54 protein-coding genes and 1 riboswitch (1 of these 55 only partly in view) are annotated in these 57671 nt (G+C 41.5%); of the genes, 17 read left to right on the forward strand and 37 right to left on the reverse strand.

Going from position 1 to position 57671, the window contains the following annotated elements; translation table 11 throughout:
• Both HLH18_RS01425 and HLH18_RS01430 read left to right on the forward strand, forming a co-directional pair.
• Window positions 1–547, forward strand: partial view of a putative porin gene (locus HLH18_RS01425; protein WP_171545523.1) — the 3' portion only. It extends 233 nt beyond the left edge of the window; the window shows 547 of its 780 coding nt (coding positions 234–780); the start codon falls outside the window, past its left edge; it ends in the stop codon at window positions 545–547.
• Between the two features lie 171 nt (window positions 548–718).
• Window positions 719–1477 (forward strand): putative porin, encoded by a 759-nt coding sequence (locus HLH18_RS01430; RefSeq protein ID WP_171545524.1) that lies wholly within the window; start codon window positions 719–721, stop codon window positions 1475–1477.
• Window positions 1478–1522: 45 nt separating this feature from the next.
• Here the strand turns inward: HLH18_RS01430 and recJ are convergent, their stop codons facing one another.
• From recJ to HLH18_RS01480, 10 genes are all read right to left on the reverse strand, one after another.
• Entirely contained in the window at window positions 1523–3226 is a 1704-nt protein-coding gene (gene recJ, locus HLH18_RS01435; RefSeq protein WP_171545525.1) for a single-stranded-DNA-specific exonuclease RecJ, read from the reverse strand.
• Entirely contained in the window at window positions 3227–3883 is a 657-nt protein-coding gene (gene pdxH / locus HLH18_RS01440) for a pyridoxamine 5'-phosphate oxidase (protein WP_171545526.1), read from the reverse strand.
• 9 nt (window positions 3884–3892) lie between these two features.
• Window positions 3893–5224: a phosphoglucosamine mutase gene (gene glmM / locus HLH18_RS01445; RefSeq protein ID WP_171545527.1), complete on the reverse strand. Its 1332-nt coding sequence runs from the start codon at window positions 5222–5224 to the stop codon at window positions 3893–3895.
• Between the two features lie 127 nt (window positions 5225–5351).
• The gene (guaB, locus tag HLH18_RS01450; RefSeq protein WP_131288303.1) at window positions 5352–6818 is read right to left on the reverse strand and encodes an IMP dehydrogenase; all 1467 of its coding nucleotides are present in this window, start codon (window positions 6816–6818) and stop codon (window positions 5352–5354) included.
• Between the two features lie 177 nt (window positions 6819–6995).
• The gene (locus tag HLH18_RS01455) at window positions 6996–7361 is read right to left on the reverse strand and encodes a YkgJ family cysteine cluster protein (protein WP_171542328.1); all 366 of its coding nucleotides are present in this window, start codon (window positions 7359–7361) and stop codon (window positions 6996–6998) included.
• 96 nt (window positions 7362–7457) lie between these two features.
• On the reverse strand, window positions 7458–8255 hold the full coding sequence (locus tag HLH18_RS01460) for an oxygen-binding di-iron domain-containing protein (protein ID WP_171529093.1): 798 nt from the start codon (window positions 8253–8255) through the stop codon (window positions 7458–7460).
• A gap of 182 nt (window positions 8256–8437) precedes the next feature.
• Window positions 8438–9013 carry a TMEM165/GDT1 family protein gene (locus HLH18_RS01465; RefSeq protein WP_171529092.1) on the reverse strand — a complete coding sequence of 192 codons (576 nt, stop codon included), beginning with the start codon at window positions 9011–9013 and terminating at the stop codon, window positions 8438–8440.
• Window positions 9014–9085: 72 nt separating this feature from the next.
• A riboswitch (yybP-ykoY riboswitch) is annotated at window positions 9086–9226 on the reverse strand.
• Window positions 9227–9416: 190 nt separating this feature from the next.
• Window positions 9417–11417, reverse strand: coding sequence for a 2-oxo acid dehydrogenase subunit E2 (locus HLH18_RS01470; RefSeq protein WP_171545528.1), 2001 nt, complete (start codon window positions 11415–11417; stop codon window positions 9417–9419).
• Between the two features lie 2 nt (window positions 11418–11419).
• Complete coding sequence (aceE, locus tag HLH18_RS01475; RefSeq protein ID WP_171529090.1) at window positions 11420–14134, reverse strand: pyruvate dehydrogenase (acetyl-transferring), homodimeric type; 2715 nt, start codon at window positions 14132–14134, stop codon at window positions 11420–11422.
• 349 nt (window positions 14135–14483) lie between these two features.
• Window positions 14484–15167: a M23 family metallopeptidase gene (locus HLH18_RS01480; RefSeq protein ID WP_171545529.1), complete on the reverse strand. Its 684-nt coding sequence runs from the start codon at window positions 15165–15167 to the stop codon at window positions 14484–14486.
• A gap of 107 nt (window positions 15168–15274) precedes the next feature.
• On the opposite strand from HLH18_RS01480, the gene HLH18_RS01485 reads away from it, so the two are divergent.
• Window positions 15275–15715, forward strand: a complete 441-nt coding sequence (locus tag HLH18_RS01485) for a DUF721 domain-containing protein (RefSeq protein ID WP_131271370.1) — start codon at window positions 15275–15277, stop codon at window positions 15713–15715.
• A gap of 97 nt (window positions 15716–15812) precedes the next feature.
• Here HLH18_RS01485 and lpxC read toward each other — a convergent pair whose 3' ends face one another.
• The 9 genes from lpxC to gshB form a co-directional block, all read right to left on the reverse strand.
• The gene (gene lpxC / locus HLH18_RS01490; RefSeq protein ID WP_131288327.1) at window positions 15813–16715 is read right to left on the reverse strand and encodes a UDP-3-O-acyl-N-acetylglucosamine deacetylase; all 903 of its coding nucleotides are present in this window, start codon (window positions 16713–16715) and stop codon (window positions 15813–15815) included.
• A 122-nt stretch (window positions 16716–16837) separates the two neighbouring features.
• The gene (gene ftsZ / locus HLH18_RS01495; protein WP_131288330.1) at window positions 16838–18031 is read right to left on the reverse strand and encodes a cell division protein FtsZ; all 1194 of its coding nucleotides are present in this window, start codon (window positions 18029–18031) and stop codon (window positions 16838–16840) included.
• Between the two features lie 161 nt (window positions 18032–18192).
• Complete coding sequence (gene ftsA / locus HLH18_RS01500) at window positions 18193–19455, reverse strand: cell division protein FtsA (protein WP_131288333.1); 1263 nt, start codon at window positions 19453–19455, stop codon at window positions 18193–18195.
• Between the two features lie 71 nt (window positions 19456–19526).
• Window positions 19527–20381 (reverse strand): cell division protein FtsQ/DivIB, encoded by an 855-nt coding sequence (locus HLH18_RS01505; RefSeq protein WP_171545530.1) that lies wholly within the window; start codon window positions 20379–20381, stop codon window positions 19527–19529.
• Window positions 20382–20384: 3 nt separating this feature from the next.
• On the reverse strand, window positions 20385–21314 hold the full coding sequence (locus tag HLH18_RS01510) for a D-alanine--D-alanine ligase (protein WP_171545531.1): 930 nt from the start codon (window positions 21312–21314) through the stop codon (window positions 20385–20387).
• A 56-nt stretch (window positions 21315–21370) separates the two neighbouring features.
• Entirely contained in the window at window positions 21371–22819 is a 1449-nt protein-coding gene (gene murC, locus HLH18_RS01515; RefSeq protein WP_171545532.1) for a UDP-N-acetylmuramate--L-alanine ligase, read from the reverse strand.
• A gap of 13 nt (window positions 22820–22832) precedes the next feature.
• Window positions 22833–23930, reverse strand: a complete 1098-nt coding sequence (gene murG, locus HLH18_RS01520; protein WP_171545533.1) for an undecaprenyldiphospho-muramoylpentapeptide beta-N-acetylglucosaminyltransferase — start codon at window positions 23928–23930, stop codon at window positions 22833–22835.
• 350 nt (window positions 23931–24280) lie between these two features.
• Window positions 24281–25402, reverse strand: a complete 1122-nt coding sequence (locus tag HLH18_RS01525) for a phytanoyl-CoA dioxygenase family protein (protein ID WP_171545534.1) — start codon at window positions 25400–25402, stop codon at window positions 24281–24283.
• A 14-nt stretch (window positions 25403–25416) separates the two neighbouring features.
• The gene (gene gshB, locus HLH18_RS01530) at window positions 25417–26358 is read right to left on the reverse strand and encodes a glutathione synthase (RefSeq protein ID WP_171545535.1); all 942 of its coding nucleotides are present in this window, start codon (window positions 26356–26358) and stop codon (window positions 25417–25419) included.
• 117 nt (window positions 26359–26475) lie between these two features.
• Between gshB and HLH18_RS01535 the strand changes: the two genes are divergently transcribed.
• Window positions 26476–26670: a DUF3565 domain-containing protein gene (locus tag HLH18_RS01535; protein ID WP_131288351.1), complete on the forward strand. Its 195-nt coding sequence runs from the start codon at window positions 26476–26478 to the stop codon at window positions 26668–26670.
• Window positions 26671–27289: 619 nt separating this feature from the next.
• Here the strand turns inward: HLH18_RS01535 and HLH18_RS01540 are convergent.
• Both HLH18_RS01540 and pyrE read right to left on the reverse strand, forming a co-directional pair.
• Complete coding sequence (locus tag HLH18_RS01540; RefSeq protein WP_171545536.1) at window positions 27290–27754, reverse strand: MarR family winged helix-turn-helix transcriptional regulator; 465 nt, start codon at window positions 27752–27754, stop codon at window positions 27290–27292.
• A gap of 921 nt (window positions 27755–28675) precedes the next feature.
• Window positions 28676–29326 carry an orotate phosphoribosyltransferase gene (gene pyrE, locus HLH18_RS01545; RefSeq protein ID WP_171545537.1) on the reverse strand — a complete coding sequence of 217 codons (651 nt, stop codon included), beginning with the start codon at window positions 29324–29326 and terminating at the stop codon, window positions 28676–28678.
• 40 nt (window positions 29327–29366) lie between these two features.
• Between pyrE and HLH18_RS01550 the strand changes: the two genes are divergently transcribed.
• Together HLH18_RS01550 and HLH18_RS01555 are read left to right on the forward strand one after the other, a co-directional pair.
• Window positions 29367–30185, forward strand: a complete 819-nt coding sequence (locus HLH18_RS01550) for an exodeoxyribonuclease III (protein ID WP_171545538.1) — start codon at window positions 29367–29369, stop codon at window positions 30183–30185.
• 457 nt (window positions 30186–30642) lie between these two features.
• Complete coding sequence (locus HLH18_RS01555; protein WP_131288361.1) at window positions 30643–30990, forward strand: Spx/MgsR family RNA polymerase-binding regulatory protein; 348 nt, start codon at window positions 30643–30645, stop codon at window positions 30988–30990.
• 84 nt (window positions 30991–31074) lie between these two features.
• On the opposite strand, the gene HLH18_RS01560 is transcribed toward HLH18_RS01555, so the two are convergent.
• Entirely contained in the window at window positions 31075–31512 is a 438-nt protein-coding gene (locus HLH18_RS01560; RefSeq protein WP_131288364.1) for a DUF2147 domain-containing protein, read from the reverse strand.
• A gap of 154 nt (window positions 31513–31666) precedes the next feature.
• On the opposite strand from HLH18_RS01560, the gene HLH18_RS01565 reads away from it, so the two are divergent.
• Window positions 31667–32578, forward strand: a complete 912-nt coding sequence (locus tag HLH18_RS01565) for an alpha/beta hydrolase (protein ID WP_171545539.1) — start codon at window positions 31667–31669, stop codon at window positions 32576–32578.
• An 85-nt stretch (window positions 32579–32663) separates the two neighbouring features.
• Here HLH18_RS01565 and HLH18_RS01570 read toward each other — a convergent pair whose 3' ends face one another.
• Complete coding sequence (locus HLH18_RS01570; RefSeq protein ID WP_171545540.1) at window positions 32664–33230, reverse strand: FMN-dependent NADH-azoreductase; 567 nt, start codon at window positions 33228–33230, stop codon at window positions 32664–32666.
• 260 nt (window positions 33231–33490) lie between these two features.
• Here HLH18_RS01570 and HLH18_RS01575 point away from each other — a divergent pair, with 260 nt between their 5' ends.
• On the forward strand, window positions 33491–34690 hold the full coding sequence (locus tag HLH18_RS01575) for a GGDEF domain-containing protein (protein WP_171545541.1): 1200 nt from the start codon (window positions 33491–33493) through the stop codon (window positions 34688–34690).
• Here the strand turns inward: HLH18_RS01575 and HLH18_RS01580 are convergent.
• From HLH18_RS01580 to HLH18_RS01600, 5 genes are all read right to left on the reverse strand, one after another.
• Complete coding sequence (locus HLH18_RS01580; RefSeq protein ID WP_171545542.1) at window positions 34687–35367, reverse strand: glutathione S-transferase family protein; 681 nt, start codon at window positions 35365–35367, stop codon at window positions 34687–34689. The two genes, HLH18_RS01575 and HLH18_RS01580, sit on opposite strands and share 4 nt — an antisense overlap.
• A 4-nt stretch (window positions 35368–35371) precedes the next feature.
• Window positions 35372–37213: a protein-disulfide reductase DsbD gene (gene dsbD / locus HLH18_RS01585; RefSeq protein WP_171545543.1), complete on the reverse strand. Its 1842-nt coding sequence runs from the start codon at window positions 37211–37213 to the stop codon at window positions 35372–35374.
• 17 nt (window positions 37214–37230) lie between these two features.
• Entirely contained in the window at window positions 37231–38001 is a 771-nt protein-coding gene (locus tag HLH18_RS01590) for a transporter (protein WP_171545544.1), read from the reverse strand.
• 14 nt (window positions 38002–38015) lie between these two features.
• Window positions 38016–38558 carry an ankyrin repeat domain-containing protein gene (locus HLH18_RS01595; RefSeq protein WP_171545545.1) on the reverse strand — a complete coding sequence of 181 codons (543 nt, stop codon included), beginning with the start codon at window positions 38556–38558 and terminating at the stop codon, window positions 38016–38018.
• 169 nt (window positions 38559–38727) lie between these two features.
• Window positions 38728–39105: an HPF/RaiA family ribosome-associated protein gene (locus tag HLH18_RS01600; protein ID WP_131288389.1), complete on the reverse strand. Its 378-nt coding sequence runs from the start codon at window positions 39103–39105 to the stop codon at window positions 38728–38730.
• Window positions 39106–39598: 493 nt separating this feature from the next.
• On the opposite strand from HLH18_RS01600, the gene HLH18_RS01605 reads away from it, so the two are divergent.
• Both HLH18_RS01605 and HLH18_RS01610 read left to right on the forward strand, forming a co-directional pair.
• Window positions 39599–40330, forward strand: coding sequence for an outer membrane protein OmpK (locus HLH18_RS01605; RefSeq protein ID WP_171545546.1), 732 nt, complete (start codon window positions 39599–39601; stop codon window positions 40328–40330).
• Window positions 40331–40438: 108 nt separating this feature from the next.
• Window positions 40439–40942 carry a GNAT family N-acetyltransferase gene (locus HLH18_RS01610; RefSeq protein WP_171545547.1) on the forward strand — a complete coding sequence of 168 codons (504 nt, stop codon included), beginning with the start codon at window positions 40439–40441 and terminating at the stop codon, window positions 40940–40942.
• A 137-nt stretch (window positions 40943–41079) separates the two neighbouring features.
• On the opposite strand, the gene parE is transcribed toward HLH18_RS01610, so the two are convergent.
• Both parE and HLH18_RS01620 read right to left on the reverse strand, forming a co-directional pair.
• Window positions 41080–42960: a DNA topoisomerase IV subunit B gene (gene parE, locus HLH18_RS01615; protein WP_171545548.1), complete on the reverse strand. Its 1881-nt coding sequence runs from the start codon at window positions 42958–42960 to the stop codon at window positions 41080–41082.
• Window positions 42961–42974: 14 nt separating this feature from the next.
• Entirely contained in the window at window positions 42975–43556 is a 582-nt protein-coding gene (locus tag HLH18_RS01620; RefSeq protein WP_171545549.1) for a YqiA/YcfP family alpha/beta fold hydrolase, read from the reverse strand.
• Between the two features lie 253 nt (window positions 43557–43809).
• Between HLH18_RS01620 and HLH18_RS01625 the strand changes: the two genes are divergently transcribed.
• Window positions 43810–45141: a PGAP1-like alpha/beta domain-containing protein gene (locus HLH18_RS01625; RefSeq protein ID WP_171545550.1), complete on the forward strand. Its 1332-nt coding sequence runs from the start codon at window positions 43810–43812 to the stop codon at window positions 45139–45141.
• A gap of 48 nt (window positions 45142–45189) precedes the next feature.
• Here HLH18_RS01625 and HLH18_RS01630 read toward each other — a convergent pair whose 3' ends face one another.
• Window positions 45190–45714, reverse strand: a complete 525-nt coding sequence (locus HLH18_RS01630; RefSeq protein ID WP_171545551.1) for a disulfide bond formation protein B — start codon at window positions 45712–45714, stop codon at window positions 45190–45192.
• A gap of 17 nt (window positions 45715–45731) precedes the next feature.
• A complete protein-coding gene (gshA, locus tag HLH18_RS01635) occupies window positions 45732–47309 on the reverse strand; it encodes a glutamate--cysteine ligase (protein WP_171545552.1) in 1578 nt (525 codons plus the stop codon).
• 212 nt (window positions 47310–47521) lie between these two features.
• Between gshA and HLH18_RS01640 the strand changes: the two genes are divergently transcribed.
• The 3 genes from HLH18_RS01640 to HLH18_RS01650 are packed head-to-tail and all read left to right on the forward strand — an operon-like array spanning window position 47522 to window position 50005.
• Window positions 47522–48061, forward strand: coding sequence for a DUF924 family protein (locus HLH18_RS01640; RefSeq protein ID WP_171545553.1), 540 nt, complete (start codon window positions 47522–47524; stop codon window positions 48059–48061).
• A gap of 51 nt (window positions 48062–48112) precedes the next feature.
• A complete protein-coding gene (locus tag HLH18_RS01645) occupies window positions 48113–48667 on the forward strand; it encodes a CC0125/CC1285 family lipoprotein (RefSeq protein WP_171545554.1) in 555 nt (184 codons plus the stop codon).
• A gap of 30 nt (window positions 48668–48697) precedes the next feature.
• Window positions 48698–50005 (forward strand): DUF445 domain-containing protein, encoded by a 1308-nt coding sequence (locus HLH18_RS01650; RefSeq protein WP_171545555.1) that lies wholly within the window; start codon window positions 48698–48700, stop codon window positions 50003–50005.
• A 151-nt stretch (window positions 50006–50156) separates the two neighbouring features.
• On the opposite strand, the gene HLH18_RS01655 is transcribed toward HLH18_RS01650, so the two are convergent.
• Window positions 50157–50441 (reverse strand): DUF2798 domain-containing protein, encoded by a 285-nt coding sequence (locus HLH18_RS01655; RefSeq protein WP_171545607.1) that lies wholly within the window; start codon window positions 50439–50441, stop codon window positions 50157–50159.
• Between the two features lie 197 nt (window positions 50442–50638).
• On the opposite strand from HLH18_RS01655, the gene argS reads away from it, so the two are divergent.
• Window positions 50639–52429: an arginine--tRNA ligase gene (gene argS / locus HLH18_RS01660; RefSeq protein WP_131288422.1), complete on the forward strand. Its 1791-nt coding sequence runs from the start codon at window positions 50639–50641 to the stop codon at window positions 52427–52429.
• A 21-nt stretch (window positions 52430–52450) separates the two neighbouring features.
• Complete coding sequence (locus HLH18_RS01665; RefSeq protein WP_171545556.1) at window positions 52451–53062, forward strand: SPOR domain-containing protein; 612 nt, start codon at window positions 52451–52453, stop codon at window positions 53060–53062.
• Window positions 53063–53214: 152 nt separating this feature from the next.
• Here the strand turns inward: HLH18_RS01665 and asd are convergent, their stop codons facing one another.
• From asd to pncB, 3 genes are all read right to left on the reverse strand, one after another.
• Window positions 53215–54066, reverse strand: coding sequence for an archaetidylserine decarboxylase (asd, locus tag HLH18_RS01670; protein WP_171545557.1), 852 nt, complete (start codon window positions 54064–54066; stop codon window positions 53215–53217).
• On the reverse strand, window positions 54063–54911 hold the full coding sequence (locus tag HLH18_RS01675) for a sulfurtransferase (protein WP_171545558.1): 849 nt from the start codon (window positions 54909–54911) through the stop codon (window positions 54063–54065). Before HLH18_RS01675 ends, asd begins: the two co-directional genes overlap by 4 nt.
• Window positions 54912–55025: 114 nt before the next feature.
• Entirely contained in the window at window positions 55026–56231 is a 1206-nt protein-coding gene (pncB, locus tag HLH18_RS01680; protein WP_171545559.1) for a nicotinate phosphoribosyltransferase, read from the reverse strand.
• A gap of 344 nt (window positions 56232–56575) precedes the next feature.
• Between pncB and dtd the strand changes: the two genes are divergently transcribed.
• Window positions 56576–57016, forward strand: coding sequence for a D-aminoacyl-tRNA deacylase (gene dtd / locus HLH18_RS01685; RefSeq protein ID WP_171545560.1), 441 nt, complete (start codon window positions 56576–56578; stop codon window positions 57014–57016).
• A gap of 72 nt (window positions 57017–57088) precedes the next feature.
• Here the strand turns inward: dtd and HLH18_RS01690 are convergent, their stop codons facing one another.
• Entirely contained in the window at window positions 57089–57568 is a 480-nt protein-coding gene (locus tag HLH18_RS01690) for an SCP2 sterol-binding domain-containing protein (protein ID WP_131288435.1), read from the reverse strand.
• Window positions 57569–57671 lie beyond the last annotated feature (103 nt).

The following is a 57671-nucleotide window of genomic DNA, read 5'->3' on the forward strand; positions in this document are numbered from 1 at the left end:
ACAATATCAATATGATGAAGTCGGTGATACTGAAGCACATACTTATGGTGTAGGTGCAGAATACTTTGTACCTAATTCAGATTTTTACTTAAGTGGTAACGTGAATGGTCATGATCTTAAAGATAACGATGATCTAGACAATGATTTAACCACTTATGCTGCAGAAGTGGGTTATTTACCCGCACCTGGCCTGTTAATCGCCGCTGGTGTAAAAGGTTGGGATAATGACGTTGATGACGGCGTAGATCCAACATTACGTGCTAAATATGTCACCACACTCAGCAACGGTAAAGACATTAACTTGGAAGCCGGTGCCGCTTTTGGTGATCTAGATGAATATAATCTGGCAGCAGATTACTTTATTGATAAAACCATGAGCGTAGGAGTCGATTATCAAAGTAATGATATTTGGGATCAAAATGAATTCGGCGTGAATGCACGTAAATTCTTCACCCCTCAAGTCAGCCTTGAAGGCCGTGTAGGTTTTGGTGAATACGGTAATAACGACTACAACAAATTTGGTGTAGCTGCAAAATACCGCTTCTAATCTCAACTCAAAATTAGTCAGTTATAAAAAACCCATCTTCGGATGGGTTTTTTGCACTTCTAATAGGCATTTAGACAGTTTTTATACATTGACTAGGCGATTAATAACGGTACAATCTGTTACAACTGTTCATGAAACAGTCATATTTTTATAATAAAGAGAGAAATCTAAATGCTTAAAAAACTTGCTCTTGCTACAGCGCTTTTGGCTGGTCTAGGAACTGCACACGCTTATCAAGCTGAAGTTGGGGGTACAATTGCGGTTATAGATCCAGATAATGGAGATACTTCTACTGGTTTTGCAATTGATGGCTCTTATTACTTTAATCCGGTTCAGGTTAAAAACTCGCCTCTTAATGAAGCTGCATTTTTAAACCGTGCGAGCAATATTAATGCAGAAGTTTCTTATATCGACTACGATTTGTTTGATGTCACCACATTTAATGTAGGTATTGAATATTTCGTTCCAAATTCTGATTTCTACGTAAGTGGCTCAGTTGGACAGTCGACTACTGATACGCCAATTGGTGATTTTGACACAACTCGCTATACAGCAGAATTAGGTTATCTTCCAATTTCTGGTTTATTAATTGCAGCTGGTATTGCTGGCTTTGACAATGATGCAACTGATGATGTCGACCCAACTTTACGTGCAAAATATGTCACTCAAGTTGGTGCTTATGACATGAACTTTGAAGGTGGTGCTACTTTCGGTGACGATAATTTATATAATTTAGGTACAGATCTTTATCTAGATAAAACATTAAGTGTCGGCCTTGGCTTCAGTGGCAGTGATGCTGACGGCGTTGATGATGATGTATTCACAATTAATGCCAAGAAATTCTTTACTCAGCAAGTCAGCTTAGAAGGTTTTATTGATTTTGCTGATGAAGAAAATATCTTCGGCGTACGTGGTGCATATCGCTTCTAATCTCTCCGATTAAAAGCCAAAAAAACCGCTCAAATGAGCGGTTTTTTATTGTTCTAAATGCATGACACGCATTTGTAAACTGACGTTGCCATTAAATTCATTTTTATCGAGTTCATAGACCAGTCGTACACTGTCTTGCATGGCATCAAATTCGAATTTTTCACTGGCATTAAAGGCAATCGCTTCCACAATTTGACCATTTTCCAAAGCCAAACGCAATTTTAAATGGGTTTCTTTTAACCAGCGATAATCTAAGACTTTGAATACACCTTCAAAAATCGGCGATGGAAATTTTTGTCCCCACGGCGTTAGATTTTGCAGCAAATCAACGGTGTCAATTTGAAAAGTTGCTGTCGGCAATTCACCATCGGTCCATAAGGTGGCATGAAATAGCGACTCATCCATCTTTGAGATTAGCTGCTCAAAGGCCTGTTTGAATTCTTCAAAATTCTGTTTCTGAATCGTTAACCCTGCTGCTGCGGCATGACCACCAAAGTGGCTGACCAAATGCGGATGTTGTTCCGCAATCAGTTCAATCGCATCTCGAATATGCACGCCCTCTATTGAACGTGCAGAACCTTTGATATGAATGCCGTCATCATCAGCCGCAAAAACGATGCTCGGACGATGAAACTGTTCTTTCAGACGACCCGCAACAATACCGATTACGCCCTGATGCCAATGCTGTTCAAATAAAATTAAAGCTGCAGGTAAATCTGCCTGATCCAATTGCAAGGTCGCTAATTCAGATAAAGCCTCTTGCTTCATCTGCGCTTCAACTTGGCGACGTTCAACATTGAGCTGATTCAACTGCTGTGCCAATGGATAGGCAGTTTGCATATCGGTCGCCATGAGACATTCAATACCAATGTCCATGGTTTCCATACGCCCTGCCGCATTAATTCGTGGACCAAGTACAAAACCTAAATCCTGGGCTTTGAGTTGAGACGGTTCTCGTCCTGCAATATCAAGTAAGGCACTAATCCCGGAACGACATTGATTTTGCTGAATCCGTTTAACCCCGGCATCCACCAAGATCCGGTTGTTATAATCCAGACTTGCGACATCGGCATACGTCCCGAGCGCCACCAGGTCTAAATACTGTGCCACCTTGGAAGTCGATTTTCCTAATTTACTTCGGTGACTCGACAGGTTGGCAAGCAAGTAAAATGCAACGCCCACCCCCGCCAAGGCCTTACTTGGAAAGTCGCAGCCCAATTGATTTGGATTGACAACAGCTTCCGCTTTAGGCGTTTCTTTGGTGGTGAGGTGGTGATCGGTAATAATCACCTGCATGCCATGCGCTTGGGCTTGTTCAACCCCTGCATGACTGGAAATACCGTTATCGACCGTAATCAGCAGATCCGGCTGATACTTGGTAAAAGCCAGGTCGGCAATTTTAGGGGTTAAACCATAGCCATATTTAAAACGATCAGGCACCAGATATTCAACATTGGCACCCATGTCTCGTAAAGCTAGAACCATCAATGCGGTGCTGGTTGCACCATCGGCATCATAATCACCGATAATGACTATTTTCTTATTTTTATCAATGGCTTGATCCATAATTTGAATGGCTTGCTCTAAACCTTTCATATTGGGAGCGAGTAAATGTTTCAGTTTAAGTTCGAGTTCTTGTTCGGATTGCACACCACGGCGCGCTAAAATTTGCGCAATAAACGGTGACACGCCCTGAATATTTTCAGGGCGTGTAATAAAAGGTCGTTGCTGAATCAGTGTTTTTGGCATTTAAGGCATGAGCCGTTGTAATTTCCATGTACCATCGATTCTTTCATAACTTAAGCGGTCATGTAAACGGTTTGGACGACCTTGCCAAAATTCATAATAGTCCGGTACCAAACGGTAGCCCCCCCAGAATTCGGGTTTAGCCAATTCTGTTTTGTCGCTTACCCGATCTTGCAAGGTTTGGAAACGCGTTTGCAATTCTTCACGACTGGCAATGACACCACTCTGTGGCGTACTGATATGCGCTGCAATTTGGCTATCACGTGGACGTTTATGATAATAGTCAGTCGACTCTGCTAAAGAGATCTTTTCAACTTTACCACTGACGCGAATTTGACGTTCCAGTTCAGGCCAATAAAACAGTAATTCCGCATACGGATTCGCAATTAAATCCAAGCCTTTTTGACTGTCATAATTAGTATAAAAGTCATAACCCGCTTCAGTTGCACCACGCAATAATACGGTACGTACATGAGGACGACCTTGCGCACTTGCCGTTGCCAGAGACATGGCATAAGGTTCATGCAATTGAGCTTCTAAAGATGCGTTAAACCACGTTAGGAACTGCATATGTGGATTTTCATCCACATGAGCTTCGTGTAATTCACCTTTCTGGTAACTTAAGCGAAGTTCGCTCAAATCTTTAATCACATCATTCATATTGTTACCTTAAATTGCATTGGAACGTACAGTGTTTGCAAGATGATTGGCTAAATCGGTCACTTCCTGAAGATCATCACCTTCCACCATCACACGAATGACCGGTTCAGTTCCTGATTTACGAATCAGTAAACGACCCCGACCTTTGAGTTGTTGTTCAGCTTTTTCAAATTCAGTCACCAGTGCAGGTACAGCATAGGGATCAAACATTGCATCTAAACGCACATTCACCAGTACATTGGGCAATAAATGGAAATCTGCAACCAATTCATGGAGGGCTTTTTTCTGTTCAACCATGACAGTCAACACTTGCAAGGCTGCAATAATCGCATCGCCTGTCGTGCTCTTGTCTAGGGTCAGAATATGCCCTGAGGGTTCACCGCCAATCACCCAGCCATTTTCATCCAATGCTTGCAATACATAACGGTCACCTACACTGGCACGTACAAATGGAACTTGCGCTTTTTCTAAAGCCAATTCAAGCGCCATATTGCTCATTACGGTTCCGACAATCCCTGCAGGTTTATGGTTCGCTTGTGTCGCTAGAATATACAGGATATGGTCGCCGGTGACCTGTTCGCCGTGCTTGTCCACCAAAATCACCCGGTCTGCATCACCATCAAAGGCAATACCTAAATCTGCCTGATGTTCAACTACTGCCTTTTGCAGGTTTTCCGGATGGGTTGAACCACAATTTTCATTGATGTTTAAACCATTCGGTTCATTGTGAAGCGCAACAACAGTTGCACCCAATTCCTTAAATACCGAAGGACCCACGTTATAAGCTGCACCATTGGCACAGTCCACCACAATCTTTAAATTACTTAAGTCAAAATGGTAAGGGAATGTTGATTTACAAAACTCAATATAACGACCGTTGGCATCTTTGACACGCACGCTTTTACCCAGGTTTGCGGTATCTTCAATTTTCAATTCTTTTTCAAGTTCTTGATTAATTGCGTCTTGAATTTCATCTGGAAGTTTCTTACCTTCACTTGAGAAGAACTTAATCCCGTTATCAAAATAAGGGTTATGCGAAGCTGAAATGACAATGCCTAAACTGGCATGCATTGCACGAGTTAAATGTGCAATAGCAGGGGTTGGTAATGGACCCAATAAATGAACATAAACACCGGCAGCATTTAAACCGGCTTGTAGAGCGGATTCTAAAATATAGCCAGATAAACGGGTATCTTTACCCATAACAACGATGGGTTTTTTCTTATTGCTCATTTGTTTTAAAACTTTACCTGCTGCAAAGCCTAGCTTAAGTGCAAATTCAGGTGTAATTGGAAGCTCCCCAAACTTTCCACGAATACCATCTGTTCCGAAATAACTCATTTTTTACTCACTTTTTATACATTTATGGGGGACATTGAGCATCCCATTTTGCTGTAAATACTTTACACCAAAATCAAAAAGGCCGTCATATAAATGACGGCCTTTTCATGGCTTGGATTACTAAAAATCAACCAACACGGTAGTTTGGCGCTTCTTTAGTAATAGTCACATCATGCACATGTGATTCAGACATACCGGCTGAAGTGATTTTTACGAACTTCGCATTTTGACGAAGATCTTCAATCACTGCAGAACCCGTGTAGCCCATAGATGAACGTAAACCGCCCATCATTTGGTGCACGATATTGCCCATAGGACCTTTGTAAGGTACGCGACCTTCAATGCCTTCTGGTACTAATTTTTCAGCACCCGCTTTAGAGTCCTGGAAATAACGGTCTGCAGAACCTGTCGCACCCGCCATTGCACCCAATGAACCCATACCGCGGTATGCTTTGTAGTAACGACCCTGGAAGAATTCAACTTCACCAGGTGCTTCTTCAGTACCTGCAAGCAGTGAACCAACCATGATCGTGCTCGCACCTGCACCAATGGCTTTTGCCATATCGCCAGAGAAGCGAATACCACCGTCAGCAATCAAAGGAATCTGTTCTTTCAATGCATTGGCAACGCTGTCAATGGCAGAGATTTGCGGCATACCAATACCCGCGACAATACGCGTAGTACAGATTGAACCAGGACCAATACCAACTTTAACCGCATCCGCACCTGCATCAAGTAAAGCCAATGCAGCATCACCCGTTGCGATATTACCGCCAATCACTTGAACTTGCGGATAGTTGGCTTTAACCCAACGAACACGTTCAATTACACCTGCAGAGTGACCGTGTGCAGTATCCACCACAATCGCATCCACACCTGCTTCAACCAATGCTTCAACACGTGCAGGAGTTTCTATACCTGTACCCACTGCCGCACCAACACGTAAACGACCAAGGTCATCTTTACAGCTATTTGGATAAAGCTCTGCTTTACGGAAATCAGTGACCGTAATTAAGCCTTTTAATTCGTTGTTATCACCAACAACCAATACTTTTTCAATACGGTTTTTTTGTAATAAGGCTTGGATATTTTCTTTAGATTCGTTTTCACGAACAGTCACCAAGCGGTCTTGACCAGTCATGATGTTGCTAACTGGCTGCTCTAAATTGGTTACGAAACGCGTATCACGACCCGTCACGATCCCGACAACTTTGCCATCTTTAACAACAGGTACACCGCTGATATTGTTGGCTTGAGTAATCGCAATCAATTCACGAACCGTTGTTTCTGGAGTCACAGTGATAGGATCTTTCACCATCCCTGCTTCGAATTTTTTCACACGACGTACTTCAGCTGCTTGAGCAGAAATATCCATGTTTTTATGCAGGATGCCGATACCACCGTTTTGCGCCATCGCAATTGCCATACGTGATTCTGTCACAGTATCCATTGCGGCTGAAACAAGGGGAATATTCAAATTAATGCCACGAGTAAGGCGTGTCTTTAAGGAGACATCTTTTGGGAGAACAGTTGAGTAGGCAGGGAGTAATAAGACATCATCGAAGGTTAGCGCTTCTTGAACGATGGTCAACATAACAGTCTCACTGGTAATTTCCGTGCGCCATTATAAACAAAAAAAACAGTTTTATTCATGTTAATTTCAAACAGCAATGCAAAATAAATTTGCATTGCTGAAGATTTGCGATGTTTTTTTGTTCAAAAACAGTAGCTTTGATACATTATGATGTTTAAGGTTTAATTTTATCTACTATTAAACGACCTGATCAAAATCATCATCATTGATCGGTTCTGCTGTTTCGATGGGTATAAATGGAATCATATTGTAAGCACGGCGAGCTTTATTACATTGCTCATCGGCGATTTGCACTTCTTTGCAACTAGAACTGCGCACTGTATAAATTGCACAACTGACCTGTTCACCAATTTTCCCCTCGAGCGCTACACAATAAGGCTGTGCCTGATTGGTGCCTTGCATACATGAATATACCGCAGTGAGCGGTTCAGTATACTGCTCGGGCATGGGAATGCCTTCCGCCCAATAGAATGAAACCCGGAAATGAGCACAACATGCTCCACAACTCAAACACGCATCCTGCGTAGCGACTTGAGACAACATTTCTTAAATTCTCGTCATCAAAGGTTTAATTTTTAGCGAGAAATTTTAAAAAATGTTGCTTTTATACGCAAGAAAAATCAGTGAACAGCAGAGATATTATTCTGGACAGGTAAATACCGTTTCATCCATCAAGTCTGTACCACACTGTAAAGTTTCAATCCAATCCAGGAACTGGTTAATCTGCTCTTTACCCATGAATGGCGTACCGTGCTGTGGCACGATCATTTCAATATCCATAGTACGAACCATATTCACCCAAAGACGAATCACTTTATTTGAACACATATAGCGTTGATGAAAGCTTTTCATCTTGGGAATATGCGCTGCAAAATTTTCCAATGGCTTAGAAGCATCATCAACCATCGATGCGCCCATATCACCTGAAAATAAAATTTTTGCAATCGGATCATAAAACTGGAAGTTGCCAACAGAATGCAGGAAATGAGCAGGAACAACAATAATACGTGATTCGCCCAAAGGAATGACTCCACCGTGGTCTGGCAACTCAATCAAGCGTTCCAACCATCCACCTTTCATTCGATCACTCATAAATGCCGAGTTCAAATGCGGTAAGAAACGTGCCCAGAGTTTAGACGCGACCACTTTGGCTTCGGTATACACCAACCAGCGCGGCATTGAGGTAATAATATCGGGGTCTTGATGAGAAGCCATCACATAATCAAGATTGGTCAGGCGGGTATATTTATTCAGTTCCATGGTCAGTGGGACATAGGTTAAATCACCGCCTGGATCCAGCACTGCGGCACGTTCATTATCTAAAATCAGAAATTGGTTGGCTTGTACCCCTTCACCTTTGACCAGACTGGTAAAACTAATACATTTATGTGTGCCATTATCAAATAACACTTGTGATGTAGTGCGATCAAATGCCATAACCCATTCCCCAAAATATCGTTGTAAAAGTGCATTTTTATGCCATACAACATATAGGGAATCATGGCGGTTTACAACAAACATACATTGAAATATTGTCAGATTTATCAGTAAATTGTGATACGTTTTGCAATAAAAAATCCCGACTAAAATGCCAGGATTTTTTTCACTACGATTCAACTTTAGAAGAAATAATGTTGCACCAAGGTGGCAACACCAATAATCAAGAAAATGCTCGCACCAATCTTATGAATCAGTGGAATTGGCAATTTATCAGCCAGCTTATTTCCGACAAAGACTGCCGGTGCATTGGCAATCATCATCCCAATTGTCGTTCCTAGCATCACCCAGAATACACTGTCAAAACGCGCAGCCAGAGCAACGGTTGCCACCTGGGTCTTGTCGCCTATTTCAGCCAGGAAGAACAGCACAAAGGTTGCACCAAACACGCCATATTTTTGCCATTTATTAATATTGTCGGTTTCATCTTCAAGTTCGTCTGGAACCAGCATCCAGAGTGCCATAGCAATAAAGCCAACCGATACAATCCATAGCAATACATCAGGGTTAAGGACGGTGGTAATCCACTGACCAAGCACAGCCGATATACCATGGTTCAACAAGGTCGCCAGTAAAATGGCAAGTAGAATAGGAACAGGTTTTCGAAAACGGGCAGCCAGTAACAAGGCTAATAACTGAGTCTTGTCACCCATTTCAGCGAGGGCAACAATAGCGGTAGAGATAAGCAGTTCATGCATGTGATCTTTCTCTGGCTAGCAAAATTTGCCTATGACTTATCGCTCCTGCTAGCCAAAATCTGCGGAGTGATAAATCAAAGGTCTTGCCAACAAAAGAAGCTTAAAAAAGCTGATTTGGTTCTTTGCTATGATGACCATGTTCTGTTGAACAATTATGTTGACCATCACCTTTTTACATTGCGTAAAAAGCGGCTACTCCCCAATGAAGTGGGGTAATTTTAATCGCAAAGCAATTTTTTATCAAATCAATTTACTGCCTGGCTTTTAGGATCTAGATTAAAAATAAAAAAAATTAAACGATGAGGATTAGATGAGCCATATGTTCCCGACATCTTCATTATCCGTGACCATAAAAAAACCCTGCCGAAGCAGAGTTTATATCAATTCGAAATTGATGACCCGATTAGAGCAACAAAGTACGAATATCAGCTAAAAGTTTGGTCAATTTATGGGTGAAACGGGCAGCATCAGCACCATTAATCACACGATGGTCATAAGACAATGACAATGGCAACATCAGACGCGGATCAAAACCTTCACCATTCCATACCGGTTGCATGGTTGCAGGTGAAATACCCAAAATCGCCACTTGAGGCCAGTTTACCAATGGGGTAAATGCGGTACCGCCAATTGAACCCAAGCTGGTAATGGTAAAGTTCGCACCCTGTAAATCTTTCGGTGATAATTTTTTCTCACGCGCTTTTTTACTTAACTCACCCAATTCAATCGCAATTTGCTTGATTGATTTTTGGTCTGGGTTACGCAATACAGGTACAGTCAAACCATCCGGCGTTGCCACTGCAATCCCCATATGGATTTCATTGCGCAGCAATACTGATTTCTGATCATCAGCCAAATGACCTGCAAAATAAGGTTCTTCTTTTAAAAGATGCGCCAAGGCTTTGGCAATGAAAGCCAAAATGGTCAGGCTAATGCCCTCTTTCTTAAAGTTGCCTTTCAACTCGCCACGCCAAGCTTCAAGCTCGGTAATATCGGCTGCATCAAACTGCGTGACTTGAGGAATGAAGTTATTCAATGACAATTGCGGAACAGAAACCTGTTGCAAACGTGTCATGGCTTTTTCTTCAGTACCGCCAAAAGCACTAAAATCAGGAAGTTTTGGCAAGCCAGAAACTTGTGCTACAGCCTGTGCAACAGGCGCTGCTTGAGGTGTTGTTAAACGTGTTTTCACATAAGCAAACACATCTTCTTTCATCAAGCGATCATGCGCACCAGACGCTTTCACTTGTGACAACACCACACCCAATTCACGTGCCAGTTTACGTACCGCAGGACCGGCGTAGACTTTGGCATTTGCCGCACTTTGCTCTTTGGTCAGCTTATCAGAACCTGATGCAATGACTGGAGCTTGTGCTTCCACTGGCGCTGATTTAGCAGGGGCAGCTTCCGGTTTAGCTTCTGCTTTTGCAGCAGGTGCAGATGCGGCTTGAGCGGCAGCCTTGACTTGGCCTTCAATGGTTACCAAAGCCACGCCTTGGCTGACGCTTTGGCCCAATTCAACGTGGATGGCTTTAATCACACCGGCCGTTGAACTTGGCACTTCCACAGTGGCTTTATCAGATTCAACCACAATAATGCTTTGATCTGCTTCAACCGTGTCACCGACTTTCACTAAAATTTCAGCAACGGTAGCTTTGTCCACACCCAGATCAGGCACGGTAATTTCAATTGCACCGCTTTGAGCCGGAACAGTTTCTGCCATAGGTTCAGATTTCGCTACGGCAGCTTGTACAGTTTCTGCTTTTGGAGCTTCAACAGCAGTTTTTGCTTGAGTCGCAGCAGCAACTTTCACTTTAATCAGTACCACACCTTCTTTTACGGTGTCGCCTTCATGAACTTCAATGCTTTCCACGATACCTGAAACTGAACTTGGTACTTCAACCGTGGCTTTGTCTGATTCAACCACGACAATGCTTTGATCAACGTCCAGAACATCGCCTACTTGTACCAAAATTTCGCCTACCAGCGCTTTTTCAACGCCAATGTCAGGGACTTGTACTTCAACAATGCTGCTCGATGTAGATGCCTGGGAAGCGCTCGGCTGATGCGATGCCAATTCCTGCATAATTTCTTGATCAGGCAGTGAAGTCGGAGTATTTTCCGAGGTCTTTTGTGAAGCATCCGCCTGTTGAATTTCAGTTGCTGCATTGGATGCATCTTCTGATTCAAGCTCGATTAAGGCTACACCTTCAGTGACCTCATCGCCCTGATTAACCAGAATGCTTTTCACCACACCTGCCGAAGTGCTAGGCACTTCAACAGAGGCTTTGTCCGATTCCAGCAAGACCAAACTATCATCAACAGCAACGGTATCGCCCACTTTGACTAAAATTTCTGCAACGGTGGCTTTATCTACCCCAATATCAGGTGTTTTGATTTGCATGCTTAGTTCTCCTCACCTGATTGTTCTTTGTAGTCTGCAACTGCCTGAACTTCAGGATGTGCTTGAGGGGCCCAAGCGACAGGACGATCAGTATCTAGCTCAAAGCTTGAAATCGCATCTTTGACTAAACGTGCATCAACTTCGCCTTCATCGGCTAATTTTTTCAATGTCGCAACCACAATGTGCGCGGCATCCACACCGAAGTAACTACGCAAATTGCCACGGGTATCTGAACGGCCGTAACCATCGGTACCCAAAGCTACAAATGGACGGTTGTCTGGAAGATAGGCACGAATCTGTTCGCTGTATGCACGCATATGATCGGTTGCAGAAACCACGATACCGTCAGTTTCACGCAATTGTTGTGACACCCAAGATTCTTTGGTGTCTTCTGCAAGTGGATGCAGGCGGTTGTATTCTTCACATGCCATACCATCACGTGCCAACTCGTTAAAGCTGGTCACACTCCACACGTTCGAGTGAATCTGGTATTCATCACGCAAGATTTTCGCCGCTTTAATCACTTCACGAAGAATCACACCTGAACCCATCAGCTGGACAGTGGCTTTGTCATCTTGCTCAAGCAGATACATACCACGCTTGATGCCTTCTTCCACGCCTTGCGGCATTTCAGGATGCTCATAATTTTCGTTCATGACGGTCAGGTAATAGAAGACGCGTTCCTGATTGACATACATGCGTTGTAAGCCATCGTGTACGATGACCGCAAGTTCATAACCGAAACATGGATCATAAGACACACAGTTCGGAATGGTGTTGGCCAGAATGTGCGAATGACCATCCTGATGCTGCAAACCTTCACCGTTCAATGTAGTACGACCCGCGGTTGCACCCAGCAAGAAACCTTGTGCCTGCGCATCACCGGCTGCCCATGCGATGTCACCAATACGCTGAAAACCGAACATCGAGTAGTACATGTACATTGGAATCATTGGCAGGTTATTGGTTGAATAACTGGTGCCTAACGCCGCCCATGCACTCATCGCACCGGCTTCGTTAATCCCTTCTTGCAACATGTGACCATCTTTGGCTTCACGATAGTTCATCAGCTGTTCCTGATCTTCAGGCGTGTATTTCTGACCATGTGCGGCATAAATACCCAACTGACGGAACATACCTTCTAAACCAAAGGTACGTGCTTCATCCGGTACAATCGGAACAACGCGGTCTTTAATTGCTTTTTCTTTCAGTAGTGCTGAAATTAAGCGAACCATGACCATCGTGGTTGATTGCTGTTTGCCATTTGAACCTTTGAGTACAGCATCAAACACTGAAAGTTCTGGAATTGCCAAAACTTCACTGTCTTTACGACGTGCAGGCAGATAACCACCCAATGCTTCGCGACGCGCCTTCATGTATTTAATTTCAGGCGAGTTTTCACTTGGACGATAGAATGGCACTTCTTCAAGCTGCTCATCGGTAAATGGCAAGTTGAAACGGTTACGTACATACTTGAGTGATTCAAGCTGCATTTTCTTGATTTGGTGGGTTTTATTGACCGCTTCAATTTCTTCAGACAAACCATAACCTTTTACAGTCTTGGCTAAGATGACTGTGGGTTGACCTGTCGATTTCATCGCTTCAGCATACGCAGCATAGACTTTGTATGGATCGTGACCACCGCGGTTTAGATTATCAATATCTTCATCGCTTAAGTTTTTCACCAGCTCTTCAGCTTCCGGATATTTGCCAAAGAAGTGAGCACGAGTATATGCACCACCTTTCACCTGATAACGCTGATAATCACCATCGACCGCTTCTTCCATCACGGCTTTTAATGCGCCTGATTCATCTTTGGCAAGTAATGGATCCCAATGACGACCCCACACGACTTTAATTACGCGCCAGCCGGCACCACGGAATAAAGATTCAAGTTCCTGAATAATTTTACCGTTACCACGTACCGGACCATCAAGACGTTGTAAGTTACAGTTCACAACCCATACCAGGTTATCCAGCTTTTCACGACCAGCAAGTGAAATCGCACCTGTACTTTCGGGCTCATCCATCTCACCATCACCGAGATAAGCCCAGACTTTACGGTCTTCTTCTTTAATCAGGCTGCGGTTCATCAGGTATTTTTGAATATGCGCCTGATAGATCGACATGATTGGACCTAGACCCATGGATACGGTCGGGAACTGCCAATAGTCCGGCATCAAGTACGGATGCGGGTAACTTGGCAAACCATTGCCACCCACTTCACGGCGGAAATTATTCAGTTGATCTTCAGTCAAACGACCTTCAAGGAATGAACGTGCATAAATACCAGGGGCACAATGTCCTTGGTAATAAATCATGTCGCCACCAAAGTGGTCGCTATTGGCACGGAAGAAGTGATTAAAACCGACATCATACAAGGTTGCAGACGATGCAAAACTTGCCAAGTGACCACCCAGATCATCACCGGTTTTATTGGCACGTAACACCATCGCCAAAGCATTCCAGCGAATCAATGCACGGATACGGCGTTCCATGTCTTGGTCACCCGGCATTGCCGGAGTTTCTTCAACCGAAATGGTATTGAGATAAGGAGTATTTAGACGCTGAATGGGAACATGAGTAGCAATTGCGCGTTGATAGAGTTTTTCTAATAAAAATGCCGCTCGCTCCGTTCCCATGTGTTGTAAAACCGAGTCAAAAGCATCTTGCCATTCTTGGGTTTCTTGCGCGTCAGTATCACCATAAAACGCCATATTCCACCTATTCCTTGAGCCTATTTATATTCTCTATATGTACCATACTTTAGAAGGCTTCAGTTATTGCTACAGCTGAATACGGAATAGCACTATTATTTAGATAATAAATACCTATTGACCATTCTTTACGCAATAAAACAAAAAACCGCCAATAAAGGCGGTTTTTTATACAACAAGTATTCTGTACAGTGATAATATAAGACTTAAAAGCTATAGTGGCTTTTTACTCTACTCTTTAAATGAATTACCACACTCTTTAACGATCGTTACAACTCTTTAAACGATCGTTACAACTCTTTAAATTAAAACCGACAGAATGGGTTTTAAAAATTTGTCATACTCAATCTTATGGCAACATCGCTAAATATGCTGAAGGGTTTTTACGCTCACCGTCTTTGACTACTTCATAATGTAAATGCGGACCGGTACAACGACCAGTACAGCCTACATTGGCAATATGCTCACCGGCTTGCACCCGATCACCGACACGCGCAATCAGACGGGAAGCATGTGCATAGCGAGTCAGGTAGCCATTGCCGTGGTTAATTTCCACATATTGACCATAACCAGTGCCCCAACCAGATTTGGTCACTACACCGGGGCCAGTTGCATAAATAGCAGTACCACTCGGTGCAGACATATCTAAACCTGAATGGTTTTCCGCACGTCCACCCATGGTACGACCACCATAAGATGAGCTAACGCGTTTCATGTCAGGAAGAGGATGAGCTACCAACCAAGAGTAAGCATTGTTAGAATAGCTTTTAGAGGTGCTCGAACCGTATTTTTTGGCGAGCGATTCATTGTTCAATTCAACAGTTTTTTCACGTAATTTAACGCTCATTTTGGTTTCAGCAGGAAGATCAATATCATTTGATTCTGCATAAGACCCTTGAGCCAAAGTACGAGTCAATTGTTCAATACGATCTGTTGATACGTCGTTAGAATTTAGTTCTACTAAATCAGCAAAAGCTACAGATGCAGCAGATGCAGCCAATGAAAACGCTAATAAAATACGTCGCGTATGCATAAAAAACCTCTTTTAACTGTTCTTAGTCAATGTCCTTGCGTGATCTCTTCCTTGATATCTACTGAAAGGAGCGCATAAGATAAGACATAAATATGAAGGAACAATGTATGTCTGAACCGGTAAAGCTCTTTCAACAAACAAGAAAACACTTAAAAACAGGAAACTTTACGTTTCTCTCTACACAAGTTGCTGCATGGCAGAAACTTACAAAACTTATTCAACCGCTATTGCCCCAACCAGAGCAATGGCAAGTTGTATGTTATGAAAATGGCATTTTGACAATTACCGGTGCAAATCAAGCTATGATTAGTCAACTGGCATATCTTCAAAAGCAATATATAGCCCAATTATTACAATTGTCTGAATTTAAAGATTTGCATAAACTGCAAGTTCGTTTAAGAATTCAAACCCAAACACCCCTCAAGCCTGAATCTCTGACCAGATCCCTTAGTCCAGATACCCAAGATTTAATTCGTGGTGCTGCTGACTTTGTGAGCGACCCTAAGCTTAGCCAAGCAATGCTACGTTTGGCAAGCAATAAAAAGTAACCAACACTTTGATGTCTTTGAAATCAGTCAAAAATTCTGTGAACTGTTTAACAAACACATTTGTTATACTATAACACTCGCATTAAAAGACAATGACTTATGTCACGCTTACATAAGAAATTGGACATTGCGTTTCGTCATCAAATGTTACAATTTCGTAATTGGTTGGATCGCTTTTAACATTGCGTAATAATTGATTATTTAAAGCATGCCCCGATTTATAGCCATCAAACTTTGCAATAATTTGATGCCCCAGTAAATATAAATCACCTACCGCGTCTAAAATTTTGTGGCGTACAAACTCATCCGAGAAACGAAGTCCTTCCTCATTCACCACGCCTGTTTCATCTACTCCAATCGCATTTTCCAAGCTTGCACCTAACGCTAGATTATTGGCTTTCAGATAGTCTAAATCTTTCATAAAACCAAAAGTTCGCGCTCCACTGACTTCATAAACAAACGTTTCAGTTGAAAAGTCGATGGTTGCAGACTGGTATTCTTTTTTAAATGCAGGGTGATCAAAATCAATGGTAAAGTTAAGTTGAAAGCCTTCGTGCGGACGGAACACAGCACGTTTATCATCAATCAAAGCTTCAACCGGTTTTAAAATTTTTATAAATTTTTTCGGCGCATTTTGTTCAGCCAACCCCCCTTGCATTAGCAAGTAAATAAATGGGCCGGCACTACCATCCATAATCGGTACTTCTGAAGCAGAAACTTCGATAATCAGGTTATCAATACCTAACCCTGCAATCGCACTCATGACATGTTCAATGGTACCGACTTTGGCATTTTCCTGAACCAAGTTCGAGCACATAAATGCTTCTTGAATCAGCATGGCATTGGCTTGAATATCCACGGGTGGATCTAAATCGATACGTCGAAATACAATTCCCCCATCCACATGGTGTGGCACAAAGTTAATCAAGACTTTTTGCCCACTATGAAGACCGATACCGCTCGCTTTCACGACACGCTTTAGGGTTCGTTGTTTCAACATTTCTCTATCATCTGCTCATAAAACCGCTATACGTTAGCATATTTAGCCATTGTTAAAAAACAAAAAGGTAGTATTGCTACTACCTTTTGTAAACACACCAACTAAAACTTTAAAAATAAAGTTTATTTACGTTGCTGATTTTTCAAGTAATCTTGAATGCTCATTGGTGATGGACGTGCTGTACCCACTGCTGGAGCAGCAGTTGTACCGGCTTCATTTTGTTGACGTTGAATTGCTGGAACATCGTCATCTTCAACCACAGCATGCGCAACATGATTATTTGCAGGACGAGTTGCAGACTGTGCAGATGGACGTTTCACCGTATCAGCAGAATCTGCTGAATTACGGGTTAAACCTGTTGCAATCACGGTTACACTCAGTTCATCGCGTGCATCTGGATCAAATACAGTTCCGTAGAATACTTGACCTTCATCCAAATCAACAATTTGATTGACGACATCGGTAATTTCTTCAATCTCACCAAAAGTCACATCATCACCACCGGTCACGTTAATCAAAATACCTTTGGCATTCATGATAGTTACGTTATCCAGCAATGGACTACGAATCGCTTGTTCAGCAGCTTGACGTGCACGTGTTTCACCACGACCTGAACCCACACCCATCATGGCATAACCACGAGTACTCATGGCAGTTTTCAAATCGGCGAAGTCAAGGTTGATGTGACCTGGGCGAACCACAAGATCAAAGATACTACGTACTGCATTAAGCAATACATCGTCTGCTTTTTTGTACGCGTCTTTCATTGAAATATCGCGGAATACTTTAAGCAAACGCTGGTTAGGAATAATGATTAAAGAATCCACATGTGCTTCTAAAGCCTCAATGCCTTTTTCAGCTGATTGTTGGCGACGTTTTCCTTCAAAGTTGAAAGGCGTAGTCACCACACCGACTGTCAAAATTCCCATTTCTTTAGCAATTTCAGCAACAACTGGTGCAGCACCGGTACCTGTACCACCACCCATACCCGCAGTCACAAACACCATGTCTGTACCTTCAAGGTGTTGGCGAATGATTTCACGGCTTTCTTCAGCAGCAGTTTGACCCACTTGAGGATTTGCCCCTGCACCCAAACCACGCGTGCTTTGCTCGCCTAACTGGATTTTGAATTGGGCATTCATACGGTCTAAAGCTTGCTTGTCCGTATTGGCACAAACAAATTTTACACCCTGAATGTCTGACTCAAGCATATGTTGTACAGCATTACCACCAGCACCACCTACACCAAACACAGTGAAACGGGCTTGACCGTTGCTATCGTTTTGATCATCTTCTAAAAATTCAAATGAGGCCATGACCTTTGGATTTCCTAATTCGTAATTGGCAGTCACTTAAGCCCGTATACTGCCTTGATCTTAATAAAAAATTATGTTTTAGGATGCTGCCCAACTACACGCTTGTCAAGTCCAAGCCGTTAGACGTACAACTTCCTAACAATATTCCCAATAAATTCAACTTAAAATATCGATTTTAACTGATTATTTAATGCCGACCATGCTCGACCTACTCGCTTAAAAACAGACAATTTTTCAGGATCCGTAGATTCTACAATAGTATCTTGCGTGTCACTTTGACTAAACATCAATAATCCTGCTGCTGTTGCATATTGCGAACGACGCAAAGCCGCCTGATTTTGCTCTTCAGCATATACCTGTACCGGTGGATTTCCCAAATGTGCTGAAACCCCTAACATCTGACGTGCCAGATTCACCATTCCTTCGATTTGGCTTGCATCACCTGTTAGTACCACACCATGATATAAACCATGAATTGCACCGTTGCGTTGTAACTCTTGATGAACTTGAGTCAAAATTTCTTCATAACGCGCAATAATAATTTCTGCCAATTCAATGCGACTGATGGTTTGCGGACCATCAATGCCCTGGAATTGAATCATATGATCGGGTTTCACAACTTTCAGGTCAACACAACCATACAATAACTTAATTCGTTCCGCTTCTTCCGTCGTGGTTTGCAAGACTGCTGCAATATCACGGGTAACATGCTCACCACCACGTTGCAAAGTATGCGTCAATGCCAGGCGACCATCTAGATAGACCGCGATATTGGTCGTACCCGCACCAATATCCACCAAGCATGCACCATACTCTTTTTCATCTTTGAGCAGACTTGCTTCAGCAGTTGCCAAACAAGATACCACCATTTTCTCGACACCAATATTGGCACCTTTTAGCGCACGATCCAGATTCTGCATGGTACTGATCGGTAGCATCATCAACTGATAATGCCCGATCATACTATGTGCAGACATGCGAATCGGATTTTGTACCCATTCTGCCGAATCATCCAATTCAAAGCCTAAAGGCACTGCACTCACCAAATAATGGTCAGAGGTCAAATGACTGGCTTTAGCCAACTCTAAGGCACGTACAACTTCACTTGTTGTAATTGTATGGTCGCTATTTTCAATGGGTGTGCGACCTGATGCATAAAAGCTTTTTAATTCTGCACTTGGAATGGAAATCCAAGCGGAATGCACCCGGCATTCAGCCATATCTTCTGCTTCTTGTACGGCATTTTTGATTGCAGTAATGACTTTATCGAGACTTACAATTTTCCCTTTATTCATGCCTCGGTTACGAGCTGTTGCCATCCCAATCACTTGGATATTGTCTGGCGCATGTACCTTACCAATCAAAACTGAAACTTTGTGTGTCCCAATGTCAATCGCAACAACCGAGGGAACAGCTTCATTCATTATCTACTACTACCATTACGTGTTTGGTTGATTTATGGCCATAAGCCTCTATTTTATATAAAGCCGCTCAATTATGGCTTTACCTTTCTTGCATCTGCAATGCTTGTGTCATCAATCGTTACAACAAAATGACCATTTACAATGTTAGGTGGTGCTGAATTCTTCCATTGTATCGCCAATCCATTTCGATAACGTAAGTCAATTGACGAAATTTTAGACCAAACTGGTTTTAAATCACTTTGTGCCAGACGACTCAAGCGTTGAAGTTTACTCATGGTCTGATCTTGGTCCACAATAATACGTAAACCCGAATCAAACTGCATAAACCAGGTCATACGTTCTGTTAAATATAATTCTTTTAAACGAACATTGACCGGCAGGAATAACTGATTAATTTCATTGTAGCGACGCATCATCATTTTGGACTGAGAAGCCGGACCATGCAGCAATGGTAATTTTTGATTATTTTGCGGAATCACTTCTGCAAAAATATCGCCACTATCACTCAACAGTCGTCCAGTTCCCCAACGCGCAATGGCATGACGCGGCATCACCCGTACCCGAATTAAATTGGGCCATGCACGTGAGACCACCACGCGATCGACCCAAGACAACTCTAGCGCCTGATCTCGAATTTGTTCTAAATCAGAGGTAAAATAATTCGCTGTTACCGCTGGCGTAACATGCTTCATGACCTGACTATTTTCTGCGTCTGAACGTGTACCCACAACATTGAGTTCCGCGACATGCGCATCGGTCATGACTGTATATAAACCATAGACCCCTACAGCCAATACCATGAGTGCAACCAGCAATAATAACCAGCCACCGGCATTCGCAAGCTTTTCCTTACGCGTTGGTGGCTTGTCATGTATTGATGTGATTGCTGCTCGTTTACGGCGCATTGAAGCAGGAAGTTGAGCCATAGTTTAGTGAGCCACACCGTTCAATGTTTGTTCCAGAATGGCAACGCAAAGCTCATCAAAGCTATACCCTACTGCTTTCGCAGCTTTAGGTACTAATGAATGACTGGTCATACCTGGAACAGTGTTCACTTCTAACAACCAGAAGTTGCCGTGTTCATCCTGCATCGCATCAATACGCCCCCAACCGCTTGCACCAACGGCTTGGAAAGCACGTAAAGATAAGGCTTGCAAACGTTTTTCATCATCTTCTGATAGACCGCAAGGAATGCCGTACTGCACATCGTTACGATTGTATTTGGCTTCATAATCGTAGAAAGCCACATCTTTTGGTGGCTCTAGACGAATTACAGGAAGCGCCTGACCATTCAGAATTACAATCGTGAACTCACGGCCGCTAATCCATTTTTCAGCCATCACCACTGCATCATGTTCAGTGGCTTTTTCAATCGCTAGCGCAAAGTCTTCAATACGTTCAACTTTGCTCATACCGATACTTGAGCCTTCATGTACCGGTTTGATAATGAACGGCAAGCCGATACTGTCTACAACAGCATTTAAATCAGAATCTTTGGTCACAATACGGTAAGGTGCAGTGGGCAGTTCTGAACCTTGCCAGACCTGCTTGGTTTTGACTTTATCCATACCAATGGCCGAGCCTTGTACACCGGTACCGGTATATGGAAGATTCAACCATTCCAATGCACCTTGAATTTGACCATCTTCTCCGCCACGACCGTGTAAAACAATAAATGCACGATCATAGTCTACCAGTTCAGTCACGCTACGTTCTTGCGGGTCAAAAGCTTCTGCATTTACACCCGAGCGTACCAATGCTTCAAGTACAGCTTTACCACTATCTAGAGAAACCTCGCGCTCAGCCGATTTACCACCAAGCAACACGGCAACTTTGCCGAATTCTGAAGCATTTGCCACGTTTATATCCTTAAACTTTATAACTGAACAATCAAATTCAAAATCACACAAAGTGATTATTTTAAATACAATTTATTTTGTGCAAGCTCAATCGAGATAGCCCCCACATTACCTGCGCCTTGCGTTAATAACAAGTCATTCGCTTGTAACACTTTTTGCACCGCATTTTGTAAATTGCCTTCCACAGGATCAACCAAAATTGGCTCAACATCGCCACGTAAACGAATGCTACGCGCCAAGCTGCGGCTGTCCGCGCCGACAATCGGTTTTTCACCGGCAGGATACACTTCCAGCAATAACAATTGATCGACTTGTGACAATACATCGACGAAGTCATCGAAGCAGTCACGGGTACGCGTGAAGCGGTGTGGCTGGAACATCATCACCAAGCGACGATCAGGATGGCTTTGACGCGCAGCTTTAATCGTTGCTTCCACTTCTTTAGGATGGTGACCATAGTCATCGACCAGTTTTACATTACCACCATCAAGTTCAAATTCACCTTGTACCTGGAAGCGGCGACCTACCCCACTAAAACCTTCCAATGCACGGCAAATTGCGCCATCAGAAACACCTTCATCGGTTGCAATCACAATCGCTGCCAAGGCATTGAGTACATTGTGCAGACCCGGCTGGTTTACAGTGACACGAAGTGGTTCACGATTTTTTCGCAGCACGGTAAAGTGAGTGCGCATACCGTCTTGATCAACATCGACCGCGCGGATGTCATTATCTTCATTAAAACCATAGGTTAAAAGTGGACGGCCAATACGCGGCATGATTTCACGGACATTGGCATCATCGCCACAAACTACAGCCAAACCATAGAATGGAAGTTTTTGTAAGAATTGTACGAAGGTATCTTTAAGAACATCGAAACTACCGCCATAAGTGTCCATATGATCGGCATCGATATTAGTCACAACTGCCGCCATCGGATGCAAATGCAAGAAGGTCGCATCAGATTCATCCGCTTCAGCCACGATATAACGGCTCGCACCGAGTGCAGCATTCACACCGGTACGATTCAGCAAACCACCGATCACATAGGTCGGATCCATGTTTTCTTCCGCCAACATACACGTGATCAAACTTGTGGTGGTGGTCTTGCCATGGGTTCCTGCTACTGCGATACCGTGACGGTAACGCATCAACTCACCCAACATTTCAGCACGACGAACTACCGGAATACGGGTTTCAATCGCAGCCTTGATTTCCGGGTTTTCTGGATCAATTGCTGTCGATACGACCAGTACATTGGCATCTTTAATATTTTCAGCCGTATGACCGATATAAACTTTGATACCGTTTTCTTCAAGTTGCGCAGTCGTTTTAGACGCTTTGATGTCAGAACCAGAAACTTTATAGCCTTGGTTTTTGAGCACTTCCGCGATGCCACACATACCAGCACCACCAATCCCTACAAAATGAATGTGTTTGATACGGCGCATTTCAGGCACTTTAATTAATTTTTTCGCTTGCTCAGCAGGAGTAGATGGAGACATATATAACTCTAATTTACAATTCTTGAATTAAACGAACCACATGCTGGGTTGCATCAGGTTGTGCTTTTTGACGTGCTTTGACTGCCATTTCTGACAGCAATTGGCGATTCATCAGTGGTGTTAGCAATTCTTTTAAGTTTTCTGGTGTCATGCTGGCTTGCGGACAAATTTTCGCAGCATTAATACCCGCAAGGAATTTGGCATTTGCGGTTTGATGGTCATCCACGGCACTTGGCAGTGGAACAAAAACCGCAGCTACACCCGCAGTTGCAATTTCAGTGACGGTTAATGCGCCCGCGCGGCAAATAATTAAATCAGCATCTGAATAAGCTTTCGCCATATCTTCAATAAACGGCTGAACTTCAACCTGCAAGGTTGCAGGTGCATCACTATAACGTGCTTGCGTTGCATCCTGATGGTTTTGACCACACTGATGGAATACCTGCATCGGCACATTAAGTTGTTTCAATGCTTCCGGCACACGTTCATTCAATGCTTGTGCACCTAATGAGCCACCGACAATTAAAATCTGTAAAGGCTTGGCCGCTTTTTCACGTTCCTGATAACGCCAAGACGGATTTAAAATTTCTGTAATTTCTTTGCGCACAGGATTGCCTGTGGTCACAATTTTTGCACTTTCGGCGAAAGTATCCGGAAAAGCCTGACACACCGTTTTAGCAATACGGGATAATTGGGTATTGGTAAAGCCTGCAATCGCATTTTGCTCATGGATAATGACCGGAATACCTAACGCACGTGCAGCTAAACCACCCGGACCTGCAACATAACCCCCAAAACCTGCAACAGCATCAATCTTGAGCTGCTTCATATAGCGCATAGCACTTAATGTTGCTTTTAAAATTTTTAAAGGTGCCAATAATTTACGCACAACACCGTTGCCACGTACACCTTGAATATCAATTTGATAAATTGGAATATTGTGATTTTTTAACAGACGATTTTCCATGCCTGCTGGCGTTGCAAGCCAAGACACCTGTACTCCTTGTTGCTGTAATTCTTTAGCAACAGCGAGTGCTGGAAAAACATGCCCGCCAGTACCTGCGGCCATCATCATGACATGTTTGGGCTTTGTTTGCGTTGCTTCAGTCACAGTCTAATTCTTCAATTCTAAAATATGGATAACGAAATTCGATTTTAAGTGATCAATTGTAATCACAAACGCATAACCGTGAAAGGTTATTTACTTTTTTTCAACAGGCGCTTCATTGTTTTTTTCTACGGATTTAAAAGTTTAAACTAGTTTTATTATTAATCGACGAAAAATATACAATTTTATGCATTTTTTATCCAATTTTGTGATCTTATTTTTGATTAGCTAATCAAATTTAATACGCTCCCGCCCTAGAAGCTTCGCTAAAAAAAAGAGTCCCCAATTAGACTCTTTTTTATTTCGTAATGATTCCATTAAATAAACGCAAAAGCATCTTGTAACTTTTACCGTTATTTGGTTTGTACTACCGCAGGCTCCGTCGCATATCGTTTACCCACTTTTTTCCATGGATTATTACGCTGATATTTTTCCTCTAAAAAATCCAGGCCTTTCCAATACAAGGGGACAAGCCTTTTATTCAGTAAAGGTAAAGACAAGGGATTCAAACCCACCCACGGCAAAAAAGGATTTCGGCGCGCATATGCCCACAACTCAATACGCTTCGATTCATGCACTGATTTACCACGTGCATGAAACCCATAGGTATCTGCCACAACCAAGGTGTTTGCCTTAACTGCAAATGCTTTGGGCTGAGCATATCCCATAGATAATAGTTCTTCAGCTTTCACCCGGAAAGAACCACGCCGTGTCATAGCATCGGTCTTTTCAGTGATGGACAACGCTTTTTCATGCTCCCAATTCAATCGTTGTTCTGTAATCTGATGTGAACCGGGGACATAGACAAAAGGCCCCTCATCTTCAGCAACATCCGTTAAAAACAGCCAGGCTTTTACACTGGGATGAAAAGTATCACTATGTAAATTAGTTTGTGGATCGGGACGAGCTTTACGTACATGCGATAAAATCACTTGCACGTAATACATGGGCTGAACCTTAGAACTTCCCACATAATTAATGAGACTTTTCCACTGATGACTGTGTAGCAATGTTTTTGTTGCTGGAAGTTGATTCAGCACTTGATGATCTAGAGACATTCGACGTGTCACGGTATCACCTTGCAAAGTTTCCCGTGTTTCGAATTTCGTCTCTAATAATTCCTGCTTTAACTGATTAAATTCAGCATCTGACAGAAAATTTTCTTTTAAGATAAAGCCATTCTGCTGGAATTGTTCAACATCTTCTAAAGCAATAAATTTGGCAAGATATTGCCTACGCTTTTGTGCGAATTGAGCTGCTTTTTGCACCCGAAATCGATGTAATCCCAACTGATTAAATACAGGATTTCCAATAATTGAGTGGGATTCAAAAGATTTCGCTTCCCCAAAAAGTGTAAAAGCATCCACCATCAACTTATTTGGTTTTTCTCTGACTAAGGTTTTAATTTCATTGAGCGCAACTTGCGTGCGCTCATCTTGAAAAAAACTTTTGATCTTGTTTAGAGTTATTTTCATTGATCAAACCCGACCTATTTTTGACCTGCTTCTAAAACATCAAATAAATCATCCGCAATAGATGTCCCAAATTGATCATCAATTTCACGAATACAGGTTGGGCTAGTGACGTTGATTTCTGTCACGTAATTGCCAATCACATCCAGACCGACAAAAACCAGACCTTTTTCACGTAAGAAAGGTCCAACTTTTGAAGCAATGGCTTTATCATTTTCACTTAATGGACGTGCTTGACCTAAACCACCTGCTGCCAAGTTGCCACGCACTTCGCCATTTTGAGGAATACGCGCCAAACAGTAAGGTACAGGTTCGCCATTAATCATTAAAATGCGTTTATCACCCTCAACAATTTCCGGGATATAACGCTGTGCCATAATTGGTTGGGTACCATTATGGGTCAGCATTTCAATGGTAGATCCAATATTTATGCCATCTTGATATAAACGGAAAATGCCTGTACCACCCATACCATCAAGTGGTTTTACAATCACATCCACATGTTCTTTCAGAAACTCGCGAATCAAACTTTCTTGTGAAGTGACTAAAGTCGGAACCTGAAGTTCAGGAAGCTGGGTAGCAAAGAGTTTTTCATTACAGTCACGCAGGCTTTGCGGTTTGTTGATGATCCACGCACCTTCACGCTCTGCCTGTTCCAGAATATAAGTGGTATAGACAAAGTTCATATCGAATGGCGGGTCTTTACGCATCAGCACCACATCATAATCTGCAATCGATTCTTTTTTCTTCTCACCCAATTCATAGTAATGGTTGTAATCTTCAAACACTTGCAATGGTGAAATCAAACCGAAGGCTTTACCTTGTTCGATATATAAATCTTGCTGTAATGCATAACCCAACTCATGTCCACGACGGCTGGCTGCCCAAAGCATCGCCATAGAGGAATCTTTTTTCAGATTTACATTTTCGATGGGATCCATCACAACAAGTACGCGCATATCAATCTGCTCATGTATTTTTAAATTGGGAAAAGTATAACGGAGTTTAATCTTTCTTTTTTCTCAATTTTGGTAAAGCTTTTATATGATTGTATAAAGCGGTTTCAGGAGCAGTTGATGCAACAAGCAATTATTGGTTTTCATTTGGATGAGGAAGGTCATTGGGTCGCAGACCTAGCATGTGGTCATGCGCAGCATGTCCGGCATAATCCACCTTGGCAAAACCGCCCTTGGGTGATCACGGAGCAAGGACGGAAAGAGAAGTTTGGCGTGATGTTGGAATGTAAGAAGTGTGATGAACAAATTGAGTAGGATTTGTATAAGCAATCAGGGTTCAGTGGGTTATTTATGACTCATTTGTACTGTAAGTTTATTCGGCAATGCCTGAAAATGATCGATCCAGATGAATTATTTATACAGAAGTATAGTAACCTTTTAAATAAAAAGCGTATTTTCAAATCTTATCGGCAGGATTTCTAAAGAGTTTGAAAGATAAATGCTTTGAAAACCCAAAAAATATTAAAAATTTATGATAAAATATTCTAAATTAAGCTTTTGAATAAGTTAATATTTTAGACTCTGCATTTAACACATTTCATATAAAAAATAACTACCATAGCAATGGAATTTTTTATCGATTGTTTATATAGCTTAGCTAAGCTCTAATTAGTGTTCCATAAATTTGATTAGGGCATACACATAAAGGATCAGCATTTTTATTTTTATAGGGCTGATCTTTTTATATTCTTTCCTGAGTATTTTTTAAATCTTAGTAAGAAAAAATTCTCATGCCAAATCTACCCAATAACGACCAAGATGAGTTATATCAAATATATCCTATTTTCCTGACGTCAAATTGGATTATACCTATTCCTCTAAAATAAAAATAAATCAGCAAACAATTCTAAATTTCTTTTTGATTCAATTTAGTTTAATGGGCTAGGTTTTTGAAAATATGCTTAAGATTTTCTAACATTTTTTCAATTTGTAAGGGTGTTAAACCATCAAAAGATTTTTCCAGAACGATATGACTCAGGTCATTAATCTTTTGGATCATTTGCTGTCCTTTATCGGTTAATAAAACTCGGGTAATTCGACCATCATCTTCACAAGAAAAGGTATCCACCAAGCCTTCATCTTTTAAACGGTAAACGATTTTGGTGGTCGTCGACATTTTAGAAATCACCATTTCTGATAGATCAGATACGCTCGCTTTATTTTTAGATTTTAAAGCCAGTAAAATACGACGACGAGAATTATCTAAACCATATTTTTTTAATGCATGATCAACATTTTGTATATATTGAGCATGCACTTGAGTGATCCAGTAATATGGAGAATTTTCTAAATTAAAATCTGCGGCAGCAGATAAAAATTTGTTGTACTTTTTTGTCATGACTCAGCCCCTTTAATCTATTGGTGTCATTAAAATTATTTTCAATAAATAAATTTTATTTAGTAACAGCTATATCTATTGCATAACTTATATTGCTTATTTTGAGATTAAATCTCTTTTAAAGTTAACTTCCTTTCTCTTCACTCACTTCTCCGAGTATGTTTTGCAAAAAGAATGAGAGCATCAACGTCTAGATAAAGTCCTCTTTTTTGTGTTTACCGTTGGTTTGTAAACAAATTAAATCACTTTAATGGTTAAATGATCTATCACAAAAAATACCAATTTATTAGCTAGAATAAACAAATATATGACACAATTAACATTAATTTTTTATAAAAATCATTTATCTATATCCATTTTGACTTATCCGGATAAGTTTGAATGGTTTTTTTGAGGCTTTAAATTTAAAATAAGATATTGTTTAATATAGTTTTTTTATTTATAAAAATTTCATACTCTTAATGCATAAAATTATATCCATTAAAAAATAGATGAAAAGTCACCTATTTTTATCTGGTAACAAAATGCATTTTGTATAATTAATTTTAACAGTCAGCAATTTTTAGCTGTTTTTTATTCAAAAAATCTAAAATAGAAATTAATTTATTCTGAAGAAGGTTGACCTTTTTATTGGAGTTTAAAACACTGCTTCGCATACAGGCTAGAATTAACTACATCATTCCAAGTTTTATTTCAGTTTTTTTAGTTTACTAAATTTTTATTTAAATTTTGTGAATTGTAAGGTCGCTAAAGAAACTGAATTTGGATATCCTCAAACAATAGTGCTAATAATGTCATGAATATTTCCCAATATTGAACCAAATCTAACCCACTTTTTTATTTGAGTTTTTTAATAATTGATCACTTTCTTAAAATCATAAAAAAGGAAGCATTTAGCTTCCCTTCTTAATCATCTAACCATCAGATGCCGTATTTGATACGGTAAGCTTCCATTTTCGCTAAAGCGTCTTTGTCACCTTTAGCATCCAAGAAGTCCATCAAATCTTTCATGGTAATGAGTGCATGAACTGGAATTTCAAGTTCTTTTTGCACTTCTTGAATTGCAGACAAGTTACCTTGACCTTTTTCTTGACGGTCTAAAGCAACCAACACACCTGCAATTTGCGCACCGGCATTTTTAAGAACAGTGACCACTTCACGAATCGCAGTACCCGCTGTGATTACATCATCAATGATCCAGACTTTTTTACCTTCAACAGAAGCCCCAACAAGTACGCCACCTTCACCATGGTCTTTGGCTTCTTTACGGTTAAAGCCCCAAGGTACGCTCACGCCATGATTTTGTGACAATGCCACAGCAGTCGCAGCAACAAATGGAATACCTTTATACGCAGGTCCAAAAATCACTTCAACATTATCGCAAGTTGTTAATTTATCCGCATAGCCTGAAGCCAATAACGTTAAAGCTTCACCATCATTGAGCAAACCCGCATTAAAAAAATAAGGACTCACACGACCCGATTTTAAAGTAAACTCACCAAATTTAAGCACACCACGTGATAATGCTAGTTCGATAAAAGCTTGAGGGTTAAATTGAGCTGGCGAGGTCATGAGGTGCTCCAAAATTCATAAATAGAGGTAAGACTTGCGCATGATACCAAAGAGTAGCTATCCAAGTGATCAAAAAATTCTAAGAGTCGTTTCAATTAACGTAAATGGCTTACGTTCATCAGTGACCAAGGGCTTACTTGAATGGATGGAACAGTCAGATGCCGATGTCATCTGCATGCAAGAAAGCCGGATCACGCATGTGCAGTGGACTGAAAAATTTAGACCTGAAGGTTGGTACACCCACCTGTTCCCTGCTGAACGCGCGGGTTATGCCGGTACTGCCATTTATAGCCGCTTGCCTTTTGTGTCAGTGACTGACGGTTTGGGTTTTGAATTAGCCGATTCTCAAGGGCGCTTTATTTCTGCTGAATTTGACTTGGGTTTGGAAAAACCTGTCCATATCTGTTCCCTTTATTTACCTTCAGGTTCATCCGGTGATGAAGCCCAAGCCCGTAAAGACCACTTTTTAGATCAGTATCAAGACATTTTAAAACAATGGCGTGATGAAGATAAATCGGTCATCGTCTGCGGTGATTACAACATTGTGCATAAACGCATTGATATTAAAAACTGGTCGGGAAATCAAAAATCTTCCGGCTGTTTACCGCATGAACGTGCTTGGCTCGATCATATTTATGATGATCTGGGTTATGTCGATACTTTCCGTGAAGTGCGTAAGGAAGCGGAACTTTATTCTTGGTGGTCAAACCGCGGACAAGCCCGTGCCAAAAATGTCGGTTGGCGAATTGATTACCAAGCCTGTTCTCCAGACTGGAAAGACCGTACCATCAATGCCTGGGTCTATAAAGAAACCTGGTTCAGCGACCATGCCCCAGTGGTTATTGATTATAAAATCTAATCAATAGGACTTATTTGAGTGAACGATTGTTCACTCAACACCATCCAAAAACCTACAGCACTTGACGCGTTTGTGTATTTTTATAGACGCGTTTTAAGTGCATTATAGCTTCACGGCAAAGGGATGAGTCAGGATGACACGAAAGGACAGGACGCCGTAGGATGAAACAAAATAAACGACTTCAGTCGCTTATTTTGCAAGGATGTGACAATGGACGTTGAAATGAGACCCGCATGATCAGGATGATTAAATGCGGGTTTTCTCTTTTTCTAGATCTATTCAACCCATATTTTTAATCATAAAGTTATTCTAATCTATAGCACCATATTGGCAAATCTAAATGTCAATTTCATGACATCTCATTGGTTTTTTAGTTTTAATACTTTTCATTCCCCTCTAGAGCTTCTAGATAATTTTCGCTAGGCTATCCAGCAATCAAAAATGGAATGGTCATCTTATGCTTAAAATTTATGGCATCAAAAATTGTAGTTCAATGAAGAAAGCATTCGACCTGCTCAATGAACTGGGTCTGGCGTATGAATTTCATGATTACAAGAAACAAGGCATTGATGCTGAAACAGTAAAGAAATGGCTAGATGAAGTCGGACAAGATCTCATCTTGAATAAAAAAGGCACCACTTGGCGCAAACTGAGCGCAGAAGAACAACAAACGGCGCTTGAAAATGAAACAAATTTAATCACTGCCTTAACAACGCATAGCAGCTTGATTAAACGTCCGGTACTCGCAACTGAGCAAGGTTATGTCGTGGGTTATGATGAAGCTGCTTACCGAGCTTTAAAGTAAAACTGAAACATTCAAGCACCCATATGAAAAAAGCCTAGCTGAATATCAACTAGGCTTTTTCTTAGTTTTTATTTTGGCTTGAAATTAGTTTGCACGAATCCAAGTTTGGTTACGACCTAAAACCGCTACACCAATAAAACCACGTAACTCTAATTTTTTACCACCTTCAACCACTTGACCTTTTAATCTGTAGGTTTTACCTGAAGAAGGATCTAAAATTGTTCCCTCTTCATAACTTGTACCACCCACATTTTTAAGACCATGAACAATTTTTAGACCTTTTAAAGATTTATTATTATATGGGCCTTCACATTTTGTACATGCGTTTTCTTCACCTGGCGTTAAAACCTTTTGAATACTCGCAGATAATGTGCCATTTTTTTGCTCAGTAAATTTTACGATTGCTTTCGGTTGTTTTGTTTTGTCATCAATCGTTTTCCAAACAGAACCATTTAGTGGATCAGCAGCATTAGCCAAAGCTGTTAATCCGAGCAATCCTAATGCAAGTGCAATTTTTTTCATTTTTTTTCGTTTCCCTAGTCTGGTATAGACGGCTTAGTATTAAAAAGTCACAACATTTTTGCAATTTTTCAGTGTGACCATTTAGTGTAATCTTGTAACTTGAATTGGTAAATATCCAGTCATCCCCTAAAAGATATAACAAGATGGAAAAAGCATGAAGATAAGTCCGTTATGGAAACAATTAATTACAGAAAGCATCTTAAAAACCACCATCCGTAAACCCAGCCAATTTAACTTGCCTCCCAACTCGATACGCTTTGCATTGGAGCAAATGTGTCGTGCCTTTCCAAGCAGCAAAGAAGTTCAAATCAGGCCGCTACGCTTGGCAGGTTTACGCGCTGAAGAAATCAAACCTCAAAGTGAATCATCGCAACTCATTTTGCACATTCATGGCGGTGCATTCTTTTTAGGTTCACTCAAAACCCATCGTGCCTTTTTAACCCATGTCGCTGCACGTACACAAATGCAGGTGCTTCATGTCGACTATCCCTTAGCTCCCGAATCTGTTTATCCTGAAGCCAGCGATGCAATTTTTGATATCTATACCACTCTGTTAGGTCAAGGTATTCAAGCCAAAGATATTATTTTATCGGGCGACTCTTGTGGTGCCAATTTGGCATTGGCATTGGCACTTAAAATCCGTGATGAAGGCCTTCCGCAAGTCAGTGGTCTGATACTGTTATCACCCTTTCTAGATTTGACCCTGACCAGTGAATCTCTGCGCTATAACTGTAAACACGATGCCTTACTCTCCATTGAAACTTTAGAAGCAGGCATTGACTATTACGTACCCAAATTTATGGATACCGCAGACCCTGCCATTTCACCGTTATTTGCAGACTTAAGCGGATTACCCCCAATCTTAGTTCAAGTCGGCTCTAAAGAAATTTTATTGGATGATGCGCAGCGCTTTAAAGAAAAAGCGGAACAAGCAGGTGTAGATCTGACCTATAAACTTTATACTGGTATGTGGCATAACTTTCAGATGTTTCATTCTTGGTTTGATGAAGGGAAACAGGCCTTGGCCGATCTGGCCGAATTTGCACATCAACTCGATCGGGATTAAATCTTGGTGTTAGAAAGTGATGGGCATAAAAAAGGTCAGCCGAAGCTGACCCAAAAGCAAAAGGAATGCTTTATATTTTCAAAAATTACAGCGCTTGTACCTGAGTCAAAGCGCTAGAAATTGCTTTGTCTTTCAACTCTGGTCCCATATTCACGCCTTCCGCACGAATAATTTCGACATCATTCACACCAGTGAAGTTAAATACAGTTTTCAAAAATCCTTCCTGGAAATCGACTGGGCTATTTTCACCATAAACCCCACCACGGCTACTTGCGATATAAACTTTTTTATCACCCGCCAGACCGACAGGACCGTTTTCAGTATATTTAAATGTTTTACCGGCTACGCTAATACGGTCAATCCACGCTTTCAAAGTTGAAGTCAAACCGAAGTTGTACATCGCAGCACCAACCACCACGATATCCGCATCAAGATATTGCTGAATAACTTTTTCACCTAACGCAGTTTGTTCAGCATCTTGCCCCATTAAAATGGCACCTGTTAAATGAGGAATAGGCTGTGCAGCTAAATCTAGATAATCCACGGCTAAATCTGCATGTTTAGTCTGTAATTGATCAACAATTGCTTTGCTTAATTGGCGTGAAACTGAAGCATCACCTAAAATACTTGAATCGATATGTAAAACTTTCATGCTCAAAACCTTAATGTTTATTTATTCAATGAACGCAGTTTAATCGATCAACAAAAATAGAATAATATCCTTATGCACAACACACTGTTTTATATTTAGAACAATAAACATTCGGATAAAATGCATTTTTATACCTAAAAGTACAAAATATAGGCATTACTATTCACAAAAAAACGTGCTATGTTGTGAATTATTAAAAATAAATCAGATCAACTCATCATTAATACATAATTTGAAGATCTAAAGGTCATATCTATCGAATGAAGCCAACCTTTTCACCCAATCTCACCTCCTCCTTCAAAGAAAAAATTGCGAAATATCTGATAGAAGATGAAGTCGTAATGAACTGGAGTGTCTTGAATAAATGCATCCTGATGCTTATTTTAGGAAGTTTGGTGCATGTGATCTGGATTGTCTGGAAAGTTTTTGTCCTTCTTTCACCCGAGGTATGGCCCTGGGTAAATTTACCTTTGCTCAAGCTTCAACTTGGATTCAACATCCTCTCTCTAACGGTCTTTATTGGGCTGATTTACCCGTGTTCCGTCTGGCGAAAAAAACCTGCGGTACAGCAGTGGTTGCCTTATTTATGTGTGGCCATTTTTGTTATTTCATTATGTCGGGATGGCTATATCGTCGGGGTTCTCAGTCCCGCCACCATGATCTCTTACATCAGTTTGGTGACTGTAGGCCTGGTGCTGTTTAACCGTAAAATTGTTTATTATGCGTTGATTCCGGCCACACTATATTTGATCTTATGTGGCTATTTAAGCTTGCAAGGTCACATTCCCTACGCACCGATCTTTTACTTAAACAGCCTGCCCTACCAAAATATGTTTTGGGTTCTCACGATGATATATTTCATTGCACCCATTTTGATTACCTGCCTCATTTTATTTGAAATTTTACTCAGCCAATGGCGGCATAGAGAAAAATTAATCCAACATTTAAGTCAGATTGACCCACTGACCAATGCGCTTAACCGTCGTAGTATTAGCTATTGTCTGGAAAAGTTAGAGCGTAAACCGACCACATCTTATGCATTGGTATTAATTGATTTAGATCATTTTAAACGGATTAATGACCAATATGGCCATGATAAAGGCGATGAAACCCTAATTAAAGTCAGTGAAGTGCTTTCCCAAATTATTCGTGATAGCGATGTGGTAGGTCGCTTTGGCGGAGAGGAATTTATTCTTATTCTAAATAACTCATCTTTAGAACAAGCACAAATTATTGCTGAGCGTTGTCGTCAAGCCATTCAACAGCTAAATTTAATCAGTGATTTGGGTGAGAGGATTCAGGTCACAGCCAGTTTTGGGATTGCATTATCGAATACCCAACTTAGACCGCAGCAATTGTTAAGCCAGGCAGATAAAGCACTCTATGAGGCAAAAGCCTGTGGTCGTAATCAGGTCAAATGCTATCAAGAAGAATTCTTGAGTGAAGCCAAGCTGTGTTAAAGCGGTTTCTGTTGATACGACTCTAGATAATTCACCCAGGCATCTTCTTGCAGTGCACCATCGATCCAGGCTTGCATCGCAGGATGTTGCAGCATGATTTGCATATACTGTCGTGTAGAATCACTTACAGGCAAAGCATAAGTCATTAAGCGCGTCACCACCGGTGCATAAAATGCATCGGCAATCGAAAATGTACCACATAAAAAACCGTTTCCGTTTGGACGTTCCGACCAGATCTGCTCTATACGTGCCACATCCTGACGAAGTTCTTCATTTTCCTGCCACAAACGTTTACCTACATCGGCTAAATTGGCTCGGATATTCATGCCACAGGCATTGCGTAAACTCGGAAATCCGCTGTGCATTTCTGCAGAGATACAGCGCGCACGTGCACGTTGCCTAACATCTTCCGGCCATAAAGCCTGATCTGGATGTTGTTCTGCCAAATATTCACAAATGGCCAAGGAATCCCAGAGCATAAACCCATCATCCACCAACACTGGGACTTTACCATTGGGGTTAATCGCCAGAACATCCTGTTTAAATGTGCCTGTATTTCGTTCTGAAGGAAAGGAAATGATGATTTCTTCAAATGGTAAATTAAACGCTTTCAGCAGCAACCACGGGCGCATTGACCAACTGGAATAATTTTTATTGGCAATATACAGCTGATACATAAAATTATGGTCCTATATGCTTTTGAAACAGATCGAGCTGTTTCAATAATTCGGCTTCGCTAAATGCACCGGTTAAACGTAAACCACGAATTTCTTGTTGTTTTGAATTTAAGAATAAATACGTGGGTGGACCTAAAATATCCCATTGATTCAGCAATGCCTGATGCGTTGCATCATAGTGACTCAAATCCAGTTTAATCAGAAAATACGCTGCCAAGGCTTGCTGCACTTGGGCTGATTTTAAGACACGATGTTCAATCGGCTGGCATGCGACGCACCAATCGGCATAGACATCAATAATAATGCCTTGCTCAGAGGGTGCACTGGTTAATAACTGCTGAAATTCGTCGGCTGTTTTAGCCACATGCCATGTTGCCTGAGTACTGCTTTGTTTAACAAAGAAGCGTTGACTGTGTTGATATTGCGTATAGGCCAGATACGGAACCACCACGAGCAATGCCAAAATATACAGCCACTTGAATGGGGCGGTTTGTCGCATGATTCGAGGGCTTAAATAAGCAATAAAAATGATGCCTAAGCCCAAACTTAACCATTGTAGCCAAGCTTCAGAAATTAACGGACGAATAAAATACAGTGCCAGAGCCAGCATGATAAAGGCAAAGAATACCTTAATCTGATGCATCCATAGCCCCGCTTTAGGCAGAACCTTGGAACCTAACACACTGGCCAGAAGCAAGGGAGTACCCATGCCAAAACCCAGTGTGAACAGTAATAATGCCCCTTGCCACTGACTTTGGGTCTGGGAAATAAATAACAACGCCCCTGCTAAAGGTGCAGTCATACACGGTCCAACCAACAGGGCCGAAATCATGCCCATGATGCCTGCACCAATTAAGCTGCCGCCTTTTTGTATCGATTGGGCCTGATCCAGGCGATTGACCCAGCCTTGCGGTAATTTAATTTCAAACAGGCCAAATAAATTCAGGGCGAACAAGACAAAGAGCGCGCTAAAAGCAATCAGTGTGGAAGGCTGTTGTAACCAGCGCTGGAAGTTCAGTCCTGCTGATGATGCGATTAAACCTAAAATGGCATAGACTATGGCCATGCTACAGACAAAGACCAAAGCAATCATCCAGGCTTTTAAGCCTTTGCTATCCCGTACAATTAACGAGGTCAAAATCGGTAACATCGGCAAGGAACACGGCGTGAAAGCCAGTAAAATCCCTAAGCCAAAAAATAGCAACAAGCTGTAAAATAAAGAATTTTCAGCCAGTGTTTCCGACCACATTTGGTCTTGAGCAGTATCTAATGCAACTGGAGGTTCAGCAGTTTCTGAAGTCTTTTGTTCAGCTGCAAAAGGTGTCTTACTACTTGTTATACTATTCGATGCCTGGGAAAGATCGAGCAAACGTTTGCTGGATTTGGCCTGATTTTGCAAAAGCACCAAGCCATCCACATCGGTCTGAAACTCGACTGTTTGTGGTGGATAACAAATACGATCTTGGGCACAGCCCTGCCACGTCACCCGATAGGTTTTTGATGCTTCAGTCGGAATATTGAATTGGACATTGTGAAAATAAACTTGGGTTTGCCCATAGTTTTCATCATACAAATCGGTGGCTTTAGGCAATTTTAAAGCAAGTTTCTGAGACCCTTGCTGGACTTCAAATTTGTGTTGATATAAATAATAACGATCCGGGATTTTCCAATTCAGTTGCGCTTCATGCTCACGATTAGATTCAACTGAAAAAGAAAAAGCATCTTCTGCAGAGAGCAATTGATCTTGTGCTTGTAAAGTCATTGAAAACAATAAAATGACGCTACAAATAAATCCGCTCACAGCGGAATAAAACAAGAACCCACTATTTTGAAGATGCTTTTTCATATGCATTTATTTTTTAATTAAAAGAGGAATGAAACACCCAAACCTGACTGGTAGCTTTTATCTTGACCATTCAAGTCAACACCCACACTGGCATCCATTTGCACCCGGTCATTCAGTGCATAGATAACACCTGAACCCAGTGCATATTCATGATCTTCACTTTCTGCTTTACGATAAACCAATTCAGAAAAGCCTGACCATTTATCCGCAATTTTATATTGAATGCTTGGAACGGCAGTCACTGCCCAATTACTGTTTTGGGCTTCATAACGCATGGTGATTGAAGTGGTAATGAGATCAGTCGCTGCATACGCTACGGCAGAGCTTAAGCTGTAAATATCATCTTCATTACTGAAACTGTCATTACCTGTGGCAAGAATCGCTTCTGCCAAAATGGCCATAGAAAGCTTGTCATCATCCAGATTAATGGCCTTTTTCACACCAATGCTGACATCGCCCAAACCATCTTCTTCAACCGACTGACCAGCTGTTTTCGTTTTTGACCAGGATGGACCTTGCCAACCCAATTGCAACTCCAGGTCTTTGGCCAAACCGGTACGCAACAACATGTCAGCATTTAAGGTGGTGTTTTTAACTTTTATACCGTTTTCATCTTTACTTTCCGAGTAGCTTAGACTCGGTAAACCTTGTTCCCAGGCCAATTGACCGACTGGGGTAATACCGGTACCGAAACCTGTCCCTGGACGGTCAAAAGAAAATTCAGCAGCCATCGTATTCATACTGAAACCTGCCGCAACAATCAAAGCCACTATTTTCACTGCTGACATTTTTTTCTCGCTAATTATGTTAATTCTTTGCTCATTTTAGCGCCGTGACTACGGAGCAATTCCAAGGTTTGTTTTTCTTCCGCCAAAGCTTCTGACCAGTTAATTTCATCAAAATCACAATCAAAGAATAAATCGCTAATTGAAGATAAAATGGTGAGTCCTTCTTCATCTCTGCTATTCGGATCTACTTTTTCATCGAGTAAGCGTTTCACTGCAGGCGCACAGGCAGCGCTGGCAGCATCCCATAATGGACCATACAGTTCTTCAGCATCCCATAAATGTACATTGGCTTTAGCTTGAATCAGCGCTTCTAAAATTTCAATATGTAGTGCCAAATTCTGTTGTTTTTCTTGTTCAGATAAGGGTGAACCTGCTTCATAAGCTTCACAAATCTGTTCCCACCATTTAAACAAACCGTCTGACCAGACAGAAATGACAGGACCTTTTTCCGGATCAATAAAATTAGGGTCGAGACCTTCTGCCAAAAGGCGTTGCACTTGAGCAAGATCGAGTTCTTCTATTGCCTGTACAAAGACTTGTTGTTGCGCTGTTAACATGGAGAAAGCTCTCTTCAATCAGTTTTAAACTATTATGCCCAATAAAAGCTGATTTGTTTTGGCTAAATGTATAACGAGCATATTTATTATTGATTTTTCTTTTATAACATCTGCACATAAAAAAAGCTCCGAAGAGCTTTTTTTCCTATCTAATCAAGCACATTTCCGCCTAATCTTCTAAATCCTGTGCACCCTCGGTATCTCTGGCTTCAGCAAATGCCGGCACTGCAGCACGAGGGTCATCTAGTTTCTCAAATAAATGTTCCAGACTACGTTTTAAGCGGTCGATGGCTCCATGTATGGCAGTATCGATATTATGACCATGATGATTCACCACCACAGGCTTTAATCCTGCTGGACGCGCTTCAATCATGCAATGAATATCATCTGCACCACCTTTGGCTGCATTTTCGTCGCTAAAATGAACTGAAAAGTGAGTAATACGTTCGCTATAACGTTGGAATTCTGCATTCAGTTCTGCACGAACATAAGTAATTAAACGTTCACTATTTTGAATGTTTTTATCTGTACGGATTTCAATGTTCATATAATTTCATCCTCTTTTATTCACATCTTTTGTGCAAAACTTCTTATCTTGGCACGCTTAAACTTGCTGTAAAAACAGCTCGAAACATCTTCAAATTAGTTTGGAACGAATTCCTCCACATTGAACGATGAACACTTGTGAGTCTGCAGAATCGTGTCCTTATGCTTCGAATATAAGGGTCTAAGCGAAGCATATGCAAGTAGTATTTTGATATTTTTTTAATATACATATAGCAGTTATGTGATTCGACTTTATTTGCCAAGTTATTTGATAAATCTAATATTATTTTTTGTTGATCAAAAGTAACGGCTAAAAATCATTTTAGCTTTTTTTATCAGCCTGTATTTTTTAAGCATCAAAAAGCTGTAGTGTAATTTTAACCTCAAAAATATCTGGGCGAGTTACATTATTTTTGAACCATTGATCAATTTTGGCTTTATTTTTACTTAAGAATCTGTATGCTTTGCTTGCTTCTCGGGGGAGATCTTTTTTAATGAAACTTACACAAATTTTTGCAACATGCACATTGGCTTCAACTGCTGCACTCACTCAAGCTGCGCCAATCTGGCAAGACTTCAGCGTGACTGGTCTTTATGGTGAAAACTATGAAGTTGTAGATGATCAGCAAACCACTATGACTGTTGAATATGCAGCCAAAGTTAAATATGCAGATGTATTCTTCTTTGCTGACCGTATGCGCGGTGGTGATGACCATAAATCAACTTATTTTGAATTATCACCTCGTTTAAGCCTGGGTGAAGTCACTGGTCAAAAACTCGCGTTTGGTCCAGTAAAAGACGTGTTGGTTTCTACGACTTGGGAAGCAAACAACGATGATTTCAGTAACTTTGATAACTTCTTATACGGCGTAGGCTTCGATCTAGATATTCCATATTTCCAATATGCGAGTGTAAACTTCTATCGTGCCAATAATGAACTTCAAAAAGATGACTATCAAATGACACTCACTTATGGCGTGCCATTTAAATTAGGCTCTGAAGACTTCCTTGTTGATGGTTTCCTCGACTGGTCTACTGCTGAAAAAGAACCAAATCATGCAAGCGAATTGAACTGGACCACTCAGTGGAAATGGAATGCGGGTAAACACATTTCTCCAGACACACGTTTATACCTCGGTATTGAACATTCAGTTTGGAATAACAAATTCGGTAATCCAGATACAAATGAAAACAACGTAAGCGCATTGGTTAAATACCACTTCTAATACGTTTGGTTCACCTCAAAAAAGCAAGGCTTCGGTCTTGCTTTTTTATTGCCCAATGATGGAATTATTTCTAAAATAAAACCTCTATTTATTCATTCGGCATATGCAATGGACTTTCAAATACGTCCCGCTCAAACACACGATCTAGAACAAATACTAGATATTTATAATGCTGAAGTTCTAAATGGAACTGCGACCTGGAATGACAGAGAAAAGTCTTTAGATGATTTTCATCATTGGTTTAACAATCTCATCGCTCAACAGTTTCCTTTATTCGTCGCTGAAGATGTGGAATCTAAAAAAATTGCAGGCTACGCTGATTACTCTTCATTTCGCCAAATTCATGGCTTTAAACATACCGTTGAACATTCTGTGTTTATCCATCCTGACTTTGCACGACGAGGCTTAGGCAAAACTTTAATGCTGAAATTGATTGAGCATGCAAAACAGAAGCATATTCACGTTATGGTCGCTGCAATTGATCATGAAAATAAAGCATCCATTGTATTGCATGAAAAATTAGGCTTTAAGCAAACCGGTTATATGCCAGAAGTAGGACAAAAATTTGGACAATGGCGTGATTTGGTGCTGATGCAGCTGATATTGGATTAAGGGTTAAGATAAATTTTTAGAAATTTAAGGATTTAGAAAGTTTTAATATCTAAAGTTCATTTAACTCATATTTAATTGAATAACTTAAATAAGAAAGCCCGCAATTTGCGGGCTTTTAAGTAGAAACGTAATCAGGTTTAAACTACTAGATCGGCCAGATTACCTTTTTGTTCGAGCCACTCTTTACGATCACCGGCACGTTTCTTCGCAAGCAGCTTATCCAGTAAACCTGCAGTAAAGTGTGTGTCATCTAAATCGAGCTGCACTAGACGGCGCGTATCAGGATCTAAAGTCGTTTCACGAAGTTGACTGGCATTCATTTCACCCAAGCCTTTGAACCGGGTAATTTGCGGAGACTTGGTTTTGGCTTTCTTTAAAGTCGCCTCTAATTCAGCTTCATCCAGTGCATAATGGACGTCTTTGCCATCATCAATTCGGAATAATGGCGGCATCGCCACATACAAATGCCCTTCTTCCACCAAGGTTGGAAAATGTTTTACAAACAATGCGCACAATAAGGTCGCAATATGTAAACCATCTGAATCGGCATCGGCCAGAATACAGATTTTGCCATAACGTAATTCTGAAAGGTCATCACTACCTGGATCTACACCGATGGCAATCGCAATATTATGTACTTCCTGAGAAGCCAAAACCTCATCCGAAGCCACTTCCCAGGTATTTAAAATTTTCCCGCGAATCGGCATGATTGCCTGAAAATTTTTATCACGCGCCTGTTTAGCAGAACCACCCGCAGAATCCCCTTCCACAATAAATAGTTCAGATTCATCCAGCGTATGACCGACACAATCCGATAATTTACCCGGCAAGGTTGGTCCGGCAACAATCTTTTTACGTTCAACTTTTTTGGCTGCTTTTAAACGACGCCCCGCCTTCGAGATCGCCATTTCCGCCAATTGCATGCCGATATCAGAGTTCTGATTCAGCCACAATGCAAAGGCATCTTTGGCAATATTCAGCACAATGGCAGAGGCTTCACGACTTGAAAGCCGTTCCTTGGTTTGTCCTGAAAATTGCGGTTCCTGAAATTTTAAAGACAGAATGTAGTTCACTCCATCCCAGACATCTTCCGCAGAAAGCTTTAAATTACGCGGCAATAAATTACGCAGTTCACAAAACTCGCGCATCGCATCCGTGACCCCTGAACGAAGACCGTTCACATGCGTACCGCCTTGCGCAGTGGGAATCAGGTTGACGTAGCTTTCCTGAACCTGTTCACCGCCTTCCGCATTCCAGCAAATTGCAAATTCAGCACTGGCGCGTTCTGCTTCTCCAGTCGCCACAAAAGCAGGACATGGAATAATGTCACGGTCTTGCAATTCATCCATCAAATAGTCAACCAGACCATTTTCAAATTGCCATTCAATTTTTTCGTTATTAATTTGGTCAACATACACAATTTGTAAGCCTGCCGCTAAAACGGCTTTGGCTTTTAAATTATGCTTTAACGCTTTTAAGGCAAATTTGGGTGAATCGAAATATTTTACATCGGGCCAGAAATGAACCGTGGTGCCTGAGGCACGCTTGGGTGCTTTACCTTCCAATACTTCAAGTTGTGAAACCGGTTCACCATGCTCAAATGCCATTTTGTAGACATTGCCTTGGCGCTGAACTTCAACTTCAACCCGGTTAGAGAGTGCATTCACTACAGAAATACCCACCCCATGCAAACCACCTGAAAACTGGTAGTTATCGGTACTGAATTTACCACCGGCATGCAATTTGGTCAGAATGATTTCAATCCCGCTTTGACCATATTCAGGGTGAATATCCACTGGCATGCCGCGGCCGTTGTCTTCTACCGACAAAGACCCATCTTTATAGACCGTCACGGTGATTTTATTGGCATGTCCTGCAAGTGCCTCATCCACTGCATTATCAATTACTTCTTGTGCCAAATGGTTTGGACGAGTGGTATCGGTATACATCCCCGGACGACGACGAACCGGATCTAAACCAGATAAAACTTCAAGTGATTGAGCCGTATATTGAGACACGTTGTACTGTTTCCTTATTTTATACAATCCGATAAAAACTGTAATGCCATCGGTATTTTGTCTGCGAAATTATCCATCGCATGCTTGCCATCCACTTCAGTGATGATCATGGACTGATGTGAAGCATGGCTATAATAACGCTGTGCTTCACGATAATCCAAAACTTCGTCACCTTGTTGCAGTAACACTAAAATTTTGTCTGCATCGTGTACAAATGGCAGCGCCATCTGCTGCAGTTGATCAAGTTGTGTATGATCCAAAGTCCATTCGGCATTCACCACATAGGGAATGTGCTCGCTGCCAAATAAATCATGAAACAATTGCCATGGTCGCATAGCAGGATTAATTAAGACAGCCGGAATACCATGTTTTGCGACCAGTTGTGTCGCATAAAAGCCTCCCAGACTGCTGCCAATCAGAACCACTTGATCTAAACTTGCAATCATATCTGAAACATAAGCCAAAACCTGTTGGGGTGGCATATTTAAATCAGGCAGATAAACCTGAACATCGGTCTGCTGACAAAATGCTTTAAGCTGTTGCCCTTTTATCGATAAGGCACTACTTTGAAATCCATGTAAATAAATAATGTTCATCGCTTTTTATTTCATATTAATTTAAATGAATCTGATTTATTCTAAAATAAAACGAGAACGCCATTACCGCTTCGTTTTAATTTGCATTTTACAGGAATTGTCAGACAAAAAAATTACAACTAAAACTGAATCATCGTTATTGTAAAAGCTGTTCGAGATGAACCCTATAAGATTAAAAGCTAAGAATTTATACCGTGATCTCAAGAAAAAATAAAGTGCCTGGGGGACCTGGTCAGAAAAAGGATAGGATAAAATGCCAAGTTTAACGCCATTGCATGAAACCTATTGTAGATGGGATCGTACTCCACCTAGCCAAGCCGATGTATTGGAAGGTCTGGCTCAATTGGTCACGACCCGTTTAGGGGATGCGTTACAAGACCTGATCCAGGTCATTCAACGCGAAATCATGATCAGCCTATTTGGCATGAGTGAACAACGCTCAATAAAATTACAGCGAATTCCGTATATTGAAAAAATGTACCAGTTCTCCTACGATACTTTGCTTAATTCCGGCCTCTATGTACTGGCACCCAGCCTACGTCAAATTATTGAAAAATATCCAAAATTGCATGATAAACCACTCACCCCCCTACTGCACTTTTTAGTCGGTGTTCTAAACGGTTTACTCGGGGATTATTTATTAAAATATCAAAACCCGCTTGCCTTACCAATGGTGTTATACGATCACTATGGTGAACTGCAAAAAGGTGATCTATCCGGTCGGGTAGTGATCTTTGTCCATGGTTTATGCATGTCCCATTTAAAATGGTCCAAACATCGATATGGCGGCATTGGTGAGAAGCTTTTGGCACAGCGTGACCATAACACCATGCTTTACCTCAACTACAACACCGGGCGTCGTATCTCTGCCAATGGCCGTAGTCTTTCCCATACTTTAGAAGATTTGGTTCGTCGCAACCCGTTAATTACCAGCATTGATTTAATTGGACATAGTATGGGGGGCTTGGTATTACGCAGCGCCTTATTTTATGGCAAACAGAACATGTATCCGTGGGTACATCTGACCGAAAATCTGGTCTGTTTAGGTTCACCGCATCATGGTGCCGTTTTGGAACGTTTTGGTTTTATCCTGCAGGATAAACTGGGACACTTCCCTTTTGTGAAAATCATTCGGCATATCGTCAATATTCGCAGTAATGGCATTCTGGATTTACGTTATGGCAGCGTACGTGATGATGACTGGGAACATAATCATGCCCGAATAGGCGGTATGGATGACAATCGTAAACCCGCACCCTTGCCCTCCCACATCAACGCCTTTTTTATTGCCGGCTCAATTGCATATGAAAATAGAAAAAATCGCCCTTTAAATGTACTGGGTGATTATCTGGTCAGTATTAAAAGTGCTTTAGGCGAACATCCCAATCCACGCTTTCAATTGAAAGTGCCTGAATCCCATAAAGCGATTTTCTATGGCTTAAATCATTTTGAACTTCACTATCACCCCAGTGTGGCTGAACAAATTGCGAAATGGCTTTATCCACCACAAGATGAGCAGGTGAAAGAACAGGTGCATGAATACAGGCTGCAATTGGAAGACTTATCAGGTATTGCACTGACTTAAATTGATAATAAAAAAGCCAACTTAAAGTTGGCTTTTTTATGAAAATTTTTATTTCTTTTTCGAAGCTTTATGCGTTACAAAGGGATAACTACGCAATAATTGCCATAAACTGATTAAAGCCAATACCGCAAAGAAAGCCAATGACCATACTGGAAGGGATTGCCCCAAGAAAGTCCAATCCACTTTGGCACATTCACCCGAACCTGTCAGCACTTGTTCAAATACCGACTTTAATGGCAAGGTTTCTACCCAGTAATCTAGGCCTGGACCACAACTTGGAACCTGATCGGGTGGCAAATTTTGCAGCCAAACATGACGTGCTGCCACACCTGCTGACCAAAGAATACTGATTGAACCCAACAAGGTATAAATACGTTTAACCGCATTTGAACTCGGGTTATGCAAAAAAGCGACCAGGGAAACAATCCCCAACCCAATCAGGCCGATGCGTTGAAACACACACAGCGGACAAGGTTCAAGCCCTTGTACGTGTTCCAGATATAACGCAAACGCCATTCCAATGACGCTGGCTAAAAACAAAAAACCACTCACGAAGCGATAACTCCATTGCATGGTGAATCCTCTTAATTTTATCGATAATCGGCAAGATATTGCTCAAAACTGAGACTGCTATCTTGCTCGAGTTGCTGTTGCTGTTGCAATGACTGCACCGCTAAATCATCAAAATAAGACAATGTATCTGGGCTTAATTTATGCTGCTCATAGGTCGTTGCATGTTGTTGTGCCATGAAACTACCAAAGCTCCATGTGCCGCCATTCTCTAAAGTATCGGCAATCACTTGGGCAGACAGGGTTTCATCTACTTCATCAATACGTTTCAACATGACAGTCAATGCGGCTGAATACATGTCTGTACTATAAGTCGCATCCAGTAAATCAGCCAAAGGTTGCATTTCTGTGACCTGAACACGTGACCAGTCTTCAATGGCATGTTCACCTGTTGCATCAATAATCAATGCATTTGGGGCACGACCACGATTGACCACTTCCGCCTGATTGCGCTCAATCTGTTCTTGTTCTTGATCCAGTAATTCTGGACTCTCTTGTAATAAACAATGTAGGGCCAAAACTTCCAGGAAGGCCGCGGTGTTTTCATCGATCCCGATCGGGCTATACGGATTGACATCCACTGCACGCAACTCGACATACCCCACCCCACGATTTTCCAACGCCTGAGATGGCGTTTCCCTTGCTTGAGGCACCTGTTTCGGACGGACTAAGCTGTAGTATTCATTTTCAATTTGCAGCACATGGTCATTGATTTGAATTGGCTCACCCTGTTCATCAGTTAAACCTAAACGGCTAAATGGTGCATAAGGCGTTTTTACCGCTTTCTGCAAGCCTTCTAGATAACCGGACAGGTTATTGTAGTGAATGCCCAATTGTTTCTGTGCAGAGTTCTGATAACCAAAATTCCCCATACGCAGTGCTGTTGAATAAGGTAGGAACAAGGTTCCTTTTAATAATGGCAATAAATGATGCTCACGCCCGGTCATAAAACATTGACATACAGAAGGACTGGCACCCACCAAAAACATCACCAATGGGGTTAAACGAATAAAGTTACGGATTAAACCAAAGTAACGATGACTGCGATAATCCTGTAAATTTAAACTTTTTAAAGCTTCATCAGTTTCATGTTGTTGCAGCGCTTCAAAGACCTGGTCAGGGAAAGATAAATTATAATGTACCCCTGAAATGGTCTGCATACGACGACCATAACGCACACCTAAACCACGACGATATAAAGTCTTAAAACGACCGACATTGGAGGTGCCATATTGGGCTAAACGAATACTGTCTTCGTCATCATCCAGCATACATGGCATCGACAACGGCCACAGCTTTTCACCATTTTCCAAATGACGATGGGCAATGGCATGAATATCTTCTAAATAATCTAATGCTTTTTCAATGCTGTCTTGCGGAGGAGTAATAAACTCCATCAAGGCTTCAGAATAGTCCGTAGTGATGTGCGGATGTGTTAAAGCCGACCCGAGTGCTTTTGGATGCGATGCTTGCGACAAAAAACCATTGCTTTGCATACGCAGGCTTTCGCGCTCAATACCGCGCAACATGCCTTTAAACAGCGAAGAATCCACCCAAGCTGGTAATACCACTTGAGAGGTCGATTCGGGTTGACTCATTACAATCTCGCTTATCGGAAGATAACTAATAAAATAAAATCATCAGTTTATATCAGTATAACGTGATTTGGGACTGTCACATTACACCCTGTATAGTTTTCAAGCAAAATGTCGATTTTATTTCTGGCAAATTTTTATCACAAAGTTACTCTATAAGACACCTACATTTTGTGATTGTATTGAATAATAAGTGCTAAGGAATTGTAAATATTATGAATTATCGGGATATTTTGGACTTTTGGTTTAACCCGGAAACACAATCCTTATGGTTTGCAAAAAGTGATGATTTTGATGCATTAATTAATCAAAAGTTTCGTAATATTCACCAGCAAGCTGCACAAGCCGAGCTTTGGTCCTGGCGCAAAACTGCGGAAGGTCGCCTGGCTGAAATTATTGTACTGGACCAGTTTTCGCGTAATTTGTTCCGGGATCAAGCACAAGCCTTTGCTCAAGATGCTTTAGCCCTAACCCTTGCCCAAGAAGCCATTAGCCTGGATTTAGATAAACAATTAAGTCCGGAACAACGTGCGTTTTTATACATGCCCTTTATGCATAGTGAATCGAAATTGATCCATGAATTCGCGTTAAAATTATTTCAACGACTGGGTAATCCCATGAATCTGGATTACGAAAAAATGCATAAAGCGATTATTGACCGTTTCGGGCGCTATCCGCACCGTAATCAAATTTTAGCGCGTCCCTCGACTGCAGAAGAGCTCGAATTTTTAACCCAACCCAACAGCAGTTTCTAAACATTTATTGTGTCTCCTCCCTCACACAGTAAATTGGTATGGAGGTTTAACATGAAGAACAGCATTATGGGTCTGAGCATGGTCGTGGCAATTGCCTTATCTGGCTGTACAACCACACCTTCAAAACCACTGACTTTTGACCAATTGGGTCAATTCAGCAATACGCCTTTAAATGCGCAATCTTATCGCATCAGCTTCCAGGCCCATCCCAATATGAGCTTTGGTACAGCGGAAGAAATCACCCTGGTTAAAGCCGCTCAAACCACGGTACAGAACGGTTTTCGTTATTTTAAAGTGCTGAATGATCCGAGTAATCGTAACCAACCACCACGCCAAGCCGTGGTCTACTCCACCCCAATGTACTATCCATACGGATATTATCGTCGTTACCCGGGTTTCTGGCCTGACCCATTTTATGATATGCCACGTGTGGTCACTATTGACCCGGTACAAGTTTCCTATACCATTGAATGTTATAAAGATCAGAAAAAAGCACCCAGTGATGCCTTCGATGCCTATTTGATTTTACAATCTTTAGGATCCAAATATGGACTCAGTCCCACTGGACAAGTCTTGGCACCGCCAGTGCCAGCCAAAACAAAATAACCATGTGCCACACATAAACAGGAATACTGCATGACCACAGCGGAAGCGACCATAACGTCTAGTTTGCAACGCAGTAAACGCTTTGCCACCATTGCGTTAGTCATGGCTGTTGTAACATGGTTACTGCTGATGCTGGTGGCCAAGCTGATGCCTGAATATGTATGGCTAATTCACATTCTCATGCTCGGTGCTGAAGCGGGTGTCGTGGGTGGCTTGGCGGATTGGTATGCCATTACCGTGCTATTCCGTAACCCGTTTGGGAAAATGCCGATTCCTAAATTCATGCTCGATCACACCGAAATTATTCCGCGCAATAAAGCGCGAATAGCTGAGTCGATGGGCCGTTTTGTACAGGAAAACTTTTTATCGCCACAAGTGGTCAAAAAAAGTCTGCAAAGTACCGACCTCAGCCTTGCTGTGGGGCAATGGCTAGCCAAACCTGAAAATAACGCTCAAGTGACCCAAGTCATTCAGCAAACCGTGCCGAAAATTTTTGAATTTGTGGGACAGGAACAAATTGGGCGCTTTATTCAAAATAATAGCGTGCAATGGGTACGCAATACCCAAATCAATACCTTGGCCAGTGAAATGCTGCGCGCGGTTCTGGAAAATGACTTTCATCAGGATGTATTACAACGCGGACTCGATTTAGCCCATGAATGGGTGATGTCCCATCCCGAAGAAACCCGTCAACTCACCCGCACATTGTTCAAAGAATTAGGCGTGTGGAAACTGGCGAAAGGCGCAAGCTGGATTGGCATTGATGTACAGCAACGCACCATTGATTCACTGGTAGAACGCGTGGAGTCGATGCTTGCAGACCCGCAGCATCCTTGGCGTCAAAAAATTGAAGACATGGGACATCAGTTGATGCTGGAACTGGCAGATGACGAAAGTAGTGCCAGTCATCGCTTAAATAGCACCAAAGATGCCTTGCTGGATAGTCCGCAAGTACTGAATTTTATTAGCGGTGCCGTGGTGATTCTCTGTGATGCGATTGAAGCCGATTTACGCAAACCAGATTCAGGCATTGCACAAAACCTAAGAGTTGCCATTCAGCAAGTCGGTGAAAATATCATTTCTAATCCAGCGGTACGTCAGTTACTGAATGACCGTATGAGTGGGATTGCGGTTAATTTAAGTGACCAATACAGTGAAAAAGTCATTCGTTTTATTAGCGAACGGATTCATGAATGGGATTCACGAGAAATGATCGACAAAATTGAAAATGAAGTCGGTGGCGACTTGCACATGATCCGCGTCAATGGCGTGGTCGTGGGTGCATTTATTGGTTTAGTGCTCGGGATTATTCGCGCTTTGGTGGATTTGGTGCTTTAGTTTAAATATCATTTTAAACTGGATGAATGGACAAAATCAGTCTTTAACCTGCAAACTACCGATGGCAAAGAAATTTTTAATGCCTCGAAACTATCCTTCCAAAATGCAAAAGCAGAATTATTGGATAAACCGGTTTCCTGTAAGGACGCATTTACTTCGGTGGATGAGCAGCAGACAGATCTACCAGTTTGCCCGTCAATTTACGCACAAAAGGTAAAAGGGTTAATACAATTGGAAAAGCAAAAGCCCAAGAAATCATCCAGTTGTGGAACCATAAATTCATAAAACCGTCGATCCAACCCAGATTACGCAGCATATTAATCAAGGAAATAATGCCACTCATCAGGCAAGATAAAATAAATGGCATCACTACCATGGCCCATTTTGCTGGAAGTTTGGGAATATTGCCGATAATCGTTGGGCGTTCAGGTTGCATGTCGTCTGTTCTGTTCATTCCTTCAAGCCCTCCAATATGCCATAAATCATGCTTTTTGGGATCTTTTCCTTGTTTTATCCCCTTCTCCGGCATGTAGACTGTCGGACAAGATTCATTCAATACAAATGGGTTTACCTAAAGACGGTGAAATTTGCTATATTTGCTGTTTTTCCGCGACGTTTATTTTTCGACTGATTATGAATACGGCAATCCAAGCAGCTCTCGATCATGCAGTGCAATCTCTTCAAGCTGAAGGTGTACTCCCATCCGACTTTAATAACAGTAGCAACTTAACGCGAACCAAAGACCGAAGCCATGGCGATTTTGCGTCAAATATCGCGATGATCGGTTCTAAAGCTGCGGGTATGAAGCCTCGTGATCTCGCGGAAAAAATCCTCGCCAGTCTTCCTGAAGTTGCCGATATCAGCAAAGCAGAGATTGCAGGTCCTGGCTTTATTAATTTCTTTTTAAATGCCGACCAACGCTTTACTGTCCTAGATCAGGTTCAGGCGCAAAAAGATCAATTCGGTCGTACCCAAGCCAATGCTGAAAAACGCATCCAGGTGGAATTCGTTTCAGCCAACCCGACTTCAAGCCTGCACGTAGGTCATGGTCGTGGTGCAGCGTATGGTATGACTGTAGCGAACTTGCTTGAAGCCACTGGCGCAAAAGTAGATCGTGAATATTATGTCAATGATGCTGGCCGTCAAATGGACATTTTGGCAACATCAACCTACTTACGTTATTTGGAACTCACCGGTCAAGAATTGGTATTCCCTAAAAATGCCTATCAAGGCGACTACGTTAAAGAAATTGCACAAAGCATTATCGACCAAGATGGCGATGCTTATGTACGCCCTGTTGCGGATGTCTATAAAGATGTCCCTGAAGATGTGCAATTTGCAGCTGAGCTTGATGCAGATGGCAACAAAGTTGTACTTTCAGGCGATAAAGAAAAACACATTGATGGCTTAATTCATAATTCGCAAAACTTGATTGGCACAGGCTATCGCGTGTTCCATCAAGCGGCATTAAAAGCCATTCTTGATGATATTAAAGATGACCTGGGTGAATTTGGTGTAACTTTCCACCAATGGTTTAGCGAAGCTTCTTTAACTGAAAAAATTGACGAAGCTTTAGAAACTTTAGATCAACGCGGTTTCTTGTACGAACAAGACGGTAACATCTGGTTTAAATCGACTGAATTTGGCGATGAAAAAGACCGTGTAGTTAAACGCCGTAATGGTCAAACCACGTATTTCGCCTCTGACATTGCTTACCATTTAAATAAATTACAACGTGGTTATACCGATATCGTGGATATCTGGGGTTCAGACCACCACGGTTATATTGCACGTGTAAAAGCTGCGATTGATGCGCTGGGTTATGATTCTAAAAAACTGACTGTGCTTCTTGTTCAGTTTGTCAGCCTATGGCGTGGCGGCGAGATGGTGCAAATGTCATCTCGTTCAGGTCAGTTTGTGACTTTGCGTGACCTTCGTAAAGAAGTCGGTAACGATGCTGCGCGTTTCTATTATGTAATGCGTAAATCTGAACAGCACATTGACTTTGACCTTGACCTTGCAGTGTCACAAAGTAAAGACAATGCGGTGTACTACATCCAATATGCCCATGCACGTATTTGTCGCATGCTTGAAAAAGCAGCGTCTACCGATGTGAATTTTGATGCCGTGAATGCCCGTCAATTTGCAGTAAAACTTGATCTTGATGCTGAAACTGAAATTCTGGCGAAACTTGCCGCGTATCCTGAAATTGTGATTCGTGCAGCGAATAGCTATGAACCGCATCAAGTCGGGAACTACCTGAAAGAATTGGCAGCATTATTCCATGGTTGGTATAATGAGCATAAAGTACTCAATGATGATGCTGAACTTACGCAAGCACGTTTACTACTTTCGGTAAATGTACAACAAGTCTTACGTAATGGTTTAGAATTATTAGGCGTATCTGCCCCTACATCCATGTAATTAAAATAAAAGGAAGTCCACGTGTTTGGAAAAACGCAACGCGGTGTATCTGAGCGACCGAATAAGCCTAAAAAGCCATTGATTCCGGCATGGCTGGGAACACTTGTCGTCATTTTAATCGTGCTGAGTTTTGCTGTAGCGTTGATGCTATGGAAACCGTGGGCACCGGTTCAGCCGAAGAATCAGATTAATTCTGAACATTACCAGGAAGACACCAACAAAGACTACCGTTTCTACGATTTGTTGCCTCAACAACAAGTCACGCCTATTCCTGATCAGGCTGTGCCTGAAACTAAAAACTCAGAAACTGTGGTGATTGTTGAAGCACCTGAAGAAAAACCGACGATGAATAGTGAAACCACTGAGCCAAGTCTTGAAACTGCTGAAGCACCCGTTGCCCATCAGCCAAGTTATATTCTTCAAGTCCGTAGCTATGCTGATCCAGATAGTGCGGATGCTCGTCGCGCCGAAATTATTTTGAATGGTTTATCTGCCGATGTAGTTAAATCGGTTGAAAATGGTCAAACCTGGTATCGGGTGATTTCCGGTCCTTATGATTCTGCTGACGCTGCACTGATTGCACAGCAAACCTTACAGCGCAGTGGCATTGATTCTATCGTGGTGAAACGTTAAGTTGAATTTATAAAAAAGCGCCTCAAATGAGGCGCTTTTTTAATGCTTTGTGCCTCCCCCTTTAACAAAGGGGGAATGAGGGGGATTTACTGATAAAAGTAAATTCTTTAAATCCCTCCAACCTCCCTTTAAAAAAGGGAGGCTAAAAGCATTTAAACCGTATGCCCCAAAGCCTCACCCATTACTACAGTTGAGTTGGCTTTGAATGCTACATCCCATTCCATTTTATCTTGTTCAAATAAAATCACGGCAGTAGAACCTAGATAGAAGCGCCCCAGCTCTGCACCCTTTTCAAGGAACAGATTATGCTGATTCAGCTCCAAACGACCTGTGGGTTTCACCTTACCTGTCGCAACTGTTTCAATACCGGCAACAATCATGGCACCGACTAAAACCACGGCCATACGACCGAGTTCAGTATCAAACAAACATACCATGCGTTCATTGCGCGCAAATAAACCCGGAATATTTTCCGCAGTGGTTTGATTGACGGAGAACAACTCACCGGGTACATATAACGTTTCAGTCAAAGTTCCCGCAAAAGGCATATGCACACGGTGATAATCTTTAGGTGATAAATATACGGTTGCGAACTGACCATTTTTAAACGGTTCAGCCAGTTGTGGATCGGCAATTAATTTTTCAACTGAAAAACTTTGACCTTTGGCCTGAAAAATATCGCCATCTTCAATTTTGCCCAATTGTGAAATTGCACCATCCGCAGGTGAAACCACACTGTTAGGATTGGCATCAATCTCACGTACACCCTCTTTCAATGAACGGGTAAAAAATTCATTGAACGATTTATATTTCAATGCATCACCCTGTTCAGCAATTGACATATCAATGCCGTATTGGGCTTTAAAAGCCTGAATCACGGTATTTTTGACAATCGGGTTTTCACTGGCTGCGAGTTTCCCCACCACACGTGATAACTGGTGTTGTGGCACAACACGTTGTGCTTGAATAAATAGTTGTTTTTTTAAACGTGATGCGAAACTCAAGACGGTAACTCCCCGGTAATAATCGGACTGTCGAGGCGGTTGCCCCATTCACTCCACGCACCATCATAAGCCTGAATATTCCAACCGAGTAATCGACCCAAGATATAAGCCAAACCCGAACGGTGATGTGACTGACAATACACCACCACAGGCTCGTTTAAATTGAATCCCAATTGTTCTAAGCGTTGTTGAGTGCGTTCTAAGGGATGTAATTTTAAATGATTTTCACGATTAAGGGCAGTACTCCATTCAAAATGTCGGGCATTTGGAATGTGACCACCGCGTCGCGCTGCCAGTCGAAGCCCTGTGTATTCATCTTCGGTACGGCAATCCCACACTTGAATGTTATTGTTTTTAACTTTTTCTAAAAGTTCTTCATATTCAATGCGGTAATGATCAATATGTGCCTGGTTAATTTCAACCAAATTTGCAACAGGGGCTAATTTTTCGACCTCTGAAGAAGTTGGAAAACCTGCAGCTAACCAGGCATGAATACCGCCATTCAGTAAACTGGTATTTTCAAAACCGAGGCAATGCAAATTCCAGATCAGGCGTCCTGCCCATGCCCCACCTTCATCGTCATAGGCCACCACGTGATGGTCTGGAGAAATATTCAGATATTCAATCAGGGCTTTCAAGCCATCAATATCGGGAAGCAAACCTGAAGCTTGTTCTTCTTGGCGAACCAGCTGCTTAGGCTTGACATGAATCGCATGCGGAATATGCAATTGATCATAAACAGAACTACGGCTTAAATCGACAATACGTAATTTCTCATTACCCAGATGGGGCAAGAGGTCTTCTGCTTCAATGAGCAGACCAAAATTAAATGTAGGAGCAGTCATACTTTTTCGAGTTTTATTTAGATCAACATTACTGATCTTAGCACAACTCATTTTCACTATTATGCTGATTTTTTGCATTCTTTTAGCAAAAAATCAGCTATAGAAAAGTCACTGTTATTTAGTTTCAGTGATTTGGAACACCTGACGTAAATAAGCAAGGAAAGTATCGTTATCGGTCATGGTTTTTCCGGGACTGTCGGAAATTTTAGCCACCGACTGACCGTTACATTCCACCAGTTTCAACACAATATTCAATGGAGTTTGCCCCAAGTCATTGGTTAAATTGGTACCAATACCAAAGCTCACCTGAAAACGATCTTTAAAGTACTGATGCAAATTCCAGGCTTTTTCCAAATTAAGCCCGTCACTAAAAGTCAGCATCTTGCTTTTGCTGTCCACTTTTAGTTTTTTATAGTGGGCATAAGCTTTTTCACCCCATTCGTAGGGATCGCCACTATCATGACGCAAACCATCAAACAGTTTGGCAAAATACAAATCGAAATCACGCAGGAAGGCATCCATTCCGACCACATCGGTCAAGGCAATTCCCAAGTCACCACGATATTCCTGCACCCAGGTTTCCAGAGCCAGTTTTTGAAAATTGCGTAAACGTACATCCAACGCTTGAAAGGCTTGCAGGAATTCATGTGCCATGGTGCCAATTGGGGTAATCCCCAGTTCTTTGGCAATCAGGACATTACTGGTACCACGGAAAATATAGGGCGAGGCTTGATGAAACTCGGTAATGACATGTTTCTGCCAGTCATAACTATAACGACGACGCGTACCAAAATCGGACACCAAGAAAGGTGGATCATTTGGATTTTGTTCTTGTTCGTACTTTTTAAGCAAAGCCACTTTGGCTTGCAAACGACGTTCACCTTCTGCCAAAACCTCATCGGTACGGATACGGCGGAAATACAGTTCGTTAACCAGCGCCAGCACAAAGATTTCAAACATCATCGCTTGTACCATCGGGCCTTCAACCCAAATATCCAAACGGCCTTGATCATCAATACTGGCTTTAATAAAGCGTCGTTTTAGTTGGAACAATTCCAAGTAATCGACAAAGTCACTTTTAATAAAACGCAAGCTACGTAAATATTGCAACTCATCTTCTTTAAACTTGAGCTGACATAAATAATCGAGCTGCTCATTCAAATCATCCAAAATATCCGTCAGTGGATAAACGGTATCTTCTAAATTACGACAACGAAAATGGTAGACGCTATGGGTTTGAGGAAATTTATGCAGAACCACCTGTAACATGGTGAATTTATACAGGTCGGTATCTAATAATGAATGGATGATTGCGGACATATCACTTTCAGTTTTTATCAACTATCCGCATTAAAGCATATTTTTTTCACTATAAAACCAATGTTTTCGTAAATACAGGAAACTATTGAATAAGTTATGCCTCATTTATCCATCACCACAATAACATTTCATTCTTTCAAATCACTCCAATCCATCTTAAAACACAAGCTCACGCCTTTTAAAAAGGGTCTGTCTAAAGCACAGAGGGCAAAAAGAGACTTTCATCTTTATCCATTCATTTAGATTTTTTAAATTCACCTATACAAATCATGAGTTTTTAAAGCCTTTAAGCACGCATTTGCTACAATTCACCGCAAATTTGAAATAACTGATCTGGTTAAATTATGCGAGCCTTATTACAACGAGTTTTAGAAGCCAAAGTCGTGGTCGATGGTGAAACCACCGGTGAAATTCAACATGGCATTTTGGTATTTCTGGGTCTAGGCAAAGAAGACAATCTTGAAAAAGGCAAAAAGCTGATCGACAAGATCTTGAAATATCGTTTTTTTGATGATGAACAAGGCAAAATGGGCTGGAATGTCAGCCAAGCCAGTGGCGGATTATTATTGGTTTCGCAATTCACCTTGATGGCTCAAACGCAAAAAGGTTTACGTCCTGACTTTGGTCCAGCGATGCCGCCAAGTGAAGCCAAAGCACTTTATGAACAATTGGTTGAATATGCAAAATCACAATTTAAGAATGTGCAAACTGGTATTTTTGCAGCCGATATGAAAGTGCATTTGGTCAATGATGGACCGGTGACTTTTAACCTGGAAGTTGAATAAACAACACAAGATATTAACCATTAAAAAAGCCCTCTATTGAGGGCTTTTTTATTTTTAAATACAGATCTGAAATTATTTACCGGTTTTTTCACGGATAAATGAACGCACCAATTTCACTTTTTCTTGTACTGGCTTAGGTAATTTTGGTGGAATCAGTTTGGCTACTTTGTTAAACCAAACCAAAAGACCGAAATCACCTTCCATTTTAATCGTGCCATTTTGCATGCCGGTCATGAAAGCGGTTGGATCGCCTTTCATTAAGGTTTTTACGCCTTGCTCACTGTCTGCAAACTGCAAAATAAAGTCAGCTTTTTCAGCATCGCCAGACACAGTATCAATTTGTCCATTGTTTACGATAATTTGACGCGCAACACCCAAATCTGTACCAATTTGAATACGAAATTGACGTTCATGAACTAACTCAATAAATTTTGGACTGGTACGAGCCAATTGCTTCATACGCAAAGCCAAGCCCGCAACTAATAAATCAAGCGGATCCGTGCTTACATCGACCAGTGGTAATTTTACGACAGGAATCGAAGATAGTTTCATGACATTTAAGCCTATTGTAATTGTTGTAAAATTGACGACTTATCCTAACATAAGTTATGTTTTTTGAAGTAAGGCTTTGTATAACAATATTCAACGAACAAAA

The organism is Acinetobacter sp. ANC 5414 (genome assembly GCF_013004295.1).
In the GTDB taxonomy this organism is placed as follows: Bacteria; Pseudomonadota; Gammaproteobacteria; order Pseudomonadales; family Moraxellaceae; genus Acinetobacter.

Excerpts from the sequence above, each read along its gene's own strand:
- HLH18_RS01620 (WP_171545549.1), bottom strand. The coding sequence starts at position 43,556 with ATGAACATTATTTATTTACATGGATTTCAAAGTAGTGCCTTATCGATA.
- HLH18_RS01640 (WP_171545553.1), top strand. The coding sequence starts at position 47,522 with ATGAATTATCGGGATATTTTGGACTTTTGGTTTAACCCGGAAACACAA.
- HLH18_RS01550 (WP_171545538.1), top strand. The coding sequence starts at position 29,367 with ATGATACCAAAGAGTAGCTATCCAAGTGATCAAAAAATTCTAAGAGTC.
- ftsZ (WP_131288330.1), bottom strand. The coding sequence starts at position 18,031 with ATGGCCTCATTTGAATTTTTAGAAGATGATCAAAACGATAGCAACGGT.
- ftsA (WP_131288333.1), bottom strand. The coding sequence starts at position 19,455 with ATGAATGAAGCTGTTCCCTCGGTTGTTGCGATTGACATTGGGACACAC.
- HLH18_RS01460 (WP_171529093.1), bottom strand. The coding sequence starts at position 8,255 with ATGGCATTTGATCGCACTACATCACAAGTGTTATTTGATAATGGCACA.
- HLH18_RS01690 (WP_131288435.1), bottom strand. The coding sequence starts at position 57,568 with ATGAAACTATCTTCGATTCCTGTCGTAAAATTACCACTGGTCGATGTA.
- aceE (WP_171529090.1), bottom strand. The coding sequence starts at position 14,134 with ATGGCGTTTTATGGTGATACTGACGCGCAAGAAACCCAAGAATGGCAA.
- HLH18_RS01655 (WP_171545607.1), bottom strand. The coding sequence starts at position 50,441 with ATGCAACCTGAACGCCCAACGATTATCGGCAATATTCCCAAACTTCCA.
- HLH18_RS01650 (WP_171545555.1), top strand. The coding sequence starts at position 48,698 with ATGACCACAGCGGAAGCGACCATAACGTCTAGTTTGCAACGCAGTAAA.
- HLH18_RS01610 (WP_171545547.1), top strand. The coding sequence starts at position 40,439 with ATGGACTTTCAAATACGTCCCGCTCAAACACACGATCTAGAACAAATA.
- murC (WP_171545532.1), bottom strand. The coding sequence starts at position 22,819 with ATGTCTCCATCTACTCCTGCTGAGCAAGCGAAAAAATTAATTAAAGTG.
- HLH18_RS01595 (WP_171545545.1), bottom strand. The coding sequence starts at position 38,558 with ATGTTAACAGCGCAACAACAAGTCTTTGTACAGGCAATAGAAGAACTC.
- HLH18_RS01645 (WP_171545554.1), top strand. The coding sequence starts at position 48,113 with ATGAAGAACAGCATTATGGGTCTGAGCATGGTCGTGGCAATTGCCTTA.
- HLH18_RS01580 (WP_171545542.1), bottom strand. The coding sequence starts at position 35,367 with ATGTATCAGCTGTATATTGCCAATAAAAATTATTCCAGTTGGTCAATG.
- guaB (WP_131288303.1), bottom strand. The coding sequence starts at position 6,818 with ATGTTGACCATCGTTCAAGAAGCGCTAACCTTCGATGATGTCTTATTA.
- dtd (WP_171545560.1), top strand. The coding sequence starts at position 56,576 with ATGCGAGCCTTATTACAACGAGTTTTAGAAGCCAAAGTCGTGGTCGAT.
- HLH18_RS01575 (WP_171545541.1), top strand. The coding sequence starts at position 33,491 with ATGAAGCCAACCTTTTCACCCAATCTCACCTCCTCCTTCAAAGAAAAA.
- HLH18_RS01430 (WP_171545524.1), top strand. The coding sequence starts at position 719 with ATGCTTAAAAAACTTGCTCTTGCTACAGCGCTTTTGGCTGGTCTAGGA.
- lpxC (WP_131288327.1), bottom strand. The coding sequence starts at position 16,715 with ATGTTGAAACAACGAACCCTAAAGCGTGTCGTGAAAGCGAGCGGTATC.
- gshB (WP_171545535.1), bottom strand. The coding sequence starts at position 26,358 with ATGCGCGTACTTGTTGTGATGGATCCCATCGAAAATGTAAATCTGAAA.
- pyrE (WP_171545537.1), bottom strand. The coding sequence starts at position 29,326 with ATGACCTCGCCAGCTCAATTTAACCCTCAAGCTTTTATCGAACTAGCA.
- HLH18_RS01630 (WP_171545551.1), bottom strand. The coding sequence starts at position 45,714 with ATGCAATGGAGTTATCGCTTCGTGAGTGGTTTTTTGTTTTTAGCCAGC.
- HLH18_RS01455 (WP_171542328.1), bottom strand. The coding sequence starts at position 7,361 with ATGTTGTCTCAAGTCGCTACGCAGGATGCGTGTTTGAGTTGTGGAGCA.
- HLH18_RS01600 (WP_131288389.1), bottom strand. The coding sequence starts at position 39,105 with ATGAACATTGAAATCCGTACAGATAAAAACATTCAAAATAGTGAACGT.
- HLH18_RS01675 (WP_171545558.1), bottom strand. The coding sequence starts at position 54,911 with ATGACTGCTCCTACATTTAATTTTGGTCTGCTCATTGAAGCAGAAGAC.
- HLH18_RS01480 (WP_171545529.1), bottom strand. The coding sequence starts at position 15,167 with ATGCATACGCGACGTATTTTATTAGCGTTTTCATTGGCTGCATCTGCT.
- HLH18_RS01625 (WP_171545550.1), top strand. The coding sequence starts at position 43,810 with ATGCCAAGTTTAACGCCATTGCATGAAACCTATTGTAGATGGGATCGT.
- HLH18_RS01555 (WP_131288361.1), top strand. The coding sequence starts at position 30,643 with ATGCTTAAAATTTATGGCATCAAAAATTGTAGTTCAATGAAGAAAGCA.
- HLH18_RS01565 (WP_171545539.1), top strand. The coding sequence starts at position 31,667 with ATGAAGATAAGTCCGTTATGGAAACAATTAATTACAGAAAGCATCTTA.
- HLH18_RS01570 (WP_171545540.1), bottom strand. The coding sequence starts at position 33,230 with ATGAAAGTTTTACATATCGATTCAAGTATTTTAGGTGATGCTTCAGTT.
- argS (WP_131288422.1), top strand. The coding sequence starts at position 50,639 with ATGAATACGGCAATCCAAGCAGCTCTCGATCATGCAGTGCAATCTCTT.
- HLH18_RS01465 (WP_171529092.1), bottom strand. The coding sequence starts at position 9,013 with ATGCATGAACTGCTTATCTCTACCGCTATTGTTGCCCTCGCTGAAATG.
- recJ (WP_171545525.1), bottom strand. The coding sequence starts at position 3,226 with ATGCCAAAAACACTGATTCAGCAACGACCTTTTATTACACGCCCTGAA.
- HLH18_RS01605 (WP_171545546.1), top strand. The coding sequence starts at position 39,599 with ATGAAACTTACACAAATTTTTGCAACATGCACATTGGCTTCAACTGCT.
- HLH18_RS01470 (WP_171545528.1), bottom strand. The coding sequence starts at position 11,417 with ATGCAAATCAAAACACCTGATATTGGGGTAGATAAAGCCACCGTTGCA.
- HLH18_RS01590 (WP_171545544.1), bottom strand. The coding sequence starts at position 38,001 with ATGTCAGCAGTGAAAATAGTGGCTTTGATTGTTGCGGCAGGTTTCAGT.
- pdxH (WP_171545526.1), bottom strand. The coding sequence starts at position 3,883 with ATGAATGATGTGATTAAAGATTTGAGCGAACTTCGCTTAAGTTACCAG.
- HLH18_RS01560 (WP_131288364.1), bottom strand. The coding sequence starts at position 31,512 with ATGAAAAAAATTGCACTTGCATTAGGATTGCTCGGATTAACAGCTTTG.
- HLH18_RS01535 (WP_131288351.1), top strand. The coding sequence starts at position 26,476 with ATGCAACAAGCAATTATTGGTTTTCATTTGGATGAGGAAGGTCATTGG.
- HLH18_RS01485 (WP_131271370.1), top strand. The coding sequence starts at position 15,275 with ATGTCTGAACCGGTAAAGCTCTTTCAACAAACAAGAAAACACTTAAAA.
- dsbD (WP_171545543.1), bottom strand. The coding sequence starts at position 37,213 with ATGAAAAAGCATCTTCAAAATAGTGGGTTCTTGTTTTATTCCGCTGTG.
- gshA (WP_171545552.1), bottom strand. The coding sequence starts at position 47,309 with ATGAGTCAACCCGAATCGACCTCTCAAGTGGTATTACCAGCTTGGGTG.
- glmM (WP_171545527.1), bottom strand. The coding sequence starts at position 5,224 with ATGAGTTATTTCGGAACAGATGGTATTCGTGGAAAGTTTGGGGAGCTT.
- HLH18_RS01525 (WP_171545534.1), bottom strand. The coding sequence starts at position 25,402 with ATGAAAATAACTCTAAACAAGATCAAAAGTTTTTTTCAAGATGAGCGC.
- HLH18_RS01540 (WP_171545536.1), bottom strand. The coding sequence starts at position 27,754 with ATGACAAAAAAGTACAACAAATTTTTATCTGCTGCCGCAGATTTTAAT.
- pncB (WP_171545559.1), bottom strand. The coding sequence starts at position 56,231 with ATGTCCGCAATCATCCATTCATTATTAGATACCGACCTGTATAAATTC.
- HLH18_RS01505 (WP_171545530.1), bottom strand. The coding sequence starts at position 20,381 with ATGGCTCAACTTCCTGCTTCAATGCGCCGTAAACGAGCAGCAATCACA.